The sequence below is a fragment of the Paenibacillus sp. sgz302164 genome (genome assembly GCF_056120505.1).
In genome coordinates this window covers 57,672-115,342 of sequence record NZ_JBVYOL010000002.1, presented here as the reverse complement: position 1 = coordinate 115,342, position 57,671 = coordinate 57,672, and the positions used below count along the sequence as shown (strand labels likewise).

52 protein-coding genes, 1 pseudogene and 1 riboswitch (2 of these 54 cut by a window edge) are annotated in these 57,671 nt (G+C 49.9%); of the genes and pseudogenes, 9 read left to right on the top strand and 44 right to left on the bottom strand.

The annotated features are described in order from the left end of the window. From AC0LWT_RS04050 to AC0LWT_RS03975, 16 genes are all read right to left on the bottom strand, one after another. Positions 1–968: the 5' portion of a sugar ABC transporter ATP-binding protein gene (locus AC0LWT_RS04050; protein WP_474679937.1), read on the bottom strand. 517 nt of this gene lie to the left of the window's left edge; the window shows 968 of its 1,485 coding nt (coding positions 1–968); it begins with the start codon at positions 966–968; its stop codon lies beyond the left edge, outside the window. A gap of 5 nt (positions 969–973) precedes the next feature. After that, positions 974–1,792, bottom strand: coding sequence for a helix-turn-helix transcriptional regulator (locus tag AC0LWT_RS04045; RefSeq protein ID WP_474679936.1), 819 nt, complete (start codon positions 1,790–1,792; stop codon positions 974–976). A gap of 180 nt (positions 1,793–1,972) precedes the next feature. Continuing rightward, positions 1,973–2,983 (bottom strand): Gfo/Idh/MocA family protein, encoded by a 1,011-nt coding sequence (locus AC0LWT_RS04040; RefSeq protein WP_474679935.1) that lies wholly within the window; start codon positions 2,981–2,983, stop codon positions 1,973–1,975. Positions 2,984–3,018: 35 nt separating this feature from the next. Next, positions 3,019–3,690, bottom strand: coding sequence for a class II aldolase/adducin family protein (locus tag AC0LWT_RS04035; protein WP_474679934.1), 672 nt, complete (start codon positions 3,688–3,690; stop codon positions 3,019–3,021). Then, positions 3,691–5,058 carry a four-carbon acid sugar kinase family protein gene (locus tag AC0LWT_RS04030; protein ID WP_474679933.1) on the bottom strand — a complete coding sequence of 456 codons (1,368 nt, stop codon included), beginning with the start codon at positions 5,056–5,058 and terminating at the stop codon, positions 3,691–3,693. It lies immediately after the preceding gene. Then, complete coding sequence (locus AC0LWT_RS04025; RefSeq protein WP_474679932.1) at positions 5,055–5,987, bottom strand: sugar phosphate isomerase/epimerase family protein; 933 nt, start codon at positions 5,985–5,987, stop codon at positions 5,055–5,057. Before AC0LWT_RS04025 ends, AC0LWT_RS04030 begins: the two co-directional genes overlap by 4 nt. Continuing rightward, positions 5,987–7,102: an isocitrate/isopropylmalate dehydrogenase family protein gene (locus AC0LWT_RS04020; RefSeq protein WP_474679931.1), complete on the bottom strand. Its 1,116-nt coding sequence runs from the start codon at positions 7,100–7,102 to the stop codon at positions 5,987–5,989. Before AC0LWT_RS04020 ends, AC0LWT_RS04025 begins: the two co-directional genes overlap by 1 nt. 18 nt (positions 7,103–7,120) lie before the next feature. Beyond that, complete coding sequence (locus AC0LWT_RS04015) at positions 7,121–7,858, bottom strand: amidohydrolase family protein (protein WP_474679930.1); 738 nt, start codon at positions 7,856–7,858, stop codon at positions 7,121–7,123. 16 nt (positions 7,859–7,874) lie between these two features. Next, positions 7,875–8,690, bottom strand: a complete 816-nt coding sequence (locus tag AC0LWT_RS04010) for a carbohydrate ABC transporter permease (RefSeq protein ID WP_474679929.1) — start codon at positions 8,688–8,690, stop codon at positions 7,875–7,877. Positions 8,691–8,704: 14 nt separating this feature from the next. After that, positions 8,705–9,583, bottom strand: a complete 879-nt coding sequence (locus tag AC0LWT_RS04005) for a carbohydrate ABC transporter permease (protein ID WP_474679928.1) — start codon at positions 9,581–9,583, stop codon at positions 8,705–8,707. 58 nt (positions 9,584–9,641) lie between these two features. Further along, a complete protein-coding gene (locus tag AC0LWT_RS04000; RefSeq protein ID WP_474679927.1) occupies positions 9,642–10,979 on the bottom strand; it encodes an ABC transporter substrate-binding protein in 1,338 nt (445 codons plus the stop codon). A gap of 146 nt (positions 10,980–11,125) precedes the next feature. Next, a complete protein-coding gene (locus AC0LWT_RS03995; RefSeq protein ID WP_474679926.1) occupies positions 11,126–12,379 on the bottom strand; it encodes a glycoside hydrolase family protein in 1,254 nt (417 codons plus the stop codon). Positions 12,380–12,447: 68 nt separating this feature from the next. After that, entirely contained in the window at positions 12,448–13,086 is a 639-nt protein-coding gene (locus AC0LWT_RS03990; RefSeq protein ID WP_474679925.1) for a GntR family transcriptional regulator, read from the bottom strand. A 182-nt stretch (positions 13,087–13,268) separates the two neighbouring features. Further along, a complete protein-coding gene (locus AC0LWT_RS03985; RefSeq protein WP_474680247.1) occupies positions 13,269–13,646 on the bottom strand; it encodes a hypothetical protein in 378 nt (125 codons plus the stop codon). A gap of 56 nt (positions 13,647–13,702) precedes the next feature. Next, positions 13,703–14,125 (bottom strand): SAM domain-containing protein, encoded by a 423-nt coding sequence (locus AC0LWT_RS03980; RefSeq protein ID WP_474679924.1) that lies wholly within the window; start codon positions 14,123–14,125, stop codon positions 13,703–13,705. A 22-nt stretch (positions 14,126–14,147) separates the two neighbouring features. Next, positions 14,148–14,552, bottom strand: a complete 405-nt coding sequence (locus tag AC0LWT_RS03975) for a hypothetical protein (RefSeq protein ID WP_474679923.1) — start codon at positions 14,550–14,552, stop codon at positions 14,148–14,150. A gap of 590 nt (positions 14,553–15,142) precedes the next feature. Between AC0LWT_RS03975 and AC0LWT_RS03970 the strand changes: the two genes are divergently transcribed. Beyond that, the gene (locus AC0LWT_RS03970) at positions 15,143–15,592 is read left to right on the top strand and encodes a hypothetical protein (protein WP_474679922.1); all 450 of its coding nucleotides are present in this window, start codon (positions 15,143–15,145) and stop codon (positions 15,590–15,592) included. A gap of 212 nt (positions 15,593–15,804) precedes the next feature. Here AC0LWT_RS03970 and AC0LWT_RS03965 read toward each other — a convergent pair whose 3' ends face one another. Beyond that, positions 15,805–15,987: a hypothetical protein gene (locus AC0LWT_RS03965; protein ID WP_474679921.1), complete on the bottom strand. Its 183-nt coding sequence runs from the start codon at positions 15,985–15,987 to the stop codon at positions 15,805–15,807. A gap of 100 nt (positions 15,988–16,087) precedes the next feature. Between AC0LWT_RS03965 and AC0LWT_RS03960 the strand changes: the two genes are divergently transcribed. Then, positions 16,088–16,495: a DinB family protein gene (locus tag AC0LWT_RS03960; RefSeq protein ID WP_474679920.1), complete on the top strand. Its 408-nt coding sequence runs from the start codon at positions 16,088–16,090 to the stop codon at positions 16,493–16,495. Between the two features lie 584 nt (positions 16,496–17,079). Here AC0LWT_RS03960 and AC0LWT_RS03955 read toward each other — a convergent pair. From AC0LWT_RS03955 to AC0LWT_RS03930, 6 genes are all read right to left on the bottom strand, one after another. Then, positions 17,080–25,611, bottom strand: coding sequence for an RHS repeat-associated core domain-containing protein (locus AC0LWT_RS03955; protein ID WP_474679919.1), 8,532 nt, complete (start codon positions 25,609–25,611; stop codon positions 17,080–17,082). 99 nt (positions 25,612–25,710) lie between these two features. Continuing rightward, entirely contained in the window at positions 25,711–25,983 is a 273-nt protein-coding gene (locus AC0LWT_RS03950; RefSeq protein ID WP_474679918.1) for a hypothetical protein, read from the bottom strand. A gap of 48 nt (positions 25,984–26,031) precedes the next feature. Further along, a complete protein-coding gene (locus tag AC0LWT_RS03945; RefSeq protein WP_474679917.1) occupies positions 26,032–26,307 on the bottom strand; it encodes a hypothetical protein in 276 nt (91 codons plus the stop codon). Between the two features lie 54 nt (positions 26,308–26,361). Beyond that, complete coding sequence (locus tag AC0LWT_RS03940; RefSeq protein ID WP_474679916.1) at positions 26,362–27,042, bottom strand: hypothetical protein; 681 nt, start codon at positions 27,040–27,042, stop codon at positions 26,362–26,364. A gap of 579 nt (positions 27,043–27,621) precedes the next feature. Continuing rightward, complete coding sequence (locus tag AC0LWT_RS03935; RefSeq protein WP_474679915.1) at positions 27,622–28,413, bottom strand: TrmH family RNA methyltransferase; 792 nt, start codon at positions 28,411–28,413, stop codon at positions 27,622–27,624. Positions 28,414–28,418: 5 nt separating this feature from the next. Continuing rightward, positions 28,419–29,078: a potassium channel family protein gene (locus tag AC0LWT_RS03930; protein ID WP_474679914.1), complete on the bottom strand. Its 660-nt coding sequence runs from the start codon at positions 29,076–29,078 to the stop codon at positions 28,419–28,421. Positions 29,079–29,225: 147 nt separating this feature from the next. Between AC0LWT_RS03930 and sspI the strand changes: the two genes are divergently transcribed. Next, a complete protein-coding gene (gene sspI, locus AC0LWT_RS03925; RefSeq protein ID WP_474679913.1) occupies positions 29,226–29,429 on the top strand; it encodes a small acid-soluble spore protein SspI in 204 nt (67 codons plus the stop codon). Positions 29,430–30,221: 792 nt separating this feature from the next. Here the strand turns inward: sspI and AC0LWT_RS03920 are convergent. The 4 genes from AC0LWT_RS03920 to AC0LWT_RS03905 form a co-directional block, all read right to left on the bottom strand. After that, the gene (locus AC0LWT_RS03920; RefSeq protein WP_474679912.1) at positions 30,222–31,316 is read right to left on the bottom strand and encodes a Gfo/Idh/MocA family protein; all 1,095 of its coding nucleotides are present in this window, start codon (positions 31,314–31,316) and stop codon (positions 30,222–30,224) included. Between the two features lie 27 nt (positions 31,317–31,343). Further along, entirely contained in the window at positions 31,344–31,973 is a 630-nt protein-coding gene (locus AC0LWT_RS03915) for a ThuA domain-containing protein (RefSeq protein ID WP_474679911.1), read from the bottom strand. A 36-nt stretch (positions 31,974–32,009) separates the two neighbouring features. Beyond that, positions 32,010–33,170 (bottom strand): Gfo/Idh/MocA family protein, encoded by a 1,161-nt coding sequence (locus tag AC0LWT_RS03910; RefSeq protein WP_474679910.1) that lies wholly within the window; start codon positions 33,168–33,170, stop codon positions 32,010–32,012. A 98-nt stretch (positions 33,171–33,268) separates the two neighbouring features. Beyond that, positions 33,269–34,297: a LacI family DNA-binding transcriptional regulator gene (locus AC0LWT_RS03905; RefSeq protein ID WP_474679909.1), complete on the bottom strand. Its 1,029-nt coding sequence runs from the start codon at positions 34,295–34,297 to the stop codon at positions 33,269–33,271. Between the two features lie 280 nt (positions 34,298–34,577). Here AC0LWT_RS03905 and AC0LWT_RS03900 point away from each other — a divergent pair, with 280 nt between their 5' ends. The 3 genes and pseudogenes from AC0LWT_RS03900 (at position 34,578) to AC0LWT_RS03890 (ending at position 35,891) form a co-directional block, all read left to right on the top strand. Then, entirely contained in the window at positions 34,578–35,426 is an 849-nt protein-coding gene (locus AC0LWT_RS03900; RefSeq protein WP_474679908.1) for a diguanylate cyclase, read from the top strand. After that, positions 35,387–35,614 (top strand): annotated as a pseudogene (locus AC0LWT_RS03895) (EAL domain-containing protein); the annotation flags it as partial. The gene AC0LWT_RS03900 and the pseudogene AC0LWT_RS03895, both read left to right, overlap by 40 nt. Positions 35,615–35,654: 40 nt before the next feature. Then, the gene (locus AC0LWT_RS03890) at positions 35,655–35,891 is read left to right on the top strand and encodes an EAL domain-containing protein (protein ID WP_474679907.1); all 237 of its coding nucleotides are present in this window, start codon (positions 35,655–35,657) and stop codon (positions 35,889–35,891) included. 40 nt (positions 35,892–35,931) lie between these two features. On the opposite strand, the gene AC0LWT_RS03885 is transcribed toward AC0LWT_RS03890, so the two are convergent. From AC0LWT_RS03885 to zwf, 5 genes are all read right to left on the bottom strand, one after another. Next, positions 35,932–36,660, bottom strand: a complete 729-nt coding sequence (locus tag AC0LWT_RS03885; RefSeq protein WP_474680246.1) for a YheC/YheD family protein — start codon at positions 36,658–36,660, stop codon at positions 35,932–35,934. After that, positions 36,590–37,858 (bottom strand): glycosyltransferase family 4 protein, encoded by a 1,269-nt coding sequence (locus tag AC0LWT_RS03880; protein ID WP_474679906.1) that lies wholly within the window; start codon positions 37,856–37,858, stop codon positions 36,590–36,592. Before AC0LWT_RS03880 ends, AC0LWT_RS03885 begins: the two co-directional genes overlap by 71 nt. 728 nt (positions 37,859–38,586) lie before the next feature. Continuing rightward, complete coding sequence (locus AC0LWT_RS03875) at positions 38,587–40,170, bottom strand: peptide chain release factor 3 (RefSeq protein ID WP_474680245.1); 1,584 nt, start codon at positions 40,168–40,170, stop codon at positions 38,587–38,589. Positions 40,171–40,254: 84 nt separating this feature from the next. Continuing rightward, positions 40,255–41,322 carry a metallophosphoesterase family protein gene (locus tag AC0LWT_RS03870; RefSeq protein WP_474679905.1) on the bottom strand — a complete coding sequence of 356 codons (1,068 nt, stop codon included), beginning with the start codon at positions 41,320–41,322 and terminating at the stop codon, positions 40,255–40,257. A 165-nt stretch (positions 41,323–41,487) separates the two neighbouring features. Then, positions 41,488–43,023 carry a glucose-6-phosphate dehydrogenase gene (gene zwf / locus AC0LWT_RS03865; protein WP_474679904.1) on the bottom strand — a complete coding sequence of 512 codons (1,536 nt, stop codon included), beginning with the start codon at positions 43,021–43,023 and terminating at the stop codon, positions 41,488–41,490. A 199-nt stretch (positions 43,024–43,222) separates the two neighbouring features. Between zwf and AC0LWT_RS03860 the strand changes: the two genes are divergently transcribed. Continuing rightward, on the top strand, positions 43,223–43,588 hold the full coding sequence (locus AC0LWT_RS03860) for a hypothetical protein (protein ID WP_474679903.1): 366 nt from the start codon (positions 43,223–43,225) through the stop codon (positions 43,586–43,588). A 78-nt stretch (positions 43,589–43,666) separates the two neighbouring features. Here AC0LWT_RS03860 and AC0LWT_RS03855 read toward each other — a convergent pair whose 3' ends face one another. After that, positions 43,667–44,110, bottom strand: coding sequence for a GNAT family N-acetyltransferase (locus AC0LWT_RS03855; RefSeq protein ID WP_474679902.1), 444 nt, complete (start codon positions 44,108–44,110; stop codon positions 43,667–43,669). 187 nt (positions 44,111–44,297) lie between these two features. Between AC0LWT_RS03855 and AC0LWT_RS03850 the strand changes: the two genes are divergently transcribed. Continuing rightward, positions 44,298–44,996, top strand: a complete 699-nt coding sequence (locus AC0LWT_RS03850) for a hypothetical protein (protein ID WP_474679901.1) — start codon at positions 44,298–44,300, stop codon at positions 44,994–44,996. Here AC0LWT_RS03850 and cysK read toward each other — a convergent pair. From cysK to AC0LWT_RS03795, 11 genes are all read right to left on the bottom strand, one after another. Then, positions 44,948–45,949 (bottom strand): cysteine synthase A, encoded by a 1,002-nt coding sequence (gene cysK / locus AC0LWT_RS03845; protein WP_474679900.1) that lies wholly within the window; start codon positions 45,947–45,949, stop codon positions 44,948–44,950. The genes AC0LWT_RS03850 and cysK overlap by 49 nt on opposite strands. A gap of 189 nt (positions 45,950–46,138) precedes the next feature. Beyond that, positions 46,139–47,563: a M20 family metallopeptidase gene (locus AC0LWT_RS03840; RefSeq protein WP_474680244.1), complete on the bottom strand. Its 1,425-nt coding sequence runs from the start codon at positions 47,561–47,563 to the stop codon at positions 46,139–46,141. A 49-nt stretch (positions 47,564–47,612) separates the two neighbouring features. Beyond that, positions 47,613–48,917 (bottom strand): helix-turn-helix domain-containing protein, encoded by a 1,305-nt coding sequence (locus AC0LWT_RS03835; protein ID WP_474679899.1) that lies wholly within the window; start codon positions 48,915–48,917, stop codon positions 47,613–47,615. Between the two features lie 132 nt (positions 48,918–49,049). Beyond that, entirely contained in the window at positions 49,050–50,306 is a 1,257-nt protein-coding gene (locus AC0LWT_RS03830) for an amidohydrolase (protein WP_474679898.1), read from the bottom strand. Between the two features lie 56 nt (positions 50,307–50,362). Then, positions 50,363–51,895, bottom strand: coding sequence for an AbgT family transporter (locus tag AC0LWT_RS03825; RefSeq protein WP_474679897.1), 1,533 nt, complete (start codon positions 51,893–51,895; stop codon positions 50,363–50,365). Positions 51,896–52,154: 259 nt separating this feature from the next. Beyond that, positions 52,155–52,706 carry a signal peptidase I gene (lepB, locus tag AC0LWT_RS03820; protein ID WP_474679896.1) on the bottom strand — a complete coding sequence of 184 codons (552 nt, stop codon included), beginning with the start codon at positions 52,704–52,706 and terminating at the stop codon, positions 52,155–52,157. A 23-nt stretch (positions 52,707–52,729) separates the two neighbouring features. Beyond that, positions 52,730–53,374: a response regulator transcription factor gene (locus AC0LWT_RS03815; RefSeq protein ID WP_474679895.1), complete on the bottom strand. Its 645-nt coding sequence runs from the start codon at positions 53,372–53,374 to the stop codon at positions 52,730–52,732. Next, positions 53,358–54,431, bottom strand: a complete 1,074-nt coding sequence (locus tag AC0LWT_RS03810; protein ID WP_474679894.1) for a sensor histidine kinase — start codon at positions 54,429–54,431, stop codon at positions 53,358–53,360. The genes AC0LWT_RS03815 and AC0LWT_RS03810 overlap by 17 nt, the downstream gene beginning before the upstream one ends. Positions 54,432–54,467: 36 nt before the next feature. Further along, positions 54,468–55,130 carry a cell wall-active antibiotics response protein LiaF gene (liaF, locus tag AC0LWT_RS03805; RefSeq protein ID WP_474679893.1) on the bottom strand — a complete coding sequence of 221 codons (663 nt, stop codon included), beginning with the start codon at positions 55,128–55,130 and terminating at the stop codon, positions 54,468–54,470. 945 nt (positions 55,131–56,075) lie between these two features. Then, positions 56,076–56,711 (bottom strand): PspA/IM30 family protein, encoded by a 636-nt coding sequence (locus AC0LWT_RS03800; protein ID WP_474679892.1) that lies wholly within the window; start codon positions 56,709–56,711, stop codon positions 56,076–56,078. Positions 56,712–56,736: 25 nt separating this feature from the next. Further along, on the bottom strand, positions 56,737–57,042 hold the full coding sequence (locus tag AC0LWT_RS03795) for a LiaF transmembrane domain-containing protein (RefSeq protein WP_474679891.1): 306 nt from the start codon (positions 57,040–57,042) through the stop codon (positions 56,737–56,739). Between the two features lie 160 nt (positions 57,043–57,202). Then, a riboswitch (cyclic di-AMP (ydaO/yuaA leader) is annotated at positions 57,203–57,351 on the top strand. A gap of 9 nt (positions 57,352–57,360) precedes the next feature. On the opposite strand from AC0LWT_RS03795, the gene AC0LWT_RS03790 reads away from it, so the two are divergent. Further along, positions 57,361–57,671 carry the start of a stalk domain-containing protein gene (locus tag AC0LWT_RS03790; protein WP_474679890.1) on the top strand. The gene runs 481 nt beyond the window's last position, so 311 of the gene's 792 nt are visible here — the first part of the coding sequence; the start codon lies at positions 57,361–57,363; its stop codon lies off the right edge, out of view.

Here is a 57,671-nt window from a genome sequence, read left to right as displayed (position 1 = left end):
TTTGAATTCAAAATATCCTTGTAACGAATCTGTTCTTCTTTCCATAACACCGACCCGCTCACGTTCTTGTCTTGTCCAAACAGCGCTCTCGCCAATTCCGATTTGCCGGAACTGACCAGACCCGCCACTCCCAAAATTTCACCTTCATGCAGCTTCAAGTTCACATCGTAAAAATGCGGCCTTTTGGTTAACCCCTTCACTTCAAATAAGGGTTCACCCTCTCCCTCCAAAATAGGGGGAAAGTAATCCTCGAAGTGATGACCGAGCATCAATTGAACCAAATGCTCATGCGTCATACCTTTGATATCGGTTGTGAGCACCCTGCTGCCATCGCGCATGATCGTTACGCGGTCGCAATATTCCAAAATTTCTTTAATGCGATGCGTAATAAACACGACGGAAACCGACTGTTCCTTCAGCTTTCGTATCACGTCGAACATCCTCGCGCTTTCTATACCGGACAAGTAGGATGTCGGTTCATCCATGATCAAAATTTTTGATTTGACAGCTAAAGCTTTTGCGATGGCAACAATAGACCGTTGACTGAAAGTCAGGTCTCTTACCAGAGTACTCGGGTGAACGGAAAATCCCAGCATTTTGAGCAGACTTCGGCTTTCATTTTTCATATAACGAAAGCGTGGAAGGAGGCCGACCATGCACGGCTCCACCCCAAGAAAAATGTTCTCACTCACGCTTAAATCGGGTACCAACACAGGTTCTTGCTGCAGCATGGCAATCCCCAACGATTGTGCATCCTGTATCGATCTGATTTGAATAGGGGCATTGTCCAGCTCGATTTGTCCTTCATCGGGTTGAATAATACCCGTCAATATTTTCATTAAGGTCGATTTTCCCGCCCCGTTCGGACCGATGAGCGCATGTATTTCACCTGGCGCCAACTCGAAGTCAACCTTTTCAAGCGCTTTTACATTAAGAAATTTTTTACTTATGGATTTTAGCTTGAGCAAGGCAATCACCCCTTTCGGTTATCCCGACTTTTGCGAAATTCTCTGGGCGACAATCCCGACATTTTTTTGAAAATTTGATTGAAATGGGTCAAGTTAGGGTAACCGATTCTTTCTGCAATCTCATAAACCTTCATATCGGTACTCGTCAATAACTTTTTCGCTTCTTCAATGCGGCAGTGAATGACATATCGAATGGGAGCCATTCCGGTTTCATCCTTAAAAACATGAGCTAAATGATGCGGGCTCACATGAACCAACTTGGCCAGCTCAGCTAACGTCAATTCCTTCTCAAAATGAGCCTCGATATATCCCTTCACCAGTTGACCTAACGATGCTGTATTTGCTTGATGCGGCCTTTCCCATTGCCGGATTAATATAACTGCAAGCGATTGCAGGCTGCTGCTGATCATTTCGGAAGAGCCCAAATGGAAGTTCTCAAATTCCCGGCGAATCGTTTCCAAGTAATTTTCAACGGCTTGACGTTCTATACCTAAGGCAAGTACGGGACGCCCTTCTTGCTCGACCAGACTCCCCTTCGATCTGCCGTTGATATGAATTCCTATTGAGACAAGGATTCCTTTAAATGGTAGAGAATCCGCCGCATGCAGCTTCATCTCGCTTCTCGGGTGAATCAGCAGCACTTCTCCGCTCTTCAGAGCATAGCTGGCATGATCGTTCATACCCGTACAATATCCTTCCTTCACATAAAAAAGAGAGGCATATTCCTGAGTACGAATAGGGACAGGAAAGCTGTCATTCTCCGTAATCAGCTTGATGGAAAGGAGAGCCGGCGGATCGATGAATAGCTTTTGTTGTTCGCCCAACCGTTTCTCCCCCCTCAAAATTCGACAAATGCTGGTACCTAAAACGTTTTCAATTTATCTTATCGGATTCAAACTCTGCATACAATCAGCAAAATGGGCAAAATTATTTCGGTATTTTGTTAAAAAAAAGAACCGGGTGCAATCCCCGGTTCCTGCCGCTATATGTCTCCCGTTCAAACGCTACATGGCGTTTGACTGCATGGATTCATAACATGAGAATAGAATTCGCATATTAGTCAAATAATCCAAGCCGGAAGTCTCAAATCCTCCTCCTGACGAAAGGCAGTCTACAAAGTGCTGCTGAGCAGCGATCGCGCTTCCACCTTTATAGCCTTCGCTAATTTCATATACATACTCTTGCTCTGCGCCACCTCTATTTGTCAGGAAGATGCGTCCTTCCTCATCAAGCCGGAGCTTTCCTTCCGTGCCTTCGATCATCATGCAGCCGTAGGTTGGGGACCGGTTAATAGTTGTGTAGGCGACCCGATTTGCATCGTAAACGGCAAGAATGCCATTTTTAAAATTAGCGAACATAATGGCCAAATCTTCTCCGCGGATAACCGGATTAATCCTCCGGGATTGACAATATACGTTGTTTATTTCTCCGAACAAAAACCGAAAAGTATCGATAAAGTGAATTCCCGTTTCAAACATCAGAAACTTTTCCATTTGTTTGAAGTAGGGTTGAACGGGATACGGGTCATTGCCCCATCCATCGCCTGGACGCATATGAAAATAGGCATAATAAACGTCGCCGAGCTGTCCCTCGTCCATCATTTTTTTGATATGACGATACCATGGCTGCCAGCGCCAATTTTCGTTCACCATCAGCGGAACATTGCGTTCTGCCGCATAATGGACCAATTCCTCGCTTTCTGCGAGCGTTGGTGCAAGAGGCTTTTGACACAAAATGGGCAGTCCCAAATCAGCCGCATATCGAACATATTCAAAATGAGACGCAGGCGGTGTACAAATATCTATAAAATCCGGCTTAACTTCCGTTATCATCCGATTAAAATCTTGAAAACTACGAATGCCGTATTTATCGGCGAGATGCTCCGCTTTCGCAGCATCAATGTCATAAATCGCAACCATTTCCGCGCCGGAAACGGATTGCCAAGCTTCCAGCTGCACATCGGAAAAGTGACCTGCTCCAATAATAACCCCTCGGTATGTCTTTTTCCTCTCCATCTTTCCAATCCTTCCCCAATCCGATTGTTAGCTATTCAAAAAGTTCTACGCGGCTTATAACCCGCATTATCCAAGAAATCCGCCGCCACATCAGAAGATAATGTTTGCAGCGAAATATCGCCTGTTCGTGCCGTAATGATCATTCGGCTTGCCATCTCCAGTGTCTCAAGCGCCATTCTCGCTTCCTTGACGCTCGTATCGAAGACGATCACGCCGTGATTTCTTAGGATGATAATATTGGCCTGCTTGCTTTTCTCCCCGACAGCCGCCCCCAGCGTCCGGGAACCGGGATGAAAGTAATCAACGTAAGCTACCCGCTCCAAATAATACATGGATTCTACGAAAAGCTCGGACATATACGGTATATTCGTGCAAGACATCAAAGTAGACCAGAAAGGAGATGCATGAAGAATGGCATTGGCATCCGGCCGGTGCTTATAGATTTCGGCATGCATCGGAATTTCTTTGGATGGCTTCAGATTCCCCTCCCATTCCATCTTTTCAATGTCCACTTGGACAAGGTCCGTCGTAGATAGCTGCCCCAAGTCGGTTCCGGAACCTGTAATGATCATTTTATTCTCCGACAGACGAGCGCTAATATTCCCGGAATTTCCCCATGCAAGCTGTCTGTCCAGCATATATGCGCCCAATTTGCATAAAATCTGTCTTAATTCAAGCTCTTTATTTTGGAAAATCGTTTCATTCAACTAGGAGCCACTCCTTCCGTCTGCCACTCTCAAGAAATAATCAGGCTGTCCAAGCTGCCCGCCCTTCAGAGCGATCTCAATCCCGTTCATAACCGGGTCTTTGGAATATCCGCGACATAAGGGCGCGCCAGGCGCAGTACGCTGCAACAATTCCAGCGCCTCTATCCCCATCGATAAGGCTGCAAATCCCGAAGTATCTCCTCCCGCCAAAATAACCCGCTGAATGCCAAGCATCTCGACCAGACGTTTGCCGATTTCACCCATTTTGCATCCAATCATTTCACCGGTGCTCGAGATGGGGACGCCTTGCCGGGAAAGCTCGTCATGCAGCAACCTAATGCTGCTGTCCTCCGGTCCGTCCGCGGTATACAAGATCAAGCTTCTGCCTTCCAGCCACAATTGTTTAGCTTCCTTCAGGATACGATCACAAGCGTCATCGCTTTCATTCTCTTTCAACAATTTCAAAACATCTACTTTCATTTTGCAAAAGCCGTTTCCAGCTGCCTGGTCGATTTGCATATTGGTAACCGGAGAACAGCTTCCGGACAATACGAGGGTTTGCTGCGGTTCCAGGTCCGGTTCAACCCGATTCTCAAATGCATATCGTTCTTTCCAATAGGAGCCAAGAGCTAGAGACATGCCTGAAGAACCTATAACAAACATGGGCTGGCGTTCCGACGCTTCCCCAATCAGTTCGCCGATGGAATGCATATGCCCTTCATGTAGCGCATCCAGCAGTAAGGCATTCTTCTCTTTCCGGAGCAAGCTCTCCCACCAGGCTTTCCGTTCATCTGCGGCAAGTTCAAGGTCCGATACCGAAAATAAAGATATCGTTCCATTCATTTGCAGGGAAAAATGGCGCTGTAAATCGGCCTCCTTCATCGGTGTTACCGGGTGTCTGGACATCGAAGGATGTCGGTCCAGACGATAAACATCCCCCTGAAATGCGGCAAAATGATTTCCGAATACCGTGTACCTTCGTAACTGCGGCGCCGCCACTAAAATGGGGATCGCAGCTTGTTCGCGATACAATTCTCTTCCGATTTCTACGACTTTTCCGATGCTTCCGATTTCGGGCGAAGAATCGGCGGTAGAGCACATTTTGTAATGCAATACCTGCGCATTTAATTGTTGTAATTGCTGCAGAACCGGGCTCAATTCCTTGTCCATCGCGGCAGGGCTCATTGTACGAGCAGTACCGGCTACACCTATGCAATGAACGTGGGAAAAGGCCTTCAGCATATCGTTCGTGGGAGGTTGAATGAACAAAACCGTCCTGACGCCTTGTCCTTCCAACACTTCCATCGCATCCGTCGAACCGGTAAAGTCATCTCCATAGAAGGCCATCCATAATTCATGAGCAGTCATAAATTGCGATCCCCGCTTTCACGAAGGAATTCACGCCATGCCAGTTGCAGCGTACGCTTGGCATTCGCAATGAGATCGGACGGCCTCTCCGTAGACGCGCATATCAATTCGAAGCTTACCGAGGAAGATCGGGTTGCATGAATGTAGCCTGCTTGCAAGAGCGAACGGAAATAAATTACAAGTTGTTCAATATCATTCTCTCCTGCATGATACCCGAAATAAGGATGAGAGTCCCCATATCTTATGTCGCCAGTCCGCATTACCGTGTTTCCGACATGCACATGGCCGATCCATGGGTTCAACTCCCGGACGGCGGCTGCGATATCGGCTCTTACCATAGGGATATGGCTCAAATCCAACAATAGCTTTACATGATCCGGCGATTTCATATATTGAAATAAGCGAACCGTATCTTCCACGGAGCCGATCAAACGCTTCTTATCCACATCGTAGTCGAACATTTCCACGAGAAGTTTCATATTGCGCGCTTGCGCTTGCTCACCGAGAAGAAGGACCGATTCAGCTAATCGCTCGATTGCCAGGTTTCTATTTCCTTCGATATTCGGGCCGCTGATGATTTCAAACATATCGGCTCCGACAGCTTCCGCTTCGTCCTGAGCGTTCAGCATGCGTGCTAAAGCCTTCGACCTTACCGCTTCATCAAGGCTCCCCAAATCCAGCTGCTCTCGAAAAATCGCCGGCTGTGCCAGATAGCTGTTTTTCATACGGCAGATGTCGAGCCTTTTTTTGAATTTGGCTCGGGAATCGGGGTTGCGAATACCTGAAATTTCAATTCTCCGGAAGTAAGTGTCATGCAATACATGATCAACCGCTTGCAGCAAAGATTCATCTTCCTGAAATGCATCCGGATACATCGCATTGAAGATGATTCCCATCTCTAAATGTTCTTCAATCCTCGGCGCAAACATTATTTCGCCCACTCGTTCACCGAATGATTCAATGCTTCCACGACCGCATTGCCGACATCCGAAGTGCTGCTTTTACCGCCAATGTCTCCCGTTTTCGCTCCGCCGTTTGCCAAAATTCGTTTGACAGCCTCCTCAATTCCTTGCCCCGCGGCAATAAGGCTGTTATCCGCATGCTTTTCTCCGATCCAATCCAGCATCATAGAGAGCGATAAGATCATAGCGTATGGGTTGGCGATATTTTTGCCGGCTATGGATGGAGCTGTACCGTGAGCCGGTTGAAACAATGCATGCCGATCGCCGATATCGCCAGACGGAGCCATCCCGAGTCCCCCAACCGTAGCCGACGAAAGATCCGATATGATATCGGCAAACATGTTTTCCGCTACGACGACATCAAACATTTGCGGGTTCATCACTTGGTACAAAGTCATAGCATCTACATACACATAATCCCGCCCGATATTCGGAAACTGATCGCCGACACTATCATAAACACTTCTAAAATAGGCATAGGAACTAAGAACGTTTGCTTTATCTACGCATGTTACCAAGGATGCTCCGTCTGAGATTCGTCCGTTTCTTTTCTCTGCCAATCGGAATGCATAGCGGGAAATTTTCTCAATACCGGTTCTGGTCATGATGATCGTATCCGTCGCTACCTCGCCTCTTACATTGCAACCGCCTGTACGGGAAGCGTAGAGACCTTCTATGTTCTCTCTTACAATGATGTAATCGATGCCCCGGCTCACATCCCGGAGAGGACTGACAATGCCTTCGTAAAGCTTGACCGGTCTTACACCCGCATACAAATCCAAGTCAAATCGCAAGCGGAAAATAACGTCGCCGTTCACTTCCCTGCCATCCGGATGACGTGCCTCCGGTAAACCGATAGCCCCCATAAGCATTACATCTGCAGCCTTGCAATGGTCGAATGTGTCTTCCGGCATCGTAACCCCTGTCCGCAAAAATCTTTCCGCCCCGGCGTCGAAAGACTCTAATTCAAACCGTGCGTTGCTTAGATGGGATTCTACCGTTTTTAATACTTTCAAAGCCTCGTCGGTAATTTCCGTCCCGATGCCATCTCCCGGGAGGACCGCAATTTTATAAACCTTCATGTCCTTCGCTCCTCAATGTTATAATTTAAAAATCCGCTTGGCATTGTTATGAAAAATATCGTCAAGCTGGGCTTCTGTTAGACCAATGGAACGATATTTCGTAATTTCCACAGGTAAGTTCGTGACATGGTCCGATCCCATGATCATCCTCTGATGTCCGATCGCGTTAATCATTTTCACAACCGTATACGTAGGGCACCAGGACGGCTCCAGAATCATATTTTCGCATGTTTTGGCAGCTACGATGGCTTCATCGGTGTATATCGCGAAGCCTGCATGCGCAAGAATAAAGGTCACATCCGGAAACTTTCGAGCCGGTTCGATTAATAAAGACGGCAAGGAAGAAGGTGTACCCAGACCTGTATGGACGATTACCGGAATATTCAACTTTCGTGCAGTTTCGTATATTTTATTGCAGCGATCCGACAACGGAGAGATGTTATGCCCGTATGGATGCAGTTTAACCGCAATAAATCCCAGGTCCTTCACGCACTTTTCAAGCTGCTGGACATAGGGTTCCTCCTCCATCCACGGATCCAAACTCGCGATTCCGTAAAATTCCCCAGGGTGTTTACTAGCCAGCCGGGCAATTTGTTCATGTACATCCTGGATATTTTCCAGCGTCGGTTGGGGCATCACCAAGCTCGTCGCGACGCCGTTACGTTCCATCGATTCCAGCAACTCTGTTTCTGTTGTCGTTACGCCTGAAAATTTGGAGGTGCCTAGATGAACATGTGTATCTATAATCGAAAGCATACGGATTCCTCCCTTCTTATCCTTTCACTGCACCGGCAGTCATCCCGGCAACTACCTTTTCCTGGAATATGATATACAAAATGACGACCGGAATCATAGCAATTGCCAGCCCCGCAGTCATCGGTCCAAAGTCAGTCATATACTCGCCTTTCATCCCATAGATGCCTTGGGTTAAGGTTTTCAGTACCGGATTGGAAATCAGAACGTAGGCGAACAAATACTCATTCCAACAGGACAGCAGCGCCAATATGCCTACAGTCGCCAAACCAGGCGTGGACAGCGGCAGAATGACCGAGAAAAAGGTTCGATACCGCCCTGCGCCGTCCATAATCGCCGCTTCTTCCAATTCCTTGGGCAGCGTCCGCATAAAGGATACCAAAATGAAAATCGTGAGCGCTAAATTGCTAACGACATACATTAGAATCAAGCCGACATGGTTATTAATCAGATTGAGTTCTTTAAGGATTGAAAAGGTTGGAATTAGAATGGTCTGTGCGGGAATCATTATTCCTAGGGCAAAAAACGTATAAATCGTTAAACTTGGATAAACGCGCGCCAAGATATATGAAGCCATCGCTCCGAAAAGTAAGATTAGCACTACAGAAATGACCGTAATGTAGAAGCTATTAAGAAAGGTTGCTCCAATATTTCCGCTGGTCCATGCCTTGACATAGTTTCCTAATTGCCATACCTTCGGCAGCGAGAACGGACTGCTGTAAATTTCGGTGTTGGTTTTGAAAGAGCTTAGAAACACCCATAAAAACGGAAATAATGTTGTCACGCTATATGCGGAAAGCAGCACATATTTGATCGGTTTCTTTGCTTGAAGCACCGCCAACCCACCTTTCAGTACTCCAGAGAGTCTTTGCTGGAAAAGAATTTTTTGAACAGGACCGTAAACACCAAAGCATATACAGCAATCGTCACTGAAATTGCACTCGCATAACCAAATTCATAGGAAGCGAATGCTTTCATGAATAAATACACGGAAGCAAAAGCTGAAGCAACGCCGGGGCCCCCTTGGGTAATCGCCCAGGAATGCTCGAACGTTTTCAGCGCACCTGTAACACCCAAAATAATACACACTTGCAAAACATCCCACATCATAGGAAGGACAATACTGAAGAAAGTACGGCCCGACGATGCGCCGTCGATTTCGGAGCTTTCGAATATTTCTTTTGGAATACTCTGCAAGGCTGCCAGGAAAATGATGAAGAACAAACCGATCGTTTGCCATACTTGCGGTGCTGCCACGGAATAAAGAACAATGTTCGGATCGGACAACCAGTTTTTCTGGAGAAAGGATAAACCAAGAAAATTTAAAATTTGATTCAGCAATCCGCCCTCCGAATTGTACATCAGGGAAAACATCAAGCCGATCGCCATCGGCGACACGACCACCGGCAGAAAGAAAACCGTTCTGAAAAATTTAAATCCTCTCTTGATTCGGAGTAATAAATACGCCAGAATCAATGCGGCCGGAATTTTAATCGTCAACGTAAGAACGATTATTACTAACGTATTTTTCATGGTCTTCCAATAATCCGAATCGTGCAGCAGCTGCGTGAAGTTAGCAAATCCAATAAATTCCGGTTTCTGTACCGCATCCCATTCCGTCATGCTGTAGTAAATCGAGTACAGGACGGGCACGATAAAAAACAGTAAAAACAGCAAAACGGCAGGTGCAAGGAAAATAGCGGAAAATAAACTGCGTTTTTGTGTCATGCCATCACCCAATTACAATAAATTTTTTAGGAGGGATGTCGTCCCTCCCCAAACTGTTTTATTTCTTCTCGCCTGCAACGGCCGTCTGTACCTTATTAATAAAATCGCCCGGTTTGATCACGCCTGCAAACAATTCATCCATGGCACGATTGAAAGCTTCCGTGGATTTCGCGCCGGGCAGCATGGATTTCGTAAATGGTACAACGCTATATGAATTCGTGAAGCTGAATACTTTGGCAGCGAACGGATCCAGGGAGTTCCCAGTCGTTTTCAAGGACTTGGCAGGCATCATGCCTGCGCCGGCTAACGCAGCGTTCATTTGATCGGACAGCAAGGCATCTGCTACTGCGACAATCGCATCTTTTTTGGCCGGATCTTCGAACGACTTTTTATTGATGACCAAGCTCATCGTATATCCCCCGATCGTGTAAGACGCAGGATCTTTTACCGCACCTTCCATTTTAGGGACATTTATTAATTCCGATTTTGCAGTAGTCTCTTTGCTCAAGTTAGGCAAAGACCATGGCAAGGTGAACAGCATCGCCGCCTTACCTTCATTGTAAGGAACTACAGATGGAGCCCAATCGCCGTTGGCAACCGTATCATCCGGGAATATCTTCAAGGATTTCATCTCGCTGACGATTTGTGCGGCTTTCTTGAAGGCATCCGTATCAAATTTATAATCTTTGCTTATTTTCTCCGCATCTTCTACGCCGCCCGCGAATTGCGTTGCGATCGCCGAATAAAACCAATGGCCCGGGTTGGAGCCTTTGCTGCCCATTGCAAGCGGGATGATACCGTTTTCACGCAATACCTTGGAAACTTGTTTAAATTCCTCATAGGTCTTCGGCGGTTGAAGCTTATACTTGTCGAAAATTTCTTTGTTATACAAGAAGAACGCCTTTGACGTTTCGAGCGGAACCAAATAGGCTTCGCCGTCGACTGCCGTGTCTTTCCAAACTGCATCTGACCATTGATCTTTTTTGACCGATTTGCTTGCCGCAAAATAATCCTTCATGTTCAAGGCGACTTTGCCGTCAATGAGCGGACGCATGTACGATTCCCCCGCCCAGTATAGAAATATATCCGGGGTATTGTTGCTGGCCATGTCCACTTTGAGCTTGGTTTTCAGTTCATCGCCCGGAGCAAATTCTTCAACTAGATTGATCTCCGGATGCTGAGTCCGAAATGCGTCCAATTGCGCTTTGAATACCCCAGCTTTGCCATCCGATCCGCCCCAAGTATGCGCAAAGCGTATCTTTACAGCTTTACCACTCTTGGAGGGGTTTGCTTTTTCATTCGCGGAGTTATTTCCTCCGCCGGGCGAGCAGCCCGCCAATACGAGCATACCTGCCAGCACCATAAATACCGTTGACTTGAACCTCTTTCTGAACAATTTTACTTCCTCCCCTTTTTTTCGATTATTGAAAGCATAAAATGCGATCAACCGCAATCATGGAGCTATTGGCCGGCCCTTTCGAAATCGCTTTCAAAACGATCTGATAACGATTTCAGATGTTTAACCGGCGATGGCCGGCTCATTTATAAACTCGCTCTACGCTCCAAAACCTCACCGTTTTTCAAATGTACGACTGCCTTCCACTCCCGATCGCCGGGACGCACATGCCAAGCTAGCTGCCTCCAATTAGAGTCGAAGTTGACGGTAAACGGTTCCACGTAGTTGGTGTATACGAGTTCACCATTGCAATAGAAATCCACATAGTCAATGGCCTCTGGATACAAGCTGGCGAGGCGAATCCAACGTTGTCCTTCAAATTCCATCTCCGGCTCCAGACCTTGCAGGTAAAATCGATCTTCTTCCGGTATCTCCGGCACTTTGATGCCGATACCCTCAGCCATCCGGTACGCGAAGAATTGGTCTTCTCCACGAGTGATCCCCCAATCGCAAGGCGGCTCCTGCTTAGTCATATTGTTATAGTAACCCCACGAGGTACCTGTACGGTAAGCAACGCCCATATTGCCAATGGCCTGCGAATCTTCGTTGCAGACGACCGGTTTCCCCGGTGCCCACTTCTGTACCTGCCGAATACTGTTGTAATAACTCTGTCTGGTTAAGTGGTTGCCGTGAATAAGGATAACGTCGCTCTCCTTGCATACCCCTTCATCGATGAAGCCCCCTGTACCGCTGCAACCGACCGGTAAGCCGCCGGATTCCTTCCGTGCGATCTCCATGAGTGCCACCATGCCTTCCGGCGTATAAATCAACGGATGCGGCTTTGCGATGTCATGCTCATTGCACACTTCGATTATGACGTTGGTATATCCACCGTCCTTCAGGAATTTCGAGGCAACGCGTACTGCGTTAAGCACCGCGCGGGCGTCCTTGAGTTGGAAAACCTGGCCAGGATAAAAATAGCTGACGATTACGACCATTCCCAGCTCGTCCGCTGCACGAATCAAGCGATCCATACGCGCGGCATAAGCTGGATCGAGCTCGCTCCCGTCCGGACCGAACGGATTGTTGTCAACCGTGTTGTTGTTGATTGTAAAGCAGGACCCTCCACCTTGAAAGCCAACGGTAAACGCACGCAGTCCGTATGCATACCATTGCGGCAATGCGGAAATTAAGTCGTCCGTATTCCGCTCGGGGTTGAATTCTCTCCCGAACCGGTTGTATCGGCTCCGATCGGCTTTATCGTCGAAGATGCCCTGAATGAATCGGGCGTTCATCAATAGCCCGTGCGCTTCAGGACGGCTTCCGGCAATTTCGGAATATATCTTCTGCCCATTGATCTTAAAATGCTCGCCTTGGATGCTTAACACTGTTTTACTCATTCAACTCACTCCCTTTTAGTATCCCGTGCACCGTATACGAAGAATTACAAAAAAAAGAAATGGAATGGTCACTTATTATTTTTCACTGCTTCTATGGATTTACGAATATGCGCGACAGCTGCCCGTTCAGCCTCATCCTCTGACCGGTTTTTTATCGCTTGAATGATATCCATATGATCGCTGATTGTTTCATAAGGAGGGCGCATTAATCCTTTTAAATAGGTAATGCTCAAGACTTGAAACTGATTGAGCATGTTTGATAACATGACACTGTTGGCCTGCTTGGAAATCCGGTTATGAAACTCCCGATCGGCTTCACGATAGGCGGACCAGTCTTCATCCGTTATTTTAGCCATGGCTTCCTTAAAAAGGTTTTCCAATGCTTGAATATCTTCATCGGTCATATATCTTACGCATAGCCGACTTGCCAAACCTTCGAGTACGGCACGGATTTCAAAAGCCGCAATCATTTCTTCAGTGGTGTATTGCTTAACGTACGTCCCTCTTCCGTTGGTTTCGATCAGACACTCCTGGGTAAGTTGAGCAATCGCCTTGCGAAGCGGTGTTCTGCTTACACCCAATTGATCGGCAAGATTGTCTTGAATGATCTTTTCTCCCTGTTTCAATTGACCGTCAAGAATCAACTTTTTTAATGTCTTATAAGTCAATTGGTCCAAATCTTCATACTCGATTTTTATAGCACTCAATTATAATACCCCTCCTTCCTTTTCGACCACTTTCTTTCGTATACGGTGTACGAATATTTGATGGTTATACAGTATCATTATCCCCGTAAAATTGCAAGCGTTATTATAATGTCAGAAAGGATTAGGAAATGTTTGTAGTTCGATTCTGAATGGATTGCTTCGCTCGCGTGTGATGATGTAGTCTAATAAGCCTTTACTGTTAGCATCTTGAGCAATACTTCTCCTTCAGACTTAAATGTTTTATTATTCTCAAGGAATTGCTCTACTTCTGATAATTTTGCAGGTCTATATCCCGGACCTCCACAGCCACATGAATGATAGGTAAATCCGCTATTATATAGAATCTCTACTTTCATCCACTGCTTCACATCATTCTGTTTGGGTGCCTTGAAATCATGTCCCATGTCGTTCATAGTTCCGCTACATTGTGGGCATTTATATGCTCTATTCTGCACATCACGTTTACTTAGTTCACGATCAGATATTTGCTTAAATGCTTTTCTGCATTGAAAGCATGCGTAGATATCTTTATAAGGACCATACATTGCATATCGACACATGATTAACACCTACCTTTCTCCGTGCATTTGGCTACTTCGAGCCTTTTTATTTCCCCTCAACATCGCATACTGTTTATTTCAGCACATGATTCATCTACAAACGCCCTGTATCTGACATACATCACATTTGGATCTTCTTCATTCAAAAAATACTGAACCCAGTAAGCTTCATAATCCCGATTTAATTCTTCTTTCTTTTCCACACAACAAACGATATCTTCCGTTAGATTTGCTGCTGGCAGCCCGTATAGCTCAAGTATTCCCGCTAATGTTTCCAGGAGCTTTCTATCGTTCGGCTTCATGATATCAATACTAAAAAGGTCAAGTTCGGCAGTCATTAAGCATATGAATCCGCTTTCTGTATCCAAGTTAAATACTTCAAATTCCTTTTGTAGATCGGCATCTAACCTTGTGCAAAATCCATTCCTTTGTGATATTTCTTCAAGCTCTTCTAGCTTGGGTATTTGTACTTGTTTCATAGACTCCACCTCCTGCCTATCTTCAGTCCCACCAGGCATACAAGTATGTATCCGTAATCAATTCATCCGCGTTTGCAGAGAACATCTTAAATTCGTTCCTTATTTTCGGATTGACTTTCTCCTCCAGCGCAAAAAGAGTCGTAATCGTTACTCGATAATCCTTGCGATGAGGGCTTACCGCATATCCCTGTACTAAGACTTGAGGGTGCTTGATCATAAACTCATAAATCTGAGCGACACTCGGCGAACTATTTTCGCGATCTTCCGGATCTATATATTTTTGTCCAATTAACTTCCTCAAAACATCGACATTCACGTAATCAAAACGACGAATGCTTCCCGAACCTCGTTTATTCTCCCACTCTCCAGGAATGTCTAAAATGAGATCTCGGTTTTCGTAATCCATATTAAAAACGAAGTCAGTCATGATCTCCCTCTTCCAACCTTATTTCTAAGCTTAATGTAAGGTTATCCTCGTTAATTCGTACGCCATTTCTTCATCACAAGCAAATCCATTATTCTTGAACCCTCATATCATCTTCTACTCTAGCACCTTACCATTAACTCAAATCCAGAGTTGTCCATCCAAAATCATGAATCTTATTCCTGAAGATACTAAACTCCTCTTCGGATTCAAATACGATCTTACATCGCGGCTCACTGTATAGCCCAATAAAGGGCGGCTTTGCAGTTATATCCCTAACTCCAACGCATTCCTCGCCGTATCTTTCGAAGCAATCGGCAGTTCACGATCCAAAATGATTTTGCCATGTTCATCTTCGAATTCAGGATGAATCATATAGATGCCAGTATTGGCGATGTCATCACCGTCGTAGGAAAAATCACACTCAAAATTAGGTCTTTACTATGCATCTATAAAAACCAAGATCAATCTGCCTAACAATTCTATACTACCACAATTTGATTGGGACAAAACCAGAGAAAACGATTTTGCAGGAATACAAAAATTATTGTGGAACTTCTTTATTCAGAGGAATTTGTTGGAGGGAGAGATAGATGTTGTCTGATACCATAGTTAAATTGATACCCGAAGATATAAACTTTATGCCCGAGAATTTAAAAATTGATCAGGCTCGAACCTTCCTCGAATCCATTTTCGCAACTGCGGTTGTATCTGTTGAGAAATCGGAAAAGACCCAATTCGTTGATCAAGGAGAAAACTTTATTAAAATTACGTGTCCAAATTGCGAGACGATCGTTGATCTGGAATGGTGGCACGATGCGATGGATACCGCTTGGAAAACTTCATTCGAGGATTTACATGCACAACTTCCATGCTGCTTCTCAAATATTTCCTTGCACGACCTTATCTATGATAGGCCAGCAGGATTCTCGCGGCTTATTTTGAGCGTAGAAAATCCCGAAAATGCTCTAAAAAATGAGCAATTACTTGAACTGGAGCAGATGCTCGAAGGTAAGCTACGGCAAGTTATTGCTCGTATCTGAACTTTATTTTTACGCACACACAACCGCCGATTACACGATACAAAACTTCTGCTCTGAAAAAAATTCTTTTGAGGGGTCCCAAATGACAGCAAAGTTGCATATGCGAATCCAAAGACGAGATAGACTTCTGGATAGGACTGGGAATGGAAAATGAAACAATTGATATGGTAAGGTAAAATCTTCTTTCGATCTCAGAAATTGAAAAGCTGAAATCACGTTTTAAAAATAGTACTCAATACTGTTTTCTTCAGAACCACAATCAAAGCCCGAACCTTTACTTTTGGGGCATCCGATGAAGGTGGAACTGCAAACACCCCCTCTGGAAAGTCATCTTCATAACGACAGAGTTCTTCTATAAGCTTTTCATTTACTTTTTTCATTGAATTCCCTTTCACGCTAGGCCTTTCCTTTTCATAAATACTACTCACTTCCGAGAAGACACGTTTTCACCCGATACATAATCATCCATCACTTTACTTCTCTATGCCACGTGATTTGGACGAAAACATTTGGTTAATTCCAATTGCTGAAGGAAAAGCATCAGTAGCGGAAATTGTTTCACATCTTAAAAATTGGGATAATTACCTCATCTATACGATTATCCCAGCAATTAAAAATGGCGAAGGAATGTTCTTTCCAAATTTCGATTCGTTTAACAAAAAAGCTTATGAATATGCCCGTTCGGGAATTTCCAAAATAAGTATGCTTGACGAATTTAAGCAAACCCGTCGTCAGTTGGTTGACATACTGCTAACTGAGCCAGATATCGCTACTAAACATGTGCCCGCAAACGGCGTAGAATATTGCCCACATACAAACACGCCCTACTCCTTGCTCTACATCATCCACGAATTTATCGAACATGACATTCATCACAAAAATCAAATTTTATCAGTAATCTGATTCTTTCAGATATTGAGAATGATAGTTTAATTAACCGTCCTTTTGATGGGCGGTTTTCTCCGTCTTTAACATGCTTTTAATTGCTTAACCGTCGTAAAATCGCACATTTACATGTATTCAGCAGTATTCCTGGACAGTTATTTGGGGACGTGGGCTGGTGTGAGTTATAAGATCATTTGAGACAAAACCAACACGTTTAGGGCTGTTTTTATAAGATTGCCTGAGACTGTTTATAACATACGATTGGACAAACCTTATATTTTTATAAGATAAGCTCAGACAAACAATCAAAAAAACATTGTCTTTAAGCCTTGATCACGTTTTTCAATTAAAAAAAACCATGTGTAATGCCCCCAGTCATAGAAAATCGCCGATTGAGAACAGGAATTTATTTGACGCTTACACCCAACTGTATGTAGACAATGGCAAATCCTATAAGGAACACAATATTACAGAATAATGCTCATCCCCGGTTGGAATGCCGGACGTATAACATAAAGAGCTAGGAAACAGCCCCTCTGCTTCCTAGCTCTTCAATTAGGCGGTGAAAAATTTTTTCTATTTTTTACGGCTCAGCATAATCATCAGGTGGCTTCAGACACTCCGTTTTGTGTAGAGCCAGCAAAAAATCCTATAGCTCTAGATATTGCTGTCCCATATTTTTCGGCAAAGTTCTCATAGCTGGTTGTAAATTGCAAAAAGCCGCTCCCTTCAAAAGTGTAATATATGGTATCATCAGGTAAGAAAACCCTTGTTGTTATGCTGGTTTGCTTGGTGGACATGAACCTTGCTCCCGCTGCGCCGTTTATACCCCCAAAGAAACCGCCTACTCCTCCCGCTATACCAAGGCTTTTACCCCAATTTACATCGTTTCCCTGTGCCATATCCATCAAATTTGCCACAGTTTGCCCCACTACAGTTCCTACCCCATCAGATACGGCGCCTATACCGCTGCCCAGGACATAAAGCTGTTTCGAGGACATTTGTCCAACTCTGGATGCTGCTGTTGAAGTCAGCTTGCTGCTTACACCAGATCCGACCCCCCATGCTACTGCACCTGACACAGCGCCAATTCCTATTGACGCAAATATATCCGTCACAGACCAATCACCGCTAACACCTGCCTTAATCAGAGAGGTTCCCGCGTTTACACCAGCAGCAATAACCGAACCTGTCAGCATAGATGTAACAGTGGTAGACGCAACTGCACCTGCTGTAGCGGCATAAGCCCCCACACCTGTGCCTGCCAGCAGCCCTGCAAGGAAACCAATTCCAAGTCCCGCAAAGATATCTTTGGCTATCTGCCCTCCTGAATGTCCACTTACACCTGCATATATTCCGCCTCCGACAGCCCCTAATGCCGCCCCTGTAGCCGCAGTTATAGCAACAATTGTAGCAAAAGCCATTTGTCCGTCAGGATCAACCAGAGATATGGGGTCATTTCCTGCATATATATAGGGACTGAAATACTGCCCGGCAGAATCCATTGAATAGAAACGTCCAATTGAAGGGTCATACATCCTAGATCGGTAGTTGTAAAGCCCTGTTTGATTGTCCAGCTCCTGTCCCGTATACAGGTAATCCGAAATACTGCCTTCCCCATATGGAGTACACATCATACCCCCAAAAGGACTATATGCATAGGCGGCCAGTACCTGTCCGGATAAGCCATCTGCGACAGCCCTTACCGAAGCTTGATGGTCATTAATAAATAAAAGCTCCCGCGCATCCTTGTACTGCTTAATAAGCCCTCTCGGACCATATATATGACTGGTCACTGTTGTGCTGCCGTCCCCAAATTTGGTCAATTCAACCAATGGATAGTTGTTCAAGCCGTGGATGTAAAGTTTTTTACATGTAGATGTGGTTTTCAATACCCTCTGTTCTCTTCCGGCATATCCAAAAGAAACTGTATCCCCATCGGCGTCAGTTATACGGGTCACTTGACTGTTGAATTTGTTATACGTTAGCTGTTCAAATCTGCCCGGTACTCTTGCTATGGCTCCGTCAAGATTATATTCACAGCGCCCACTGTTACTGCCAATCATTTCGATCACTTTGTTGCTTCCGGCCTGGTATATATATTCAGTATTCTCTGTCACTCCATCATTTATTGCCAGAATGTTGTTATTGGCATCATAAGTTGTAGGAGTTACAGTCCCTATACTCCATTCATCGTCGGCTGTGTTTTGTGCTGTTCCCAGCCTCCCTAATCCATCATAGGCATAACGGTATTCATAGGATGGCGGAAATAATCCTTCGGTATCGAGCATCAAATACCGGCTTTCTACTGAGGCAATCCTTCCATTGTAGTATGCCGCACCATTGTATCCATTTTCACTATAATAGATTCTTTCCCTAAAATACCTGTCCTCCGTACCGGTTATCCACCCTGGAGAATTGTAGCTGTAATTCCTCTGAATTTTCATATCCCCAACTCCGTGTATGGTTTCAGAGCCGAGCATTTGATAAGCGGAATAGGCAAGTTCAGCATGGCAATTCGGTTGCTCTTCTGTTCCTATCGCACACAACCTGCCTATATTGTCATAGCTGTAGCAGATGTTGATATCCCCTGCGGGATACCGTATTTCGACTGCATCTCCAAGGTTATCGTATTGGTATTTTGTCAAATACTTCTCATTGCCAAAGGAAGGAGCGTATATGGAATAGTCGGTCACATTGCCGTTTATATCATACATGAATTCTTCCACTGACATGATCTCACCATTACTTTCCTGTTCATATACAGTCACTTCGGTCATCCTACCTATTTGATCCGGATTTGGATTTCCATCGGGACAGCCGGGATTGCTGTCATATACGTATTGCTTGAAATGCAGGTATTCCGTATCTGGGGGAAGCCATCCCGTTTCATCAGCATACTGCCAAAGTGTATCAAGGCTGCCATTATAATATGAAACTCCTACAGCGAGAACACGGCCTATCGTATCATACAGCCAGTATAAAATATACGGCCTGGCTGCTGCATAGCCCTCCGGGTTTTGCATAAATCGCAGCTTTCCGGAAGTGGTGTATACATAATTATACATACCGTTTCCAGGCTCAGAACCGGCATCCGGCATCCTTTTTTCTACCAGTTGACCCAGCAGGTTATACTTGTTTTGGATTTTCATGACAGTTTTGCTGCTCTCGTCTTGTGGTGAACGATACCAGTTAGGCGGCAAAATTGTTCTTGTAACTCCAGAAAACTCTGCTGTGTAGGAATAATGCTCTTCATAGGTGCTTATGGCATTATCGGCCTGCTGCGCGTTTTTAATCTCGGCAATTTGGGTTCCGCGCTTATCTGTTATACGCATTTGTACCCTGCCATTTTCATCCTTTGTTGTCTGGACAAGATACTGTCCAACCGGCAATTGGAGCGGTTCCTGCCCTGTATTTGCCTGATAGGTGATGGTCTTGTAATGATTGCTCGCCAGGTTGACTGCATAGGTGCTGCCCGGCTTTCCTACAGCAATTTCACGTCCCAAGGGTGATGCCTCATAGACTTTTCGTGAAAATGGATAGCCTTCATCGTCAGAGTAGCCATCACCACCCGGGCTGTAATAAAGGCCTACTTCTCCTCCCATTGTGCCATTTTCCCAGTTCATGACAGCAAAGTCTTTGCGATAGGCTAATACGGGTATTGCCTCTTCCGGTGCCAGCTGTGCTTCTTTTGTCGTACATGCCTCCTGCCCTATATCATCATAAACGACTCCCGATACTAGAGATTTTCCATCTATTAGCTGTTGGGTTTGCCTTGTCTTGCCTGATCCGTCTGTATATACTAAACCTGTAATTGGCTCTTTTACAGCCATGATATTGCTCAGCGCAACAGGTTGGGACAGCAAAAGGCCAAACCTTCCGGATATTTGCTGCTGCGCGTTATACCCAAATATATGGATGCCGTCTCCATAAAACAATAAGGTATTTTGAGACACAATGACGAGCCAGTTCGTTATTTTCATTTCCGGCTGCAGCTTTGTCATAACAGCAGAGCTTGATACAGAATAGTCGTACAGCTCCCACTGTCCTGAGGCAGCATTCCATAATACCTGCATACTATCGCCTATACGTACCCCTACATCCGTAATGATAGGTGCTTCTCTGGTGATGATAAATTCTTTTCCATCATAGTCTATGCATAGGACGGGACGGTCGGATAATTGTATCTGCCATTTTCTGTCCATGATCACAGGATGTATGCTGATTTTAGCTGCCAGTGAAGCAAATTTCTCCATCAGCTTTGGCGGCATTCCACCGCTGTTCATTTGTGCTATACAATCTTTGTCCATCTGTATGCTTTCCTTTTGTGACAATCCTTCCATACTAATACAGACACAATAGTTATTCTGATAGTCTGGCCTTATCATATCAAGACTTATGCTTTCATGTCCGAGATAGCAAAGTGTACCTTCATTTATTTCAAACTGCCCAGGGACATCAGTTTCAAAAAACTGCTGCCAGTCAGGATAGCTGTAGAAATCAATGTACCTACCGCCCAAACGTGCCTGAACTTCCAAGGTGCTATTGGGATACAAGGGATCAAATGAATGGTTTCTTTGCCTTGAATAAGCTGTACTGGAAACCTTCGCCATATTATCATCAGGCCCTTGTATGCCTATCGTCCTTTGATATTCATCAAATATATAGCGAATTACTTCTCTGTTTGAACCCAACTGGGCAAGTGTAAGGCAATAATCCGGATCATACACCATACCGTTGTACGTGCACAGGAAAGGTGAAAACCTTATATCATCCAAGAGGTAACTTTGGGTTGTTTTGTTGTTATCAAAGTAGATTTCAATCTCAAGTCTTCCCCCCTCCTCCGTTTGTGGAACAGCAATCCTGCTGCTTATATAGCTCCACTCCATACTTGTAGGTGGTATGACCGATATCTGTCTTGATATCTCCTGCTGATCTTTTTTCAGTATGACATGGCAGCCCGCTTCTCCTGTGTCGCCATCAAAGCCATCCGGTGTCTTTATCCAAAAGCTCACAAGGTAAGCATTGCTGCACCTAGCTATCTCCAGCTTGGTCTTGAGACCATCTAAAGCTGCTCCCGGCCTTATTTCTACACTGTTTTTGCCACAGTGGCCCTCACCTATCACCAATCGGGCATTGGCATCAAACTGCCAATCATGCGTATTCTCATATTCTTCGAAGCTGCCGAACAGCACCTCATCTGCATTTGCATTTACAAAACCTGCAATTGCCAGCATTTGTTTCTCATCATACTTTGCAACCTGTTTTATGCCGTCAATATCAATCATTTCGCAAAGCAAGCCTTTACTGGTCCGTTTTACCGTCTCAGCTACCTGCACCCATTGGGTAGGTATGCTTTCACTTTGGAATGGGAAATCGGGTGTGTCGGTATATGTACTCAGCATATACTGTTTCCATGATGCAGGAATCTGAAGGATTTCTTCGCCTGTATCCTGTTCCCATAATTTCCACGTTTCCACTTTCACACCGATTATAATTCCATCTACCATGCTTTTCTCCTGGATCACAGGAGTAAGATAGTTTAAACCTGTCGCAATTTCATATCCTTCAAAAAGGTATTTGTTTTCTGTGCTGATGATTTCCTCTTGCCCATTTACATTATAATTGCTTGTTTGCACAAGTGAATCCTGACCGTTTACAAGGTTTTGCTGGTATACCGCAGTGTTCTCTACCCCATCCGTTATAGCCGTTTCACCACGCATCCTGACATACCCGTTAACCAATTTATATAGATTCTGTCCATCCGACCTTGTTGTATATGCCCTCCACGAAGTGGTGACAGCTTCCACACACTTATCTTCATTGTTGTATGACTTTTTCTTGTATAGCATGCCATCTAACAAGCTGTAATAATTCTGCTCGTCATTTCCTTCCAAAGTGGATGGATATGCATGGGTGTTCACATCAGGCATAATTCCATTGAAATAATTGTAGACCGTATATCCATATTTGCCGGTTCCGCTTCCGTATAAAGCTTTTACCTCATAGTATTTTGCAACCGTACATGAGGGGTCTGCCAAAGCACTCTGGAAATTATACTGGTAGCTTGTATAATCAGTGTTATATCCGTCATTGATCGCAATGGAAGTTATCGGGTAATCCTCGATACATCCTGCTATATGGCTACTAATATATTTATTAAGCTGTATGCTGCCGGCTTCTTCAAACTTTTCACCTTTGGCATATAGCGCAAGCATTCCACCCCTTGAAGGTGCTTTGCCATTTAAATTTACTTCAATACCTGTTTGTATGCTTTCGGCTATTTTCCCGACAATCTGGTAATACACGGCATCTTTCATACTGCCATTCCGGTTGATATAGATATTCTCACTTCTGCTTACCTTGCCATCCGACAAGTAATAAGCCGTAGTGCTTATGGGATTACCCTCATCGTTACAGTTCAGGGCTATTATAATCTCAGGGGCACAATTGATTACCGCCCGGGTATCCACTATATTGGGCATGATATAAACAGGATTCTGTATGGGATTATTACCGTCCGGCTTAACCCAGTTTGTACCGCGATAAAAAATTTCCTTATCGAAAGTCACATAATCTGCACCAGCTGTGGGGTAGTATTGCAGCTTATATTTATATTTGTCATGCCACGGCATATCGCCGGGCATATCATATGAACCGGTGCCTGATGCAGGCTGGTACAAATGGTACTTAGCTACCGGATCGGTATGGTAGGCTTGATCCACTCTTGAAGACAAAATCAAATCCTCGGCATAGCCATACCAATTAAATACCATTTTGCTGTCCGAAGAGCCCTGATCCATGCTTTTCCCTTTCCACTCAGCCCCATTATAGCGGTATAGGAACGGGCCACTGGCAACAAGACTGTCCTCGATAATCCCCGTCGAAATCCAAGGCAGTATGGAGGTGTACATATAAAATTTCTGTGCTTGCGTCTGCTGCCGGATCGTTGTGAATCCTTCGTCCCATTGGAATATCAACAGGTTATATTCACAACCGGTGGTATAATAATAGCTTATATATGCAAACGCTGCCATGGACTGCCCTGCTGCCCACTGGTAAAAAGGACTGCCCGATGAATTTCTGGCCAGTTTTATCTGGGTGGGAGAGTACTGTGGACCATTATGCCACTCGCCTTTACCATCCCGGTAGAACATTTGCATTCTATTGTTTTGCGAATCATTTCGGGGGCAGTCCATAACAATGTAATACCCGTTTCCTGCGGTCAAAGAAACATCACTGCGATTAGGATTGGGGCATGCTCCCAAATCTTCCTCTATCCATTCTTTTTGCAACATATCCCAACTCAGTCTTGTCATTTTGTTATCCGGGGCATTCTCTGACGCGTTATATACAATAACGAAGCTGTCTCCCGCAACAGACTGCGGAAGCCATTTATTGTAATTAAAATTCGCTTCATAAGGCAGATGCCACTGTCCTTGGCACCATTCGTTTTTGTGAAATACAAAGACCTTGTTCAGTGGAAACGAAGTGCCTTCCGTTTTATACAGCAATGCAAAAAAATCATCTCCCGTTTGCACATTCAAGCTTTCAATATCTATGTTTTCTTGAATATCTCCACTGCCATTAACAGCCCATGACCATCCATACCATTTCCCTACCCAGGAATATACCGTCAAACGCATGATGCTGTTGTCCTCACTGTACCATATCACTACAGCATAATCGCTGCCATACCATATTCTTGGAGAACCTTTGCCCGGCCATGGGTTATCAATCTGCATGCTCCTGTCACACAGCTTCAGTACATTTTTTTCGTATGTGTATGTAACACTTCCTCCATCGGGATATGTGATTTTCCTGACGCCCCCTCTATGCTGATTGGGGTCATTCGTCCAGATATACTCAAATAGGATGCCCGGCAGTGAATTTCCATCAGGGTTTTTTCTCACCATATTTGTCAAATAGCGCTTATTGAAGTGAGGGTTGCTGCTGTCATCCGATACATTTTTGATGCTGAAATCAAATTGCACCGAGAAAAGACGATGCCCGTTTACGCCATGAACCTGGATGCTGTCAAGATACTTGGTCTCATAGCAATCCTGATAGGGATTGGGACTGTTATCCGGTACTTCCTTATGAGGATCAGCATACTCCGTGATTTCCTTGTCTCTATAAAAGTAAATGACCTTCCTCCCAAATACGTCAGTTATACTTTTCAAGTAGCACGCCTTTGTATATACCCTGCCACTTTCGCTTCCAACCTTTTGCTCTACAGTTTCGTACTCATACTGAATGGTATCACCCCAAAGGCTTGATGCAGTATGCATATTCCATACTCTGGGATACTGTTCCTGGCCATCTGTAAGACTGCTGCTTCCTATCCAGTTGCCCCAGCGCACCCCCCATTGTATCTGGTTCTGTCCACAGGTCTTATTGCCATTATTGTCTATGCACACCCCTCCGCCAAAGGAATAGGTGATTCCATTCTCTTTTATTACAACCCAGCGTTCAAAGTCGGGATAGTAGGATATTTTCCAGAATTGATAGTCTACCGTTTCATACCCCAGTCCTCCATCGTATACCAGCAACCTCTCATCCTTCGGTAGGATTTTATACTGCGTCTCATTCGCATAGTCGGTTACAAGCCAATTTTCATGTGCCTGCCGATAACATACCTTGGCATTAGTACCTATACGTATCCCGTTTTTATGAAATAGACCGGCTAGTTCATGTGATATTTTTCCCTCTGCCAGAAGTAATTTTGAAGTAGAAGGCAAATCAAACAAAGATATTTCTACTGTTGTCCTGACCAACGCCAGAGCATTTCCGCCCGTTTCCAGCGTGTAATTGATGTCAGGAGTCTCATAGGCATTGCTGTTTTCCCTGTAAATCCTGTCATATGGCATCTCCCAGCCCAACCCCATTATTCCGGTAGGGGCTTGTTCATTTGTTTTGTTTATCTGTGATTGGACATTGCTAAGATAAATAGCGGTCACATTGACATCCAATCCGTTTCTGCCGCTCAAGCTGACGATATTCTCACTGAAATTGACATCTCCACGAAAAAGGTTGACACTGTTTTTTATATCGCCGACCGATTTGCTGTCAAATTGGAATGTTCGTATTTCAGGTATCTGAATTTGATTCATGGTGTTATTTTTTTCTCCCATGTCAAGCCTCCCACTTAGCTTGGATACGATATTATAGGGCTCCATATGCTGATTACATATGAAACCCTATTATTATTCGCTGTGTACCTTATTTATTAATTACATCTCTACGACACACGTTATATTAATAGTACCGGTTGCATTGTTGCCGCTGCTATCATTTCCCTGACATATTGCCTTTACTGTTACTTGTTTACCTTTAACAGTAGTTTCACATTTGACAGTTGCCTTTTTTAAGTGGTTGTCGCTCCTAGGATATGAAAGTTGATACCCTTGTACAAACGCCGTTGCGCTTAACAATTCTTGTTGAAATATAAATGTGGCGGAATCTCCGTTGCTTACAGCCTGACTTACAAATACTATCGCCATCATATTCCACTCCTTTACTTCTTGAGTTATAGCAGGTTAGGCCGTCCTAGTTTATTCAAGCTCAGCCAGGCATAAAATATCAACATTTCCAGGTGCACGATTGTTGGAATCATCATACATCTCACATGTAGCAGATACCGATACATTATTTCCCGATACGGAAATAATTGATGCTTTGACTTTCTGTTCTCTGACATGGTTGTCACTATTAGAATATTCCATCGTATATCCTTGCACTAATGTACTAGCACTTGCCACCTTTGATGGAAACGTAAAGGTATGTGTCTTACCATGTCCTACTGTTTGACTCAGACTCTTAAAAGCCATTTCACTCCACTCCTTTTCTGATTTTATACATCAACGAGAAACATGCAGGAGGTATCATACAACTGCTATACATGTGATATCAACACTTCCATAGGCATAGTTATTGGAATCGTCATGCATTACACAGGTTGCGGTTACTGTCACCTGTTGTCCAGATATACTTGCAATTTCTGCGTTGACATTGATTTTCCGGACATGGTTGTCACTACTAGGATATCTCACAGAATAGCCCTGAATTCCCACGGTTACATCAGAAACCTTCTGGTTGAACGTGAAAGTGTAAGACTTCCCATGTTCAACATTTGCATTATTAAATACTAACGCCATAAAAACCTCACTCCTTTTTTTAATCAGTTGGAGAAACGCGAGGAAATCACTGCCTGCCGTCTCCCATTCGTCATTCGAGAGGTGCCGGAACATGTCGGGTAATTGCGCCTGCTCTATGCGGACGAGCTTCTCCACAATCTGTCCGACTTCCGAAGGCGTGGGATCGAATTGCACGCCGATGATCCAATACAGCGTTTGGCGAATCAGTTCCTCTCGTTCCAGGCTTCGAAGCTTCGAAGCGTCAAAGTATCCTTGCCCTCCAAATCCATCCACAACCGATGCGCTCGGCTGGAGTCTGGCGTGCTTGGCCTTCCAAGCGGCAAATGCGGTATCGCGGAAGGTCGTCCAGCTTTTCGACTGCAAGGCACTCAACAGCGCTTCTTCCCGATCCGCTCCCATCGCCACCATGATGATGATCTCCCCGTGGGAGTGTAGAATAAATACCAACTGGCTTGGTGCAGCCTTTTTTCGGGTCACCCCCCTATAAATGATGCAGCAGTCAAAAGTTATGTTAACTTAAGGGCAAGACATCGTACCGCTGCTCGTAACGATAATTATATATTCAAAAAAAGGAAAAGTATGTCAAACCAACTCACAGTCAGTCCTATATTTGGTTCAAGTTCTTAAGTCAGATGTATGGTGACCGGCAAAGTCACCGTCAGCACATTAGGCGCGCGGTTCATGAACCATACGCATTCGATCCTAAAGCCGTTATTGGACAGGTCACGATAACAGCGGAACATCGATCTCACGTCAGCCGTCCTGAATGCTTGGACGAATGCTTCCAGCAACTCCGCGTCCGCTTTGGATTTCGGCGTCGCTTCCGCATCATCTTCATATATAAACCAAATGGCATCAAAAGCCTTGTATTACAAGGGTTTTGATGCCATTTGGTTGTCTCGTTTTGATGTTATAATCATTCTCAAACTATCTTATAATCAGTCTCAATTTAGGTTATAACTCACACACACAGGAATTATTGTTTGGTCACACAAGCCGCTGCCGCGAAGCCTCGAACAGTAGCACCGTCGCCGCCATGGCGACGTTGAGCGACTCGGCCTGGCCCTGCATCGGGATGATGACCAGCACATCCGACAGCGCCGCCACCTCCGGCGAGACCCCTTTGGCCTCGTTGCCCATGACCAGCCATGTTGGCCGGCGCAGGTCCGTTTCGTAGCACGAGCGCTGCGCTTGCAGGCTCGTGGTGACAAGCCGCACACCGCGTTCGTGCGCGCGCGGCAGCAGCTCCAACAAATCTGCCTCCACGATCGGCAGATGATAAAGCGATCCCATCGTCGAGCGGATCGCCTTGGGATTGTACAGATCGACCGTGCCGCGGCCGATCACGACGGCGCCGGCGCCGACCGCATCCGCGCTGCGTATGATCGTGCCGAGATTGCCGGGGTCCTGGACGCCGTCCAGGACGACCGCCAAATCCGGCCCGGCCGCAAGCAGCTCCTCCGCAGTCAGGCCTTGCTTGGCTACAACGGCCAAAACCCCCTGCGGCGTCTGCGTATCCGAGCATTTTTCCAGCACAGCCTGGCTCACCGCTATCCGCTCCACATGAGCGGGTACCGCTTCCGCCAGGCTGCCGGGCAAACCTTTTTCCTTGCTGTAAATAACGCTCAGCACGGGTGCTCCCGCCCGAACCGCTTCCTCCACCAAGTGGTAGCCTTCGATCAAATATTTCCCCTGCTTGTCCCTGCCGCGGCGATCCAGCAGCTGCGCCCATTCTTTGACGCGGGGGTTTTGTACCGACATAATTTCAATATGTATCATGATCTCTACTCCGCAAAAGTCACTTCAAAAGTTTGAAGATCCGTATTTTTCCCTACGATGACCAAAATATCATGCTCCTTAAGCGGCTCTTCAGCGCTCGGCGGGATGATCAGGTTTTGGCCCTGCTTGATAGCGATGACGTTGCAGCCGTATTTGGCGCGAATGTCGAGATGCCGCAGGCTTTTGCCAATCATTTGCCGCGAAACTTGAACCTCCACGATGCTGTAATCGGCGGAAAGCTCGATATAGTCCAAAATATTCGATGAAATCAGGTGGTGAGCGACGCGCTGGCCCATATCTCTTTCCGGAAAAATGACTTTATCCGCGCCGATTTTTTTCAGCACTTTTCCGTGCAGTTCGTTCACAGCTTTCACTACGATCGTAGCAATGCCCATTTCTTTTAAAATGAGCGTAGTCAAAATGCTGGCCTGGATGTCCTCCCCGATCGCTACGATAACAACGTCAAAATTGCGTATGCCCAGAGCCCGGAGCGCGTCCTCGTCCGTCGAATCGGCTTGAACCGCATGAGTGACTAGAGGTGAAATTTCCTGTACGACCGCTTCCCGGTCATCGATGGCAAGAACCTCAAATCCGAACTGCGACAAAGTTTTGGCAACACTCGAACCGAACCTGCCTATGCCGATAACGGCGAACTGTTTCTTCATTCGCGTCCATCCTTCCCTGCTTTTGACATAAGTTCAATTATAACATACATCAGGCGGCATCTCACTTTCGAAAAAAAGCATAAAGCATGAAGCCGCGCAAACTTGAGCATATTAGAAAAGATAACGAAAGGGAAGCGAGGTTCTTGCATGAACATCACCTTAAGACAGGCTATCATCCAGCGCGTCCAAAATAAATCGAACGACGAGCTTCAGGAAATTATTGAGGAATCCATCGGCGGAGAAGAACGCGTGCTTCCGGGGCTGGGCGTTCTTTTTGAAATTATTTGGCAGCACAGCAACGCAGACATCCAGAACGGGCTTATCGACACACTTAAGGAACATCTGGAATAATCCGCGCGCCAATCGAGCCCCGGGGCCGGGCGCATAAAGCGGCAGCCATGGACGGGACAATCAGTCCTAAACTGCCGCTGTTTAATACCCTAAAAATCGTCCATCATCATGCCATTGTCCGAACATCTTATTTATACGGGAAACGTTTATGATACAAATTGGTATCGTTCTGCACAGACCGGATATTGTCGAGCTTTAAGCCTAATTGATCTAACCGTCGGACACGTTCTTTATTAGCTCTGTCCAGTTGCTGTTTTTCAGGCTGCCCTGGAAAGTCGTGACACTCAGTTAGGGCTATGGGAAACAGTGAGGCACTAATTGGAGGGACAGCCGCTTTTTCTGGGCGTTAGTCTCTTCTTGTGAGTCGCTGAACTGAACAAAATGGGCAGTAGACATCGTCGTAGGGAAAAACCTGCGAAAGTGCAGGTTTTTCCTCCGAAATTAGCTTATTTTTGCGAAAAGCCTGCAAAAGTGCAGGAATTTTTGCTAAAAGTGAACCTGAGCCCCTGTCCGCGCTGAAAAGCCTGCACAATTGCAGGAATTGTTCGTGGCCAGCGATCAAGGACGCAAATTCATGTATTTTTGCAGGTTTTCTTCGTACAGCCGGGCAGATTGTAGTTATCGCCACTAACGCGGGGGGGGTTCAACAGCCTGAATACTTTTAAAAATAACTACTACTGATACATGTATATTCAGTGTTACTCCGGCACCGGTTTATCCCTCGCCACCGCCTATCGCTCCGCATAAAAAAACACCCCCTCGCACGAAGGAGAGGGGAGTGTTGTAAAACTATTATAGTCCAGAAAATACCGGAAGGGGTGCAGGCTTTTCACAGCTGCTTTGCATGATGTAGTGCTTGCCTTCGGCAGATGCGTCATGAAACCCATGCATCGCTTCCAGTACATGGTACGCCAATTCGCCGTTCGCGCGGTGCGCCCCGGTGTCGCCGTCCAGCAGCGCATGAGCCATCGCGGCTACGCCCAGCCCGCGCGAGTTGTCCGTATAGCCGTGAGTCAGCGGAATCGGCTCCCAGTCGCCGCCGTGCCTGTGCAAATAAACCGGCCCGCCGAACGTATTCGGATCAGGGACGCGCAATGTGCCGCGGCTGCCGTAGATTTCGATATTCGGAAGCTTGGTGCCTCCCGAAATATCGAAGCTCGTGACCAGCGTGGCAATCGCTCCGCTGTGGAAATCAAGCACGCCGGCTACGTGCGTAGGCACTTCGACCTGGATTTTTTGGCCGTATTTCTTCTGGCTCGTAATCGTCCGCTCCGGGTAACTGATGCCCGCGGAACCCGTCACGCGGCGGATCGGTCCCAGCAAAGCAACGAGCGCCGTCAAATAATACGGCCCCATATCGAACATCGGCCCGCCGCCCAGTTGATAATAAAACTCGGGATCGGGGTGCCAGAACTCGTGGCCCCTGGCCATCATGAAGGCTGTCGCCGCCACCGGCGTGCCGATCCAGCCGTCTTCGATCAGCTTGCGGCACGTCTGAATGCCGCCGCCGAGGAACGTGTCCGGCGCGCTGCCGACAAGCAGCCCTTTGCTGCGCGCCTTCTCCAGAATGCGCTGCCCGTCCTCGCGGGTTACCGCCAAGGGCTTTTCCACATATACGTGCTTGCCCGCTTCCAGCACTTGCAGGCACACTTCCGCGTGCGCCGCCGGAATCGTCAAATTGATCACGATGTCTATGTCCGGATCGGCCAAAATCTCGCTAACGGAATACGCTTTGGCGATCGCAAATTCTTCCGCTCTCGCTTTGGCCCGCGCGAGGTCCAAATCCGCGCATGCAGCCAGCTCCAAATGAGCGAATTTCGGAATATTGGTCATATATATCGCGCTGATATTGCCGCATCCGATGATGCCAACCTTGATCTTCTTCATTCCAGTTCCATCCTCCTGATCTGTCGCTTATCTGACCGCCCAAAGCATCCCGCGGCGCATCAATTCAAGTGTCTGCGGCATGCTTACTATGTTCGCCTGGTGCCCGAGCGAGCAATAGTAAACCTTGCCTTGCCCGTACGTTTTCGTCCAGACCACCGGCATTTCCACATCGCCGAAATCGGTCACGGCATGCACCTGAATCGCCGGGTCGATATGCATGTAATATTTTTCCGAGACAACGACAAAATCTTCGATCCCCTCGGTCAAAGGATGCGCTGCGTCCTTAATTCGCACGGTATAGGTAACGCCGTCGTTGCCGGGATGGGCTACCCACTGGCCGCCGACCATGTACTGATACTCCACCTCGTTGCGGAACGAATCCCCCATTCCGCCGTGGCAGCCGGCAATTCCCGTACCGCCTTCCTGAACGGCGGCGATCATGGGAGCAAGCTGCTCCTTCTCGATCTTGCCCATCGTCCAGACGGGAACGATCAGATCGACGCTTTTCAGCCGTTCGGCGTCTTTGAAACTGTCCAGCGTGTCGGAAATTTCGACCTGGAAGCCTTCTTCGCGCAATACGCCGCCCAAAATGCCCGCTACTTCCTCCGGCTGATGGCCGTCCCATCCACCCCATACGACTAACGCTTGTTTGCTCATATCCGGCAATCTCCTCTCGTTTCTGGCCAATCTGTTTTAAACTTCGCTGATTCGCACCCACCGGCGCTCGGCGATCGATTGATCGACGGCTTCCAGCACTTCCTGACATTTCACGCCATCCACAAAATTCGGAACCGGCTGGCGGTCTTCCGACAGCGCGTTCATCAGCTCCACAACCTCGTGAAGGAACGTATGCTCGTATCCGATCGTATGGCCTGGAGGCCACCAGGCATCCATGTAGGCGTGCGAAGGATCGGTTGCCAGCACGCGGCGGAAGCCCTGCACATCCTCCGCATCGTCCGTAAAATAAACCTGCAGCTCGTTCATCCGCTCAAAGTCGAACTTCACGCTGCCCTTGCTGCCGTTGATTTCAAAAGCGTTCGTGCAGCGGTGCCCGGGAGCGAAACGCGTCGCTTCGAAGCTGCCGAGAGCGCCGCCGGCAAAACGCGCCATGAACAGCGTCGCGTCGTCGACCGTAACAGGCCCGCGGGGGGCATCCTTGCTGCCCTTCGCGCTGAGACCTGTCATCGAGGCCGGCATCGGGCGTTCTTTGATGAACGTCTCGCTCATGCCGATGACCTCCGTCATTTCCCCGATCAGGAAGTGCGCCAGATCGATCAGGTGTGCGCCCAGGTCGCCGTGCGAGCCGGAACCGGCGACTTCCTTCTGCAAGCGCCAGACGAGCGGGAAGTCCGGATCGACGATCCAGTCCTGCAGGAACCAGGCGCGGAAATGATAAATCTGGCCGAGGCGGCCGTCGGCCACCAGCTTTTTCGCCAGCTGCACCGCCGGAGCGAACCTGTAGTTGAAGCCGACCATGTGCTTCACCCCGGCCGTCTCAGCCGCCTGCAGCATTTCCCTTGCGTCCGCAAGGGTCAGCGCCAGCGGCTTCTCGCAGAACAGATGCTTGCCGGCCTTGGCCGCAGCAAGCGCGATTTCCTTGTGCGCGTCACTCGGCGCATTGATATCGACGATGTCGATATCCGGATGCGTGACCAGCTCGCGCCAATCGGTGACGTGCCCTTCCCAGCCGAACTGCTCGGCTGCAGTTTTGACACCGTTTTCATCGCGGCCGCAGATGAGCTTCATTTTCGGTACGGCCGTTTGCGGGAAAAACATATGTAAATCCCGGTACGCATGACTGTGCGCCTTCCCCATAAACTTGTAACCGACCATACCTACGTTAAAAGACTTCATTCCCATTTCCTCCTCTTCGGTATCGGATTCATGCATGTCCCGGAATTCTGTCCGTTGAACCGGCGAACCGCGGCCCCGGATAGTCCCCTGGAAATGTCTCAGTTGTTGTTCTGCGAAGATTGACGCACCACAAGCCCGGTGGGCAGCTTGATCTGAAAAGGCCCGGCCGCTTCGACGCCGCCCGGCACCTGCTCCAGCACGCCGCGCGCCGCTCTCTTGCCCATTTCAAAAAAGGGCACGCTCACGCTGGTCAGCGGCGGATCGCTCAGCTTCGCGGCATCGGAGTCGTCGCAGCCGACAACGGCAAAATCCCGCCCCGCCGCCCAGCCCCGCTCGCGCAGCCCCTGCATCAGCCCGATCGCCATGCGGTCGTTGGCCGCGAAGACGGCGTCCACCTCGTGCCGCCGCTCCCACAAAGCCGCAGCGGCTTCGTAGCCGCTCTTTCTGCTGTAGTTGCCCTCCAGCAGCCATGACGGCGATACGTCCAGCCCCGCTGCGTCCATCGCTTTCAAGTACCCCTCCAGCCGGTCCTTGCTGTTCGAATAAGGAGGCGAACCGTTCAGGAAAGCGATCCGGCGGAAGCCGGATTCCTGCAAATGGCGGACCGCCAGGTAGCTGCCCTGCACATGATCCGCGTCCACAACGCTCAGCGGCATCCCCTCAAAACGCTGGTTAACGAGACAAAAAGGGAACCTCTGCTCATGAAGCTGCTGCAGCGACTGGCGCTGGGCCGGCGTATCCTGGGAGCCGAGTATGACGCAGGCATCCACCTTCTGCGAACGATGCAGCCGGGTGTAGTCGATCTCATCGTCCGGCGACAGAAACATAAGCAGCATGTCATAGCCCTGCTGTTTCACTTCCTCGCCTATGCCGCTCAATATTTCCGAGAAATAATACGTGGAAAAAAGATGCACCTTCGGCACGTACGGCAGCACGACACCCAAATTGCCGCTGCGCCTGCGGGCAAAGCTCTGCGCGATCGCATTCGGGTGATAATCAAGCTCCTTGGCCGCTTGCAGCACGCGCTCCCTCGTCTTGGGCTTCATCGGCCCCACACCGTTGAATACCCGGGATACAGTCGCTTCAGAAACCCCTGCCAGCTCGGCGACCTCTTTTCTTGTTACCATGTCAAGCCTCCACGACGATTCCCTAACCTGCTTCAAAAAGGGAGCCGTTCATTAAAATGTACACGCGTACATTTTCTCATCCGGTTCCCGATTTTGTCAATATGCAAGGCGAAAGCAACACAATATTTTTTTCAGACAGCCGGATTTCGCCAATCAATTACAAATTGTATGTTTAATTGACTATATTTTTCCATTACCACCTGATTGTGATGTTGTATCCGTTTGCAGTTCGTTTTATCATTATTGAATGACTAATTATGAAGTGGAATGAGTGATCTTATTGAAATCAGTCGGTAGCCTGTTGCGTGAAGCCGCATCGAGAATGCTAGGAGCCGTCCTGGGAGATAAACGGCCTGCTGCCGCACAACATTCGTTCCAAACGGTACCCCGGATTCATCGCCGGAAAGAGCTGCTGGCTTTGCTGGATTCATCCGTCCGCGTCCTTCGGCAAGGAAAAGCGGCCTCTTTTCGGACTATTATACTGCTCGATATCGATCGTTTTCGCGATCTGAACATTTCGCTCGGATACTTGTCCGGCGATTTCCTGCTGAAGGAAGTCGCCCGCCGGCTGCTCGCCGTTCCTTCGTGCATACATGCGATCCGCTCCGGTGACGACGAATTTTTGCTGCTTATGCAGGCGCCATCCGAACGGCAGCTGGCCGCCGGCCTGGAACAGGTGCAGCAAGTCTTTATACAGCCGTTCGACATTGCGGGCGAAGAATGCTACGTCAATGCCAGCATCGGCAGCAGCACGATCGATATCAGTCCCGATACGCTGGAAGAAGCGCTCAAGCAAGCCGATCTTGCTCTTTTTGCCGCCAAACATACGGGGAAAAACAAGCAGGTCGCCTTCGACGGCATGATGGCGGTGCGTCCCATCCGGCAAGTCCGCATGGAGACCGAATTGCGCAGGGCGATCCAGAAGGACCAACTGACGCTGTACTACCAGCCCCGGCTCGATCTTTCGAGCGGTGAAATCATTTGCCTGGAGGCGCCGGTCAGATGGAACCATCCGATTCACGGGATCATTCAGCCAAGCGAATTCATTCCTCTCGCCGAAGAGAGCGGTTTGATCATACCGCTGGGCGAATGGGTGCTGCGCCATGCATGCCTGCAAAAGAAAAAATAGCTGGAACCGGAATCATCAACTACCAGTTGGCCGTCAACATTTCGCCGTGCCAATTTCAGGAGCCGGATTTTGCCGATAAAGTCATTCGCGTTATTGAGCAGACCCGCCTGGATCCCAGTTTTCTGGAATTCGAAATTACGGAAAGCTCGATCATGCACAACCTGGACAAAACCGTGTCGATTCTGGAAAAATTAAGCACGCTGGGCATTTCCATTTCGATCGACGATTTTGGCATCGGCTATTCGTCCTCGCGACCACAACGATCTGGCGATTACGCACGCGATTATCCATCTCGGCCATACGCTCAATCTGCAGGTCGTCGCCGAGGGTGTCGAAGAAATCAGCCAGCTGGAAATATTGCGGGAAACGAAATGCAACACGATTCAAGGCTATTTGCTAAGCCCGCCGGTCTCGGCTGTCGAGCTGGAGACGCTGATTTCCTGCAAATCTTTAACGCTGCAATAGCGAAGCTGCACCCCAAGGAGGATGCAGCTCTGACAGTTCCTTATCGCCCCTTGCGCAGGGGCGTTTTTTTCTTCACCGGAGTGTACAGGCCGTGCCATCTGGCGTACCGGATCACTTTGGCGAAAATGCGCTTGTCTTTCAGCTTGCGAAAAATGTACGGATCGGGCGATGTGTTGACCTCCAAAATCCACGGATGCAGCTTTTTATCGACCGCTACGTCGAGACCGATTTCCTTAACTCCCGGGTGCCGGGCATGCATGGCTCTGGCAACCTGGACTCCCAACGTCCGCAGACGGCCGATAAACTGCTCCCGCTCGGTTGCGTTCATGTAGCCGGCAAACAGAGCATCCGCCGGTTTCAACGTTCCGCCGTTATGGAAATTCGTCACGATTTTACGGGGATGAGCCACCCTCCCGATGATTCCGGTCGCTTCCCATTTGCGCTGGGGGGACTGCTGCACCATGACTCTTAGATCAAAACGGCTCCCTTTATATGTTAACAAATGTATGCCTTTTTGAACGAGATAAGGACGATTGCGCGTTTTTTGAACAATTGAAGCGTACAGCTTGTCAAAATGCTTGAAGCGTCTTTTGATTTCCCCGGACTGATACGAGTAAGGATGCTCCGCCTCCGGCTGCCAATCTACCCGCATCACCCCGTTCCCGAACGTACCTACGTCGGGCTTGACATAGACCATTTTATGGCTGCCAAGCATCTGCTCCAGCGATTCGCCGGTCATCCGCTTCGTCGCGGGAATGCTCGGCCTCAGCTTCTCGGAAGCTTGAATCGCTACCGTTTTGGCCCATTTGCTGTAAATATATCTTCGCAGTTTCTGCTTCATGTCCTTCCTCCAGCTGCGTTCTGTAAAACTCGGCTAATGACTGGGCCGCCGCCTGCCAGCTGAAGCGCTGTACGGCGTCCTTGCGCGCCTGTTTTGCCAGATTTTTCGCCCATGCTTGATTTGCTGCGACTTCCACGATCGTTCTTGCAAATGATTCCGGATCTTTATAATCTTTGACGGTAATTCCGTTATGGCCGCTGCGAATGATTTCGTTGATGCCGCCGTTCGCCGAAGCAACAACCGGGATGCCGGAAGCCATAGCTTCCACGTTGACAAGCCCGAAAGCTTCATGCTCTTGCGACGGGCATACGAAACAATCCGCGAGCCAGTAAATTTCATGCAGCTTGGCGTGAGGAATGTGGCCCAAAAACTTCACAGGTACACCGAGTTTTCCGGCCTGCCTGCCCAGCTCGGTTTTATAGCTCTTGCACCGGGCTTTGCCGGCAATAAGCAGCCGGGCTCCGGGCACTTTTTTTCTGGCTGAATGGACAGCGTTGATCAGTACGGAGATCCCTTTTCTCTCGATAATCCGGCCGATAAAAAGCACTTGAAAGCTTCCGCGAAGCCGGTATTTCTTTTGAAACCGTTCCTTCTTTGCCCGAGACGCCGGGCGGAAACGGGCGACGTCCGTGCCAAGGTGAACTTTGGTAAGCTTGCTCTCCTGGTTCGGAAACAAGGCCGCCAGCTCATCTTGAAGCGAGCCGCTGTTCGCAACGATCCAGTCCACCCGGGACAATTGGGCATCCGCAAGCTCGACGGAGGTGTGCGGCGGCTGGACGAAGGTCAGGGAATGAAGGAATAAAGACACCGGCGTATGCGGCAAAAGCTCTTTGATCGCGGCAGCGTACTGCGGTCTGTTGTCCACTTGAATCAGGTCGTACGCTTGACCTTGAATGGCGTCCAGTACGGCTTGCAAATACGTATCCGGACTGCCCCCCGGCACCCTGACGATCGTCAAGGAGCCCTGCTTGGCAATACGCTTGTAACGGGGATTCCGTCTGCTGATAACCGTTACCTGATGGTGCTCAGCCAATTTGCGGGCAATGGCGTAAATGCATATTTCCACCGAGTTTCCAAGCAGCGGCGGCACCGGATATTTCTCGGGAGCGACAATCAAAATGTTCACGGAAGGGAGCCACTTCCTTGCAGGGTTCGCCCTGCGCTTTTTTGAACCTGTACCTATTGTATGAAGCGCCGGCCGTTTTGGCGACTCATCCCGTCCATATCGGATAAGCCTCTTTCGAGGCCAAAATCGGGCGGCCGACTACGCATGCGCTTAGCGCGCTCTCATACCACCGTGGATTTCATCCTAATCAGGTCAACTGTGTGCTCAGAAACCCACACGCCAGAGCCGGTCGCACAACCCGCGAAAAAAACCTGCACTTTTGCAGGTTTTATCAAGTGGCTGCGGCGATGCATGCGGTGGTGGCCTCGGCTATGCTCGCGTCGAGAGCCTCGACGTTGCCTGCGGCGGGGGCTCCGGCGATGCAAGGAAAAAACCTGCAAAAATACAGTTTTTTGCCCGGATGATACGCTGGCGGCGGCATATTCCTGCAAATGTGCAGGCTTTTCGACGCGAACAGGGGCTCTGGTTCATTTTCACCGAAAATTCCTGCACAATCGCAGGCTTTTCGCCAAAATGAACCATTTTTGCGAAGAAAACCTGCACTTTTGCAGGTTTTATCAAGTGGCTGCGGCGGGAGCCTCGGCGTTGCCCACGGCGGGGGCCCCGGCTATGCTCTCGGCGGGGGCCTCCGCACCTCCCGCGGCGCCCGCCCTCGCGGGCACAAAAAAGAAGCTGCGCCCAAGCTCCAAGCTCGGGTGCAGCTTCTTTTTTGATCACCGGGTTCTCGCTTACGGCGCGTTCGTCAAAAACTGGGCGGTTGGATTTTTTTCCATCGCCGAACGCAGCGCGTACTCGCTTTCGAACAAGCCGACATAGTTGCCCTTCTTGTCTTTGACAAGCTGGGAATTGATGCGGAACTTGCCCGGGTCGATCTTCTCGTCGACAATCCAGCGGGCAAACTGGAAGTTTTGCCGCTGCAGCTGAATATCGACGCCGTATTCGTTCTTCATGCGGTGTTCGAACACCTCGAACTGCAGCTGCCCGACGACGCCCAGAATCGTATCCTCGAAGCCGATCGTCGTGAACACCTGAATCGTCCCTTCCTCCGTCAGCTGGTCGATTCCTTTTTGATACTGCTTATGCTTCAGCGCATTTTTGACCGTCACCTTGCTGAACAGCTCCGGCGAGAAAGTAGGCAGTTCGTCGAAAACGATCTCCTCTCCCTGGCTGAGCGAATCGCCGATCCGGAAAATACCCGGATCGAACAGGCCGATGATGTCGCCGGCGAACGCTTCCTCGACGATGTCGCGGTCCTGCGCAAGGAACTGCTGCGGCTGCGACAGCTTGATATCTTTGCCGGCGCGAATGTGCTTCACGGTCATGCCGCGCTCAAATTTGCCCGATACGATGCGCAGGAAAGCTACGCGGTCGCGATGAGCGGGATTCATGTTCGCCTGAATTTTGAAAACGTAGCCCGAGAACTTCTCCTTCGTCGGTTGAATGACGCCCGCGGTGCTGCTGCGCGGCTCCGGCTTCGGCGCCAGCTGCAGGAAGTTTTCCAAAAACGTCTGCACGCCGAAATTGTTGATCGCACTGCCGAAAAACACCGGGGTAAGCTCACCTTTGAGCACCTTCTCCATATCGAACGGATCGCCTGCCACATCCAGCAGCTCGATATCCTGGCTCAGCTGCTTGTGGAGGAACTCTCCCGCAATCTCTTTGACGAGCGGATCGTCCACACCGCTGACTTTGCGGACCTCGATCTGCTTGTGGTCGTCGCCCTGGAACAGTTCGAGCTGCGTTTTCTCACGGTCGTAGACGCCGCAAAACTGCTTGCCCGAGCCGATCGGCCAGTTCATCGGATAAGAGCGGATGCCGAGCACTTCTTCCAGCTCTTCCAGCAAATCGAAAGGATCACGGCCTTCGCGGTCCAATTTGTTAATAAATGTAAAAATCGGAATGCCGCGCATCCGGCACACCTGGAACAGCTTCTTCGTCTGCGCCTCGACCCCTTTGGCTACGTCGATCAGCATCACCGCGCTGTCCGCCGCCGTCAAAGTCCTGTACGTGTCTTCACTGAAGTCCTGGTGACCTGGCGTATCGAGAATGTTCACGCGGTGGCCTTCGTAGTCGAACTGCATCACGCTGGACGTAACGGAAATTCCGCGCTGCTTCTCGATTTCCATCCAGTCCGAAGTGGCGTGCTTGCTGGCCTTGCGGCCTTTTACCGTACCCGCCAGCCGGATAGCTCCCCCGAACAGGAGCAGCTTCTCGGTTAACGTCGTTTTCCCGGCATCCGGGTGGGAAATAATCGCGAAGGTGCGCCGTTTGGCGACCTCCGATTCCAAAACTTTATTGACTTGCGTCGTCATCTGGTTAGTCCTTTCATTCGACATTTCCGGATCGCCTAAGCCGGCAATCCCTTACCTTACCTTACCTTGCCTTGCAATCCGAATCTACACATTCGCCTTCTGCAGCGGAACCGTCCAGTTCGCTTCCCCGATATAGGTGCGGTTGCTGAACTCTCTGCCCCGCAGCACCACTTTATCCGCATATACTTGCACGTACAAACCTTGCGACTTGTTCTTGGCCTCCTGCTGATAGGCGCGATTGAGCGGCCGGCCGACAGAGGAATTGTGGAAATAGTGAAAATGCTCCTGCACATAATGCGGGGTGCCGTTCTGAAAATCCATGTGGCGGTGCCCGCAGAACACAAACACGTTTTTGTACGGCTTCAGCGCTTCCCTGAATGCCTTGGCGCGGATCAATTGATGCGACGCCCCGTTCGTATCGCCCGTCGGCAATGGCTGGTGTGTCATCACAAAAAGCGGTTTCCCCGGCACATAGGAAGCTTTGAGCCGCTCCTTGAACCAGGCCATCTGCTCATCGGAATACCAGGCGCCTTCGCCGACGTCCGGTTTTTCCTGCACGTACGCTTCCTGTGAAAGCAGCAGCATTGTGTGCCCTTTTGCCGTGTACTCATTGTACGGCTTGCCGTATCCGAAAAACTTCATAAACTGCTCTCGTGAAAGAGCGTCGGTCTTGCCGTTGGGCACCGCTTTCTGGTCCCAACTGTTCGATTTGTTGATCCAGATCGTATAGTAATCATGGTTCCCCATGTTCGCATGTACCGGCGGCAGCTTATAGTCGTTTACAATGGATTTCAGCTCCTTGTAGTCCCGTTCCGTACCCGTATCCGTCAAATCGCCGGTAATGATGATCGCATCTACGGGGGAATCGTAATGAGTAATATCGTCAAGCGCCTGCCTCAGCTTGCGCACGGTCTGCGGATCGCCGGCCGTGACATGCAGATCGCTCAAAATAAAGTAAGACATAAGCAGCCCCGACTGCGGCAGTTCCGCAGCGGCAGCGCCCTGAATCGGCTCCCCATCCGCTGCATGGGCGGAAACGGCTTCCTCCTCGGGGAGAAATTTCTTCTTCACCAATTGGCTGAAAAAAGCACTGGCGCCAATAAGACCCGCCCCTATAAACATGAGCCATCTGAGAAACGCTCTCCGCGACATTCCGCACCTCTATCGTAACGAAGCCTATTTAAGCAAACTTAATTATATCATAAAATTGCCGCGCAATGTGATGGATCCCCTTCCATCGGACACAAAGCCGCAAAGGGCAGCCTCTCCATCGAGAGCCGCCCTCTGCGCAGAGCCGCCGGATTACAGCGGCATCGATTATGTCAAAACCGAAGTCTTCGGTTCCGTTACCCAGTCGACTTCCCCTTCGTTTTGCCCGTTGATCGGCCACCATTTGAAGCCGTCCTGCGCCAGCAGCTCCTGCGCTTGTTCCGGTCCCCAGGAGCCTGCCGGATACGGCCGCAAATCGCTCGGGCTCTCCGCCCATGCCGCGGCGATTTTGTCCACGTACTCCCAGGCGAGAGCCACTTCGTCCCAGCGGGTAAAGTAAGTGGAATCTCCGCGGGTCGCGTCGTACAGCAGACGCTCGTACGCTTCCGGCGTGTTGAACCCGACTTGGCAGCTTTGGCAGAAATCCATCGCAACCGGCACGATCACGCCTTCGGAGCCCGGCTGTTTGGCGTTCATTTTCAAATAAATGCCTTCCATCGGGTTGACGCGGAATACGAGCAGGTTCGGCTGCAAGTCATGCTTTTTCGCCAAATAGACGTTGTTCGGAATGTTTTTGAATTCTACGACAACTTCGGTCGTTTTGACCGGCAGCCGTTTTCCCGTACGGATGTAGAACGGAACTCCGGCCCAGCGGAAGTTGTCCACAAACACGCGAGCGGCAAAATACGTCTCCGTCGTCGACTGCGGATTCACCGAATCCTCGCTGCGGTAAGCGGGAAGCACCTTGCCTTTGGCGGTGCCGTCCGTATACTGGCCGCGGACGACGTTCTCGCGGACTTCGTCGCTGGACTGGAAGAGGCGCAGCGAACGAAGCACCTTCACCTTCTCATCCCGGATATCTTCCGGATGCAGACGGCTCGGCGGCTCCATCGCCATCATCATGAGCATTTGCAGCATGTGGTTTTGCCCCATGTCGCGCAGTGCTCCCGAGTGATCGTAGTACCCGCCCCGCTCCTCGACGCCGACCGTCTCGCTCAGCGTAATCTGGATGTTGGCTATGTACTTATTGTTCCACAGCGGTTCGAAAAACGCATTGGCAAAGCGCACAAACTCGATATTTTGCACCATTTCCTTGCCCAGGTAGTGGTCGATGCGGTAAATGTCTTTTTCCTCGAAAACTTGACGCAGTTGGCCGTTCAGACGCTCGGCGGAAGCCAGGTCGTATCCGAACGGTTTCTCGATGACCAGACGGTGCCAGCCTTGCGTTTCCAGCAGACCGCCTTCGCGGAGGTTATAGGACACATTGCCGAACAGCTCGGGCGCGAGCGCCAAATAGAACAGACGGTTGCCGCCTGTTTGGAACTGCTCATCCAGCCTGGCCGTCAATTTGTTCAGCTCGTGAAAACCCGCCACGTTGTTAATATCCAGCGACATGTATTCGAAATGCTGTGCAAAGTTCGCCCATTCGGCATCGTCTTTGATTTGATAGCGGGCGAATTCCTTGATGGAATGCAGCACGTCGTCGCGGAACTGATCATTTGAGCGGGGTCTTCGAGCCAGACCTACTACCGCAAAGTTTTCGCCCAGCTTGCCTTCGCGATACAAGCTGTAGAAGGCGGGGAACAGCTTTCTTTTGGCCAAATCTCCTGTAGCGCCGAAAATATAGAATACAGCTCCACTCATCTATGCATCATTCTTTCTTTATTGGGATTGGGTATTAAGCATAGCATACATAAAATAGGTGAGGGATTCAACTTTTCTTTTCATCAATTTTCTCAATAACCCGACTAAATTTTATTGATAAATAGACATCTGTCCATACCGAAACAAAGCCGGGCGAATAGGCTATAGTAATCAACTGACCCGGAGGTGTAATACGATCATGCAGCGAGTGTATCCCATAACCGAGGAAACCTGTTCAGCCTTGTACGGCAGACCGGTGCTCGTTTATTTAAAAGACGGTTCGGAAGTTACCGGCCTGCTGAGCCGCGTGGAGAAAGGCAAGTTCATTCTCAACGATTTTTCGGCGGGCGTCTCCAATTTCACTTTCGATCAGGGGAAGCGCGTGTCCGGTAAAAGCAAAAGCAAAGGCAAGGGCAAAAAATCGGCGGCCAAAGCGTCCGTCCAGGCTTTCCCGGCCGAACCGTTCCCGCAGCCTTTCGGCGAAGTGCCCCCGTTCGAAGGCTTCGGCCGCCCGACAACCGTTCCGCTGGGGACGATTGCCGTTTTGTTCGCGCTTGGTTTCTGAACCGCACAATGCTCATACGAGAACCGAAACAGGGCTGTGGGAAATCCACGGCCCTGCGTTTTTTCACGATTGTCCTATTCAGCGGATAGACTTGCTCATCATATAACAGCCCAACTCCGGATAATACTCCTGCACTTCATATCCTCTCCGCAAATAAAAATGGTATGCCCTCGGATTGCTGTCATCTACGAAAAGCCGTGCGGTTCGGCACCCTTTGGCTTTGCCGTATGCTTCGCCGGCGCTCATCAACTTCTGCCCCCAGCCGCGGCTCTGGTCTTTGGGGGCCACCGCCAGCATGTCTATATACAAAACACTCGACTTGCAGATCAGTGAAATAAAGCCAAAAGGATACCGGTTGCCCTTCGCCGCGACCAATGTGGCGCATTTGCTCAGCCTCTTGCGTATTTCCGCTACTGTAGCTGAAGCGCCGGCGTTCGCCGTTTTTGAAAAAGGAACCAATTGATCGACGACCAAGCGATGAATGACGGAATCATCCAAGGAAGCTATTCGTTTACGAATCATGCTGCACCGCCCTCACAAGAAGCAATAATGCTATCTTATGATCGCGATTCGCACGTTGACCCAGCCTCTTGTTCCGTAGATCGGATTATTTGACGGTCAATTAGCCAATTTACCCCAGACGGAAGCGGTGATATAGTAGAAGTAGGCGGAATATTCGGATAAAAGATGAGAAGAGAGGTGATCAACTATGATTAATGCCTACCCTATTACGATGCTGAACAGCTACCAGACAACCAAAGATTACTATAAAGTAAGCGCGGTCCGCAGCGTTAGCGGCAGCGGCGCGTACACATCCCGGCAATTCCTGAATTTGCCGTACGAGCAATTGCCCTACAAGCAGTTGGCGCGGTCGGCGGCGCAAAGCTTGTCCGGGCTCGTCCAGTCCGCCCAGAACGCCAAGCAGTCCGCACAAGCTTGGCTAAGCAAAAGCGCCCGCCTGGATCTTCGTTCGGAAGCCGACAGCGAAAAAGCAATCGCCCCCCTGGAGAAATTCGTAGCTTCTTATAACGAGTTTCAAAAAAGCCTGAGCGAATCTCAGGGGCAGCTGAACCAAACGCTCGCCTTGGGGATGGAGCAGGCGGCCAAATCCTACAAGCTGGAGAGCCTCGGCATTACGCCGCAGGAGGACGGAAGCCTGCTGCTTCAGGTCGATGAGTTTAAAAAGCAGGCATCCGGGCGCTTCGCCGACGTGTCGAAGAAGCTGAAAAGCTTGAGCGGCTTCGCTTCGCTGCTTAGCAGCACCGCCGACAAGCTCGGACAGCTTCCGACGGATGCGTTCTTTCAGATGCAGCGCTCGTCTTTGCAGCCTTACGGCCAATACCGTCCGCAGCTGCAAACTTACCTTCCGGTGCCGATGACCGGACTGCTGCTCGACGAGCGGATGTGAGCAGGGTCCGGAAGCTCCGCCTGGAACAGCGGTGTCGACAAATAGCGCTCCCCGGTGTCCGGCAGCAGCACGACGATTTTTTTGCCCTTGCTGCCGGGCCTTCGGGCAATTTGCGCCGCCGCATATACGGCTGCACCCGACGAAATGCCGACGAGCAGCCCCTCCGTTCTGCCCAGTTCGCGCGCCGTCTCGAACGCCTCCTCGTTTTTCACCAAATAAATCTCATCTACGACCGATTTGTCATAAATACTCGGGACGAAGCCCGGTCCCAGGCCCTGAATCTGATGCGTTCCCCGCTTGCCCCCCGACAATACCGGGGAATCGTGCGGTTCCACCGCAACGATCTGCACGGACGGCTTGCGCTGTTTCAGCACCTCGCCGACGCCCGTAATCGTGCCGCCTGTGCCGACGCCGGCAACAAAAATATCGACCTCGCCGTTCGTATCCCTCCATATTTCCTCCGCCGTCGTACGCCGGTGAATGTCCGGGTTCGCCAGGTTGTCGAACTGATGGGCGATGAACGCGTGCGGAATTTCCTTCGCCAGTTCCTCCGCTTTCCTCAAAGCGCCGAGCATGCCCTCGGCTCCCGGGGTAAGCAGCAGCTCCGCTCCCAGAGCCTGCAAAACGCTTCTGCGCTCCACGCTGAACGTCTCCGGCAAAACGATGATAAGCCGGTATCCCTTGACCGCCGCGACAAACGCAAGCGCAATTCCCATATTGCCGCTCGTAGCTTCAATGATGACCGAGTCCTTGTGCAGCAATCCTTTCTCCTCGGCATCCTGGATGATCGCATAGCCGGCACGGTCTTTGACGCTCCCGGCCGGGTTGAAATATTCCAGCTTGCCGATCAAGTCCGCCTCAAGCCCGTGGCTCGCTCCGTATGCGGCAAGCTCAAGCAAAGGCGTATTGCCGATCAGCTCCGTCAAGTTTTTGGCGATAGGGGGTCTGCTCATATTCATTCCTCCGATTCAAACTGTTATTTTTCCCATTAAATTAGTCGGCAATATAGCTAACGATACTGTACGGAACCAAGCAGCAAGCTTTTCCGCTCAAACGAAAAATACCTTCGAAGGTGGAAGGTATTTTCATTATAAATCCGTTAGTTACCATTGTAGCAAAACCTTCAGCCATTCCGCAAATTCCTATGAAACCGGCAGAACCGGCTGCTTCTTGGCGGACGGCTTTACATCCCTTGGGATGGGGCAAACGTAGCTTCGCCCGTTCAGACGTTCCTCTAACTCCCGCTTGGCATCCTCCAGAACCTGCGGCCGCAGCAATACGTCCAGCGCCGTAGCCGCCATAACCTTGGCTGCATGCAGCATTCCCTTATGGGCGATGGAAGAAGTGCCGAGCGTTACCCACTGCCACGAATGCGGCGGCGAACCGACGACAAAACAGGCTGTCGTGCATTGAACCGTAGGCGCGATCCAGCTTACGTCGCCGACATCCGTCGAACCGTAAAGCATGGAGGGGCCGTCGTGCGGATTCAACCGGTCAGCCAGAGCCTTATCCCGCATCCCGGCGGGAATATTCGGGGCGCTGTTTTTTTCCGTCTCGGTCAGCGTTTCCCGCAATTGCCCGGCCCATTGCAGCTCGTTCCGGTCAAAATCCGGTAATCCGAGCTGTGTAAAGCACTCGAACATCACCCGCTCCAGTGTATTGTTGGGCACCAGATTGGAGCAAGCTTTGTCAAATACAATGCTCACTTCCGTACCGGTCATGAGCGCCGCACCGCGGGCGACATCGCAAACTCTTTCGTAAATTTCCTGCGTCTGGTCGAGGCGGGAAGCCCGGATCAAATACAGCACTTCAGCATGGGCCTGAACGACATTCGGAGAAAGCCCTCCTGTATGGGTTACCGCGTAGTGAACTCGCGCATCCGGCACAATATGCTCCCGCAAATAGTTGACCCCTATATTCATCAGCTCCACAGCATCCAGAGCGCTGCGCCCAAGGTGCGGACTGGCGGCGGCATGGGCGCTTCTGCCCTTGAACCGATAGCTGACCTGGTAATTCGCCAGCGAATCGACCGACATCACGCTGTTGTAATCCATCGGATGCCAGCAAACCGCAAAATCAATATCGTCGAACAGCCCCTCGCGGGCCATAAAAGCTTTCCCGGAACCGCCTTCTTCCGCAGGGCAGCCATAATAACGGACCGTTCCGGCAATTCCCCGTTCTTCCATCCATTCCTTAAGCGCAACCGCAGCGGCAAGCGAACCGGTTCCCAGTAAATTATGGCCGCAGCCGTGGCCGCTGCCCCCGGGAATGAGCGGCTCTTCCGCCAGCGAGCCCGGCTTCTGGCTCATTCCCGACAGCGCGTCATATTCGCCGAGAAAAGCCGCAACAGGCCCGCCTGTGCCCCAGTTCGCCACAAAAGCCGTCGGGATGCCGCCGACACCCCGCTCCACTGCAAAGCCTTCTTTCTCCAGCATGCCGCTCAAAAGCTCGGCGGAGCGGAATTCTTCAAAGCGCGTCTCCGCGTATTCCCAGACGGCATCGCTGATTTGGCAATAAACGTCCCGTTTTCGCTCGATCAATTCGGCGATTTTTTGCAAACCGTTCATGAGCATTCCGTCATCTCCTTTTGCGATCCGCTTTAAGTCATTTCAGCCGTCATTTCGTTAAGCGGTATATTTTGCGCGGCCTGCCTCTGACCGACTGCAGCTCTTCGCCTTCGTATTCGGCCAGGCCAAGCTCGCACAGGCTGACCATAATTCGCTGCGCATTCCGCTTGGTCATGGATAAGTGCGCGGAAAGATCCGAGGTCGTAAACCCGTCCCAGGACATCCGCTGCACCAGCGCTTCGATTTTTTTATACGTTTTGATGCTGATGTTGCCCTTGTTCAGCTTTTCCAGCAGCGCTTTATCATTGGAGCGATACGTATAGGTCAATTCGGCGTCACTGCCGACGCCTTCCGTAATCAGGCCGTTTTCCTGCACGACAACGATGCCCTTGCCTTCCTTCTCCTTGGCGTACTGCAATCCTTTGCGCGCATTAATCTCGGCGGACAAAGCGGTTTGCCCAAAGCCTATCCCGATTGAAACCGGCACGCCCGCCTCAAGCGAAATTTGGCTTACCGTATCGTTCAACAGCTTCATTTCGCGTTCAATGGCTCCGCGGGAACTGAAAATCTGATACTTCCCGTCCCCGATTTCCATCAGGGAGCCGTCGATTTTTTCACAAAACTGCAGCAGCATCTGCTTAACTTTCAGCTCCAGATACTGGATATGGTAGCGTGTAGCCGCTTTTTCCGCGATCAGGTCATATTGCTCCAATAAAATGATTTCCACCGCAATTTGCGTATCCTTGAAATACGAACTTTTTGCCTGCTCCACCATGACCTTGATCGCCTGGCGGATATCCATCCTCGTCATCTCGATCCGGTATGCGGGCGCGCCCGCTTCTTTGAGGAGCGTGTACACGTAATTCATGCAGGTGAGCGCTCCCTGCGTCTTCCCTTCCCTCAGCTGCTTTAAATGAAAATCGACGATGAGCTGCGGGTCGTTGTAATCGAACATTTGCAAATCAAAACAAGCTTCCGGCACCCCGGCCTCCTGCAGCGATTCGTTGAAATCCAACTCCTCCGACCCGATCATATCGATGGAAAACCGGCTTTTATCGCCCCGCTGTTCCTGGCGCATTTGCAGCAAAGCTTTGTAAAGGCTGGCCCCGGTCGGCTTGCAATAAACGACATTGGCGCTTGCTTGCAGCATGTCTTTTGCATGCGAATAAGGGATAGGCCCCGAAAAAAACCAGCCGTCCACTTCATGTCGGTGCGTTTCGATAATCGTTCTCGTTTCTTGCGGATGATAATACGGATAAGGGGTAAACGTGACCGGATAGGCAGCTTCGCGGGCTACCTCCAAAATTTTATTAACAGACGGCACGGGGCCGATAACTCCGAAACGGTAAACCATGCGCGAATTGCTCCTTCATCGCCAGACTTTCCTACTCTAATGATTATAGCAAGATTACTTTGAGGCAGAAAGAAAGGCAGGCAGCATCCGGCGATCCATGGTGATTGTGTTATGCCGGGAGCAAGCTGACGATCAAGCGAGCATTCTTCTGGCAATTCGTTCCAATAGCCGAACGCCATGAGGCAGCACGGATTCATCGATATCAAAACGCGGATGATGATGCGGCGCAGGCAGATCGGCTCCGATAATCATGTAGGTTCCCCGGCCGCCCAAATCCTGAACCCGGCGAATCATGAAACTGGCGTCTTCGCTGCCCATCGCGCTGCTTTCCCCATTTTTGACGGCGGTGAAGCCTTCGATATGCGCAGCTTCTTCAACGGCAATCGCGACAAGCTCTTGATCGCAGGCGATCGGAATCGCTGCGCCGATCACTTCCACACGGTGCTCCAGACCGTGCATCTCGGCGCTATGGGCAATAATGCGGCGGACCCGCTGCTCCAGCTCGTCATTCACTTCCTGGGAAACGGATCTTGTTTCAACAATCATTTTGGCATAGTCGGGAATAATGTTGGCAGCCGTTCCGCCTTGCAGCACGCCTACGTTTACACGCGTCGAGCCCGTACTGAATCTTGGGATCGCATGAATGTTAAGGAGCGCCGTAGCCGCGCCAAGCAGCGCATTCCGCCCTAACTCGGGACTGGCCCCGGCATGGGAGGCTACCCCGTGAAAATGAGCCGCAAGCTTCGTGCTCGCCAAAAATCCTTCAGCTCCGCCATGAAACTCCCCGCTCGGCACGCCGGTTCCCAGATGGTGGCAAAAAATCATATTTACGTCGTCCAGGTGGCCTTTTTGTACGATTGCATAGGCGCCTCGGACGCCTTCCTCCGCCGGCTGGAAAATAAGCTTGACGGTACCGTGAAATTGACCGTCCGCCAGCTTTGCGGCGAGCCCCAGGCCGATCGCCGTATGCCCGTCGTGCGCGCAGGCGTGCATGTTCCCCTCATACGCGGAGCGAAAGCCTCCCGCCTGCGGCGCATGGCCCGCATCCCTGCTTTCAATGATCGGCAGCGCATCCATGTCGAAGCGGAACGCGACGACCGGGCCGGGAGCTTTGCCTTTCAAAGTCCCGATAACCGCGGTGTAGCCGCCCTTCATCCGGCTGACAATATCCGGATCGGCGCCGTCGCGCAGCGCTCGCGCATAAGCTTCCTCCAGCGCGTCTTCCTCAGGCAGACCACGGCGCGATTCGCCGTCCATAGCGTCCTGCCCATATATGACTTCATAGCCTAATGCGGTTAGCTGGCGAACAACATGCGAAGCCGTGCGGAATTCAGTGAATCCGACCTCGGGATGAGCGTGCAGATCGCGGCGCAGTGCAATAATATCCATATAAATCACTCCTGTATTCTTATCTGTGGTCAAGTTTCATTCGGATGACAGCGGCATTACATTTTCGGATACACGCCCGGCCCGATTGGAAGACCCGCAAAATACCAGATCACCAGCAGCGTTATCCATACAAGGAAGAATGCGATCGGATACGGAAGAATAAGCGAATAGTAGGTGCCAAGCTGTGCGTCTTTTTTATACTTTTGCAAATAGCCCAGCCATAGAGGCAGGAACGGCGATATAGGCGCAAGCGGGATAACCGAGGAATCCGCGATCCGGAATACGATTTGCGCGAAAGCCGGATGAAAGCCCAGCATCATAAACATCGGCACAAACACTGGCGCCAAAATGGACCAGATCGCCGAACCGCTGGCAATAAACATCGTTAGCAGCGCCGACAGAAAGGCCAGACCGATGAAGACGGGCGCGCCGGTCAAATTCAGCTTTTCCAATACATCGACGATGCTCAAGGCCAAAAACTTGCCGATATTGCTCCAATTGAAAAAAGCGACAAACTGGGAAAGCGGAAATACCATAATAATAAAATTAGCCATGTTTTTCATCGGGTCCTGCAAAAGCTTCGGAATATCATTTTGGTGCTTGATAGCCCCTATGACAATACCGTAAGCAAGCGCTATGACAAAAAAGAACATGATGATCAAGGGAACGATACCGGACATAAAAGGCGAAGGCACGACACCGCCTGTAGCCGGATTGCGCAGGAGCGCCCCGTTCGGCACGACAAGCAGGGCTACGACGGCGATATAAACCAAGGCGACAATGCCTGTGATGCGCAGCGCTTTATTTTGCAGGGGTGTCAGCCGCTCCAGCTCCGCTTGGTGCTCACCCTGGTATTTGCCCAGTCTGGGTTCGATGAATTTATCCGTAATGAAAGCCGTCAGCAAAGTCAGGACAACGACCGAGGCGCTCATAAAATACCAGTTGTCCAGCACGGATACGGAAACTGCCGGATTGATGGATTTGGCCATGTCCGTGCTGATCCCGGATAACAGCACATCCGTGGTCACAATGAGCATATTGGCCGTAAACCCCGACCCTACCCCGGCCAGCGCAGCCAGAAAGCCTGCAACCGGGTGACGCCCGACGGCCAGAAACATTAAAGCTCCGAGCGGCGGCATAATAACGACGGCGGCATCTGAGGAAACATGGCTGAAGAAGGCGATAATGACGACAAAATAGCTGGCATATTTGGCGTTCACCATGGAAGCCATCTTGTACATGACAGCATCCAGCAAACCGGTTTTTTCGGCCAAACCGACGCCGATGACCAGCGCCAAAATGTAGCCGAGAGGGGTAAAGCCCGTAAAGTTTTTGATCACATTAGGCAAAATCCACTGAATGCCTTCGGCGCTGATCAGGCTTTTGACATAAACCGCTTCCTTCTTGACGGGATCAAAAGCGGAAATTTGAAAATAAGACAGCAAGAACGTGATGACCATCAAAATAGCGATTAAATACACAAACAAAAGAAACGGATTCGGGATTTTATTGCCGATTTTCTCGACCCATCGAAAAATTCCTTTTTGTGCGAATTCCGATCCCGGGCTTGCTTGCTGTATGGCTGCCATGTTAGTCCCCCTCTAAAACTAATTAATGAATATATAGCGAATATTTCGTTTAATTCATTATATAGAGAAGCAGGCTCATTTTCAATATAAAATGTAAGGTTTTATTACAAAAATAACTGAAGATTTAAGCTTAAATTCACTCAAACGCTTACAAAACGGAGTTTTCCTCACATCGCTTCGCGCCGCTTCAACCGTTTCGGCCAAAAGAAAAAACCTTCCGGCCTGGGGCCGGAAGGTTTTCATAGCTATTAACGAAATACTAGAACATCTTTTTGCCAAGCACATGATCCAGCGGAATAAAGCCGATGACCCGGCTGTCCATGCTGTTGTTGCGGTTATCGCCCATGACGAAGATGTGATCCGCCGGAACCGTCCACGTTTTGCTCGAATCCTCCCGCATTTTCTCGTTCAGGTAAGGTTCGTCAAGCGGCTCGCCGTTGCGGTATATTTGATGATCCTTGTATTCCAGCACATCCCCGGGCTTCCCGATCACGCGTTTGATCCAAATGTGCCTGTCGTCAGAACGGGAGAACAGGCTGAGCAGCGGACTGTCCAGCAAATCGTTCTTGAGCGATCGCTTGAGGTCAACCCGGCTGTCGATGATGACGATATCTCCGTAATTCGGCTCATAAGAGAACGTATGGGAGATCTTGGACACAAACACCCTCTGGTTGTCATGCAGTGTGGGGTCCATGGAGTGTCCGCTTACTTTGGTCGATTGAAACACAAAAACACCTAAAATGACGACGAGTACGAATGAGATCGCGATGGAGCCGAACCAGCTCCATATTTGTTTCAACAATTTCACCATTGCAACGCTCCCTTGTTCGGCCGTTATTCCGCCAAGCCATGCTTGAAAGCATAGATGGCCGCTTGCGTTCGATCTTCAACGCCCAATTTGGCAAGCACATTCGTGACATGAAACTTCACGGTTTTTACGCCGATGAACAGTTCGTCGGCCAATTCCTGATTCGACTTGCCTTTGGCAATGAGGCGCAGCACCTCCATCTCACGTTCGGTCAATTCTTCATGGGGAGCCGTCTCCGCCTTCGGCTGGCGAAAGCGGTTCATGATTTTGGACGCAACCTGAGATTCCAAAATCGACTGCCCTTTGACCGCGGCGCGGATCGCCTGGGCGATTTCGGAAGCCCGCGACGTTTTGAGCAAATAGCTGAACGCGCCCGCTTCGATAACCGGATACATTTTTTCGTCATCCAAAAAACTGGTCAATACAATTACTTTACACTCCGGATACAGTTGAAGCAACTTTCGCGTCGTCTCGATGCCGTCCATCCCTTCCATGACGAGATCCATCAGCACGACGTCGGGCCTGTACTCCTGGGCAAGCCGTATTCCTTCCAGGCCGTTGCTGGCCTCTCCGACCACTTCGATGCCTTCTTCCGTGCCGAGCACGGCCGCCAGTCCGATCCGCACCATCTCGTGATCGTCCACCAGCAAAACTTTAATATTCGAGTCCATTCGCTTCTCCTCCTGAATTGGCTAAGATCGGCACACGAATCTCGATCCGGGTTCCCCGATCCGGCGCAGTAATGATGTGCAGATTGCCGCCGATTTCGTTGACTCGCTCTTTCATGGACACAATTCCGTACGACGTATGCTTCTTTGCGTCCAGTTCAAACCCGACCCCGTCGTCGCGAATCGCCAGACGGATGCCGTCGGAGCGGTGCAGCAGCTTGACCTCCAGCTTGTTCGCCTTGGAATGGCGCAGCGCATTGGAGAGCGCTTCCTGCACAATCCGGAACAAGTGGTCCTCGATCCCTTTCGGCAGCCGGATTTCGTCGTCCATGTCCCACGAAATGTCCATCGGCACTTTGGCGGACAGTTCCTTCAGCAGCTCGACAAGCCCTTCGGACAGCCGCTTGCCCTCCAGATGAACCGGGCGCAGATGCAGCAGCAGCGCTCTCATCTCCGATTGCGCAACGGACGCCATCTCCTCGATGAGAAAAATTTGCCGCTGCGCTTTCTCAAAATCTTTATCGAGCGTCCGGCCGACCGCCGTAGCCGTCATCGAGATGGCGAACAGCTGCTGGCTGACCGCATCGTGAAGCTCGCGCGCCAGCCGCTGGCGCTCCTCGATAATGGCGGAAAATCTCGCTTTTTCCGCAAGCTCCGCATTATCGTTGGACAGACGCTGCAGGGAAGTCACCTGTTCCTCCCATTTTATCATAACTCGCCCGAGCTGCTCGCCGAGCCGCCCGATTTCGTCCTCGCCGATTTCGAACCCGGTCCGGATGAACTTCCCTTTCTCGAGCTGCACCATCGTTTCCATCAGCGGTCCCAGCCTGCGGGTTATGCGGTTGCTGTTCCAGAAGCCGTACGCCGCCCCGATCCCGATCACGATGCCGAACGCCATAAGGCTGAATTGAACGCCCTCCTGCCAGGAACGGAACGGCTGGATCAAACTCCGCGAGTTCAGAAAATATATAATGACGCCGAAAATGACCAGACTGAAGAGAATCGACTCGCCCATGCTGCGCCATATCATATTCGTAAGTTTTCTTTTATAGCCGTCCAAGCGCGATTGTCCCTCCCAAAACCGGTTAAAAAGCGATTACAAAATTTTGATATCGACATCTCCTACGATGTAAGAAAGAACTAGTTTCACGCGATGGTCCGTATGCTCGAAATTCTGGGACTTCCAAACAAGCTTGTTCATGACGCCGGCTTCTCTTTCCCTGTCCGCCATAATTTGTCCCAGCATGACCGACGAAGTTACGGAAACGCCTATATCTTCCGGCACTACGATGTCAACGTCGCCGATGACGCCCTGCAGAATGACCGTAGTCTCCTTTTGCTCCAAAATGGCCAGCGACAGGTCGATATACGTCTCCCCGATCATGTACCAGATGCTGCTGTTGCGTAAAATCCAGGGCTCTCTGCCGAGCCGGATGCTGTCTATAATCTTATGCTTCTGGATGTACGTATCGTCCTTGTGCAGACGCTTCGAACGGATGAAGTACAGCCCCAAGGAAATCAACACGACGGAAAGCACGATCGACAAATGATTGCCGAACAAAATAATAGCGCCTACTGCGATCAATACGTAGCCCTTATACTCTCTGTGCGACCGTAGCCTATGGATGCCGAGCAGGATGAGGACAGCCGCAAGTATGGGAAAAAAGCCGATCAGGTGATCCAAAAGCAAAAAAAGACCGGCTCCGATCAGCAAAAGCGCTGTATTCCGGCTGCGGTTGTTTTTGGTTTCTTCTCCCATGTTGCACCTCCTCTGGCTGCGCGGATAGTAAGTATGTTTTGCAAGCGAATGACAGCAAAACGAAAGCCGGCCGGCCCGATACCCGGTTATGGCCACATTTTCTTAGCATACCATAACAATGTACGGCCTCCAAGATGCAAATGCTTGAGGCGGCAGGGCACCCGCCGGCGCCGGGCCGGTGCTGACGCAGCTGCAAGGGGCCGGCGACGACGCTCAGAAAGCAAATTGACGATGCTAGCGCTGCCGCTCCTTGCCTTCCCGGTATGGGACGCGCCCTCCGTACAGTGGCCGGTTATGAAGCGGCTCGGCAGACCGGACCGGGCTTCGCTGGGCTGAGCTGAGCTTGGCAGGCCCGACTGGCCGACCCGGGCCGGAGACAGGACCTGCGAACCCCCATGACGCCGTAGACGTCACCCTACAGAACGAATCCCCCCTATACCCGGCAAAAAGCCTGCACAATTGCAGGAATGCCGCGCTATCAACAAACAAGAAGCTAGTAAAACCCCCCACGTTAGAGGAGATAGTCACAATCTGCCCGTCTGCACGAAAAAAACCTGCAAAAATACATGAATTTACGTCCTTGACCGCCGGTTACGATGAATTCCTGCAAAAGTGCAGGCTTTTCAGCGAACACGTGGGCTCAAATTCACTTTCAGCGAAAATTCCTGCACTTTTGCAGGTTTTTCGTCAAAACAAGCCGATTCTGCGAAAAAAACCTGTACATTTGCAGGTTTTCTCCCTACCAAGCTGTCCCTGGCCCAGTTGTACAGTTCCACGACCTGCACCGGGAGAGGTCGCACCGCGCGCAGCTCCCAGCGCGCGGTGTTTCGCTGCACGACGGCGGTCGGTCGACGGGCGCGCCCAGCCTCGGCCTTTATTTGCGCGCGGTTGCGCCAAAGGGGCCCCTCCCGCTTCCTCGCGGGCCCAGCAATGCACGGCCCCGCGCTACTTCGCGCGCGGGCCGCCTCTCTCGCCGCTGCTGCGGCTCTGCTGCCACTCCTTCTGGAGCTTCACGCGCATCGTGCGCAGCTCCTGCTTGACGTTGCAGCCCGCCTCCTTCAGCGTCTCGGCCGACATGCGGCCCGCTTCGCGCAGCCCTTGCCAAGCCTCGCGGCCCGCGTTTTCCAGCTCGCGCAGCGTGTCGCGGGCCTGGGCCCCGTGCAGCCCGCCATGCGGCTGCACATCGTCCGCACCGGCGGCGCGCAGCCGCTGCAGTTCCTCCGCGAGCGCCAGGACTTCGTCCTGGGAGCTCGCGTACTGCGTGCGGTAGTGCCCGCACGCCGCTTCCAGGCGCAGCTTCTCCTGCAGCGCCGCCCGGGCAAGCTCTTCCTCGCCGGCGCGCATCGCCAGCTCGGCCTGCTCCGCGCGGAGCCGAGCGAGCTCCTCCGCGTTCACAAAGTGCTGACGCAGCTCGAACGTCCGCTGCAAAGTCTCTTCGTAGCGCTGCTCCAGCGCCCGGATCCGCCCGCTTGCTCCCGTCTGCGAGCCGAAGCCCCCTCCTTGCTCATTCATCGAAAAGCGCTCGGCGGTATCGTGCCAAGCCGTTTCAGCCATTTTACCGATTCTGTTCAATACCTTCATTAACCCCACCCCGGCCTATTTAAGTTTACAGATCGAACCGATCCGAATGCGTGCGTCTGCCCAGCAGCCTGAATCCATAGCCGATCAGCACAATCGCCAATGCGAACGCGATGAAGCCCGACAATTTCACGGCCAGGATCAAAGCTCCCGCGGCGGCGATCAGCCAGCCGATCTTCTTCCCGTTGCAAATGCCGACATAGCCGAGCCCAACCATCGAAAGCGGCAGCAGGTACCCCATAAGATGAAGATGAATTCCGATTATATGGGATGCAATGATCAAGCCGACCGCAATAAAAATCAAAGCTAATCCTCTATTGCCTTTCATGGACATGCACGTTCCCGCCTTTCGCTCATTCCTTATGCTACTAGCGTATACAAAAGAGACAAGAAGCAAAACGGACCCGCGACTGTTTTTCGACCTGGACCAAAGTCTAGGTATTTCTCAGACCTTCCACATTTTGGCCGTTGTTTCAGGCAAAATACCAATGTTAAAATAATTGGAGCCGAATCCGGTGTGTTCCAGCATCGGTACGGGGGACGATTTAATTGGGGTGAATATTTGCTGATTGTCGAAGCAGACTAGGGAGAACCTTCTTCCCGAACCCGTCAACTAACCTCGGAGGCTTTAATAAGAAGGAGGAATAGCGAATTGAATACGGCTATAAAAGGACTCGCTGGCCTTGCTGTATCTATTACAGTTCTGGCAGGAGGCTTTCTTTCGCCGCACCATGCCAAAGCGGCCGAAATGGAAGTAAAAGTGCAGGTAGACAATGACCTTGTCGGTTTTCCGGATGCACAACCTTATTTAGACACGAATCATTCCACGCAGGTCCCCATTCGCTTCGTAACCGAAAAACTCGGCTATACGGTCCAATGGGAAAAAAAGGGCAATCAAATTAAAGTAACTTTAAACAACGGCAAACATACGATTGCATTGGCATCAGGCGATCAAAAAGCGGT

What these genes read in the sequence shown, in the direction of transcription:
- AC0LWT_RS04040 (WP_474679935.1), bottom strand. Translation starts at nt 2,983, where the DNA reads ATGGAGAGGAAAAAGACATACCGAGGGGTTATTATTGGAGCAGGTCAC.
- AC0LWT_RS04030 (WP_474679933.1), bottom strand. Translation starts at nt 5,058, where the DNA reads ATGACTGCTCATGAATTATGGATGGCCTTCTATGGAGATGACTTTACC.
- AC0LWT_RS04025 (WP_474679932.1), bottom strand. Translation starts at nt 5,987, where the DNA reads ATGTTTGCGCCGAGGATTGAAGAACATTTAGAGATGGGAATCATCTTC.
- AC0LWT_RS04020 (WP_474679931.1), bottom strand. Translation starts at nt 7,102, where the DNA reads ATGAAGGTTTATAAAATTGCGGTCCTCCCGGGAGATGGCATCGGGACG.
- AC0LWT_RS04015 (WP_474679930.1), bottom strand. Translation starts at nt 7,858, where the DNA reads ATGCTTTCGATTATAGATACACATGTTCATCTAGGCACCTCCAAATTT.
- AC0LWT_RS04005 (WP_474679928.1), bottom strand. Translation starts at nt 9,583, where the DNA reads ATGACACAAAAACGCAGTTTATTTTCCGCTATTTTCCTTGCACCTGCC.
- AC0LWT_RS03995 (WP_474679926.1), bottom strand. Translation starts at nt 12,379, where the DNA reads ATGAGTAAAACAGTGTTAAGCATCCAAGGCGAGCATTTTAAGATCAAT.
- AC0LWT_RS03985 (WP_474680247.1), bottom strand. Translation starts at nt 13,646, where the DNA reads ATGTGTCGATATGCAATGTATGGTCCTTATAAAGATATCTACGCATGC.
- AC0LWT_RS03980 (WP_474679924.1), bottom strand. Translation starts at nt 14,125, where the DNA reads ATGAAACAAGTACAAATACCCAAGCTAGAAGAGCTTGAAGAAATATCA.
- AC0LWT_RS03975 (WP_474679923.1), bottom strand. Translation starts at nt 14,552, where the DNA reads ATGACTGACTTCGTTTTTAATATGGATTACGAAAACCGAGATCTCATT.
- AC0LWT_RS03970 (WP_474679922.1), top strand. Translation starts at nt 15,143, where the DNA reads ATGTTGTCTGATACCATAGTTAAATTGATACCCGAAGATATAAACTTT.
- AC0LWT_RS03955 (WP_474679919.1), bottom strand. Translation starts at nt 25,611, where the DNA reads ATGGGAGAAAAAAATAACACCATGAATCAAATTCAGATACCTGAAATA.
- AC0LWT_RS03950 (WP_474679918.1), bottom strand. Translation starts at nt 25,983, where the DNA reads ATGATGGCGATAGTATTTGTAAGTCAGGCTGTAAGCAACGGAGATTCC.
- AC0LWT_RS03945 (WP_474679917.1), bottom strand. Translation starts at nt 26,307, where the DNA reads ATGGCTTTTAAGAGTCTGAGTCAAACAGTAGGACATGGTAAGACACAT.
- AC0LWT_RS03940 (WP_474679916.1), bottom strand. Translation starts at nt 27,042, where the DNA reads ATGGTGGCGATGGGAGCGGATCGGGAAGAAGCGCTGTTGAGTGCCTTG.
- AC0LWT_RS03935 (WP_474679915.1), bottom strand. Translation starts at nt 28,413, where the DNA reads ATGATACATATTGAAATTATGTCGGTACAAAACCCCCGCGTCAAAGAA.
- AC0LWT_RS03930 (WP_474679914.1), bottom strand. Translation starts at nt 29,078, where the DNA reads ATGAAGAAACAGTTCGCCGTTATCGGCATAGGCAGGTTCGGTTCGAGT.
- sspI (WP_474679913.1), top strand. Translation starts at nt 29,226, where the DNA reads ATGAACATCACCTTAAGACAGGCTATCATCCAGCGCGTCCAAAATAAA.
- AC0LWT_RS03920 (WP_474679912.1), bottom strand. Translation starts at nt 31,316, where the DNA reads ATGAAGAAGATCAAGGTTGGCATCATCGGATGCGGCAATATCAGCGCG.
- AC0LWT_RS03915 (WP_474679911.1), bottom strand. Translation starts at nt 31,973, where the DNA reads ATGAGCAAACAAGCGTTAGTCGTATGGGGTGGATGGGACGGCCATCAG.
- AC0LWT_RS03910 (WP_474679910.1), bottom strand. Translation starts at nt 33,170, where the DNA reads ATGAAGTCTTTTAACGTAGGTATGGTCGGTTACAAGTTTATGGGGAAG.
- AC0LWT_RS03905 (WP_474679909.1), bottom strand. Translation starts at nt 34,297, where the DNA reads ATGGTAACAAGAAAAGAGGTCGCCGAGCTGGCAGGGGTTTCTGAAGCG.
- AC0LWT_RS03875 (WP_474680245.1), bottom strand. Translation starts at nt 40,170, where the DNA reads ATGACGACGCAAGTCAATAAAGTTTTGGAATCGGAGGTCGCCAAACGG.
- AC0LWT_RS03870 (WP_474679905.1), bottom strand. Translation starts at nt 41,322, where the DNA reads ATGTCGCGGAGAGCGTTTCTCAGATGGCTCATGTTTATAGGGGCGGGT.
- zwf (WP_474679904.1), bottom strand. Translation starts at nt 43,023, where the DNA reads ATGAGTGGAGCTGTATTCTATATTTTCGGCGCTACAGGAGATTTGGCC.
- AC0LWT_RS03860 (WP_474679903.1), top strand. Translation starts at nt 43,223, where the DNA reads ATGCAGCGAGTGTATCCCATAACCGAGGAAACCTGTTCAGCCTTGTAC.
- AC0LWT_RS03855 (WP_474679902.1), bottom strand. Translation starts at nt 44,110, where the DNA reads ATGATTCGTAAACGAATAGCTTCCTTGGATGATTCCGTCATTCATCGC.
- AC0LWT_RS03850 (WP_474679901.1), top strand. Translation starts at nt 44,298, where the DNA reads ATGATTAATGCCTACCCTATTACGATGCTGAACAGCTACCAGACAACC.
- cysK (WP_474679900.1), bottom strand. Translation starts at nt 45,949, where the DNA reads ATGAGCAGACCCCCTATCGCCAAAAACTTGACGGAGCTGATCGGCAAT.
- AC0LWT_RS03840 (WP_474680244.1), bottom strand. Translation starts at nt 47,563, where the DNA reads ATGAACGGTTTGCAAAAAATCGCCGAATTGATCGAGCGAAAACGGGAC.
- AC0LWT_RS03835 (WP_474679899.1), bottom strand. Translation starts at nt 48,917, where the DNA reads ATGGTTTACCGTTTCGGAGTTATCGGCCCCGTGCCGTCTGTTAATAAA.
- AC0LWT_RS03830 (WP_474679898.1), bottom strand. Translation starts at nt 50,306, where the DNA reads ATGGATATTATTGCACTGCGCCGCGATCTGCACGCTCATCCCGAGGTC.
- AC0LWT_RS03825 (WP_474679897.1), bottom strand. Translation starts at nt 51,895, where the DNA reads ATGGCAGCCATACAGCAAGCAAGCCCGGGATCGGAATTCGCACAAAAA.
- lepB (WP_474679896.1), bottom strand. Translation starts at nt 52,706, where the DNA reads ATGGTGAAATTGTTGAAACAAATATGGAGCTGGTTCGGCTCCATCGCG.
- AC0LWT_RS03815 (WP_474679895.1), bottom strand. Translation starts at nt 53,374, where the DNA reads ATGGACTCGAATATTAAAGTTTTGCTGGTGGACGATCACGAGATGGTG.
- liaF (WP_474679893.1), bottom strand. Translation starts at nt 55,130, where the DNA reads ATGGGAGAAGAAACCAAAAACAACCGCAGCCGGAATACAGCGCTTTTG.
- AC0LWT_RS03800 (WP_474679892.1), bottom strand. Translation starts at nt 56,711, where the DNA reads ATGAAGGTATTGAACAGAATCGGTAAAATGGCTGAAACGGCTTGGCAC.
- AC0LWT_RS03795 (WP_474679891.1), bottom strand. Translation starts at nt 57,042, where the DNA reads ATGTCCATGAAAGGCAATAGAGGATTAGCTTTGATTTTTATTGCGGTC.